A 57,671-nucleotide genomic window follows, 5' to 3' on the forward strand; every position below is an offset into this window, starting at 1 on the left:
CGGAGTCGGTGCCCTCCGCTCCAATCAACATTTGAGTTAGGCATTTTAATCATTAAACCAGCACTTATGGTAAAGAACCTTTTTTCAACAGCATTTGCATTCGAATTCCAGTTTAAGTAAAATAAATTAAGGCAGTTAAATTGAGGGCTCCTTAAGTACAATAGAAAAAAATAGCCTGCCTTGAAAAGGCAAGCTATCATGTCGAATTCAATTATTTTTATTCGAGGAAGTCCTTCAGGCGTTTGCTCCGGCTTGGATGCCTTAGCTTCCTAAGGGCCTTGGCCTCGATTTGCCTGATTCGTTCCCGTGTAACGCCGAAGACCTTTCCGACTTCTTCAAGCGTCCTAGTACGGCCATCATCAAGCCCGAACCGCAAGCGAAGTACATTCTCTTCGCGGTCGGTCAGCGTATCAAGAACGTCCTCAAGCTGCTCCTTCAACAATTCAAAGGCAGCATGCTCCGAAGGCGAAGTCGCGTCCTGGTCCTCAATGAAGTCGCCGAGATGGGAATCGTCTTCTTCACCGATAGGTGTTTCAAGCGATACCGGCTCCTGGGCAATTTTAAGGATTTCCCTTACTTTGTCTGGAGTCAGGTCCATGTCCTCAGCAATCTCTTCTGGAGTTGGTTCACGCCCAAGATCTTGAAGGAGCTGCCTCTGGACCCTGATCAGCTTGTTGATGGTCTCGACCATATGGACAGGGATGCGTATGGTCCTCGCCTGATCAGCAATGGCACGCGTGATTGCCTGGCGGATCCACCAGGTTGCATACGTACTGAATTTAAAGCCTTTACGGTAATCAAATTTTTCGACCGCTTTAATCAGGCCCATGTTTCCTTCCTGGATAAGATCGAGGAACAGCATTCCCCTGCCGACATAGCGCTTTGCAATACTGACGACCAGGCGGAGGTTTGCTTCCGCAAGGCGGCGTTTTGCTTCATCGTCCCCTGCCTCAATCCGGTTCGCAAGCTCAATTTCCTCTTCTGCGGAAAGGAGGTCTACTCGTCCGATTTCCTTTAAATACATACGGACAGGGTCATTGATTTTAACACCAGGAGGGACACTCAAGTCATTTAGGTCGAATTCCACGTCCTCTTCTTTTGCGGTCTTTGTGCCTGCCTCTTCATTGTCTCCAACCAGGTCAATTCCCTGGTCGCCTAGGAATTCGTAGAATTCGTCCATTTGATCGGAATCCAGATCAAAATTTGCCATTCTTTCAGCTATATCGTCATAGGCAAGGTGGCCAACTTTTTTACCCAGTGCTGTTAATTGGTCTTTCACTTGTTCAATGGTCAATTCATTCTCGACCTCGTTTGACCGTGCTGATTTTTCAGCCATAGGTCCCCCTCCTTCAAAATTCAGGCATATTGCTATGCAGCATTACAATAATTTTTGCAATTCAAGTATTTCCTTACCCAGTTCTATTGCTTTTTTGTAATCTTTCTGGGCGTCTGCTTCTTTTTGCTGAACACGTTTTTCTTTTATTTTTAACATCTTTTGATATTTCAACACCTGATGGATGTAATCATTTAACTCCTGATTGCCTAATTCATGATTGAGCGTCATCATTTCTATATCAGCAACCATCCTCCTAAGCTTTTCATCCTTAATATAATTCAGGAACTCTCCCAAATCGAATTGTTCCTTCTCCTCATAGTAGCCGAAAAGATATGTGATGATTGCCTGGTGGTCATCATGGTTGAGCATATTGCCATTAAGCATTTCTTGTATTTTATAAGCATTTTCCCTGTCGCGGAGCATGTGGGCAATCATTTTGCGCTCTGCATTGTAGTGGGCGGGCCTCAGGCCGGCCGCATTCACCGGGATAGGGAGCTCCCTCTTTTTCGGAATCTCACCTTGCAGCTTGCCCTTTTTCGGGGCACTGGCCGCCATCTGCTGCTTCAGTGCTTCAAGAGATAAGGAAAATTCTTCGGCCAGCTGCCTTAGATAATGATCCTTTTCAACTGCCTTCTCAAGGATGCTTATTTCGCTTACTATCTTTTCGATATAAGATAGCCTATCTCCTTCATTCTGAAGATTTTTTCCTCGGCGATAATAATGAAATTTATATGACATCCATGTTAGGCTGGAGCCTATTATGTCATTTTTAAATTTTTCGGCACCAAATTTCCTTATATAATCGTCAGGATCAAGGGCATCAGGCATCATAGCCACTCGGATATCGATTCCCGCTTCGACTAGCAGTCCGCCAGCCCGGAAAGCAGCCTCGATACCAGCATTGTCCGAATCATAGCAGATGGTTACAAACTGCGTGTTTCTGCGGATTAGGGAAATATGCTCCTGAGTGAGCGAGGTGCCCATTGTCGCGATTCCAGTTTCAATCCCAGCGCGGTATGCGGCGATTGCATCGGCAAACCCCTCGAACAGGACAGCGTGGTGTTGCCTTCGAATGGATGGTTTTGCCAAATGGAAGTTATAAAGGGTTTTACTTTTATTAAATATTGGCGTTTCCGGGCTGTTCAGGTATTTAACATCTTCCCCTCCCAGAGCTCTTCCCGAGAACGCAATCGTTCTTCCGTTTTGGTCAAATAAAGGGAACATGATCCTGTTGCGGAAACGGTCAAAATAGGTGCCATCGCGTTCCCTTTTAATGATGAGTCCCGCTTTTTCCATTTCCTCCGGTTTAAAGCCTCTTTTTTGAAGAAACCCAGTAACAAAATCCCATGAATCCAAGGCATAGCCTATTTGAAACGTATCAATCGATTCCCTTGTAAATCCTCTTGCAAACAAATACTCCAAGGCTTCCTGTCCGTCTTTTGTATTTACAAGCAAATGGTGGTAGAATTTCTTTAATAAATCATGGGCTTCGTAGTAGGGCTGCAATTCGGCTTGCCTGGCATTCTCCGCCTGCCCCGAAACGCGCGGGATTTCCAGGGGGATTCCGGCTCTATCAGCCAGTTTTGCGGCAGCTTCGCCAAAAGGCATGCCTTCAAGATCCATTAAAAAAGAAAAAACATTTCCGCCCGCCCCGCAGCCAAAACAATAATAAATCTGCTTATCGGGAGAAACTGAAAAGGATGGTGAATTTTCTCCGTGAAACGGACAAAGGCCAAAGTAATTCCGGCCCTGTTTCTTCAGCTGTACATATTCACCGATAAAATCCACTATATCAACAGATTGCCTAATCTGATTGACCTTTTCTTCGGGTATACGCTCAGCCATGAAAACAACTCCAGTTAACGTTCTTGGCCGCCGGGCAATCCGGGGCCGGGCATTTCTAACAGGATTGCGGACAGTGCATTTACGAACCGTTTCCGTTCCTCGTCCGAAAACGGGGAAGGGCCCTTTCCGTAAATGCCTCTGGCCCGTGCTTTTGATTTTATATACCGAATGTCAAGGGCCGTCTGGATGTCTTTTTCCTCAAATAAAATTCCCCTGGGCGATAGGACATAAACCCCTTTCAGCAGGAGAGTGGAAGCGAGGCCAATATCCTGCGTAATTACTATGTCACCTTTTTTAGCATGGTTCATAATGAAAAGGTCAGCCGCTTCCCGGTCCGAATCGACATATCTCCATTCCCACTGTAAATAGAGCGGATTGGATGTTGCATGGGCATAGGAAGCTACAAATATGGCCGGAACAGAAAAATCGGACGCCAATTGTGCAATTTCCTCTTTTACAGGGCACGAATCCGCATCCACATACACTGTTGGGCATTTTTTTTCCATAGTACTAATTCTACATCCCCCCGTATATTCCTTCTTTTTCGGCAAAGATTATCGGAGATTGTGTCGAATTTTTTTCTATCCGTCGCCTTGACTTCTGACAATAAATAGTTTATTCCTTATAAAGCAAGTCTAAACCTGTAATTTTCGCTTTTTTATCACAATTTTTTATTATAGTACACTTTAAGCGTTTTTACCATTCATTTCTCTTATTTTTTCACTCTGATCTAATTATTAAGAAAAGGAAAACACATGCCCTGGTCGGCCATGTGTTATTCTTTACCCTTTTTGTACCTTGCTTAAAATGACGTTCGCTGTTTCCTCAACAGCTTTATTGGTTACATCGATTACAGGGCATCCAATTTTATCAATCACCTTGTCAAAAAAGTCAAGTTCTTCCTTGATTCTGGCAATATTGGCATAGCTGGCACTATCATTCAGGCCGAGAGAAATCAGGCGTTCCCTGCGAATATTATTCAATTTTTCCGGACTGATTTTAAGCCCGAAGCATTTTTCGGCCGGAACACTATAAAGCTCTTCAGGGGGATCAACCTCGGGAACGAGTGGAACATTCGCAACCTTCAGGCGTTTGTGTGCCAAATATTGTGAAAGCGGAGTTTTGGAAGTTCTAGAAACCCCAATCAGAATGATGTCCGCCTTCATAAGCCCTCTCGGATCCCGTCCATCGTCATATTTAACAGCAAATTCGATTGCCTCAACCTTTTTAAAATAATCCTCGTCCAGTTTCCTGACCAGCCCGGGCTCGAAAAGAGGGGTTACACCGGATAGCTGTTGGATTTGATCCATCAGCGGACCAATCAAATCGACCGCAAAAATCCCGGTTTCATTTGCTTTTTCTTTCATATATGCACGGATTTGCGGTTTTACCAATGTAAAGGCAATCATCCCTTTGTCATGCGCGGCCAGTGCAATGACCTCATCGATATGTTCAATATCCTCGACATATGGAAACCGTTTTATCTTGATATTGTTTCCGTTAAATTGGGTAATTGCCGCTTTCGTCACCAGCTCCGCAGTCTCCCCAACTGAATCCGAAACTACATAGATTATTGGTTTTTCCATGGTTGTAGTTATTCCCCCTATTCCTAACTAAGCTTGTTCTGCGTTCCCAAGGGAGACAAAAGCCCTCGTAATGCTTGTTTTCGTAATTCTGCCTATGACCTCAAAGCCTGCTTCAGTTTCCTTAATTACAGGAATCGAATCAATTTGCCTGTCGATTAATTTTTTTGCGACATCGGTAAGCAAATCTTCCTTCTGGCACATAGTAATATTAGGCATTCTTGTCATGATGATATTGACTGGAAGAGAAGAAAGCTCCTGATTTCCCAAGCTTGCCCGAAGCATATCCTTCCGTGAAAGGACTCCGGCCAGGATAGAGTTTTCGTCTACCACAAACAGAGTCCCCACATCTTCAAGGAACATTGTCACAATCGCATCGTACACGGAAACATTCTCATTCACAACAACAGGCCTGGATTGGTACTCGCTAACCAGTATTTTTTGAAGCTTTTCTGATAAAAGCTGATCGCCAGATTTGCCGGTATAAAAGTATCCGACCCGCGGCCTCGCATCCAGGAAGCCTGCCATTGTTAAAATTGCCAGATCGGGCCTTAGCGTTGCTCTTGTCAAATTCAGTTTTTCGGCAATATTTTCACCCGTTATTGGCCCGTTCTCTTTTACAATTTGCAAAATTAGATCCTGTCGCTTATTCAGTTCTATGTCCCTCACCGCCTATCCACTGTGCTACATACAATTCATTTTTAAAATTGAATTTTACTCTGCAGAAATCCGGCAAGCTCCTCAATCGGAACGCGGGTTTGTTCCATTGTGTCTCGGTCCCTGACCGTTACTTTCCTGTCTTCCGCCGTATCGAAATCGACCGTCACACAGAATGGAGTACCGATTTCATCGTGGCGGCGGTACCGCTTCCCAATCGAACCGGCTTCATCAAAGTCGACCATGAATTCCTTGGAGAGTGATTCAAAAATCTCTCGGGCAGGGTCAGATAGCTTTTTGGATAATGGCAAAACAGCTGCCTTGAATGGAGCGAGTGCTGGATGCAGATGCATAACAGTCCGTGACGTTCCATCCTCCAATTGTTCTTCCTCATATGCATCAATTAAATAAGCGAGTGTCACCCGGTCGGCGCCAAGCGATGGTTCAATGCAATACGGAATATATTTTTCATTTGTTTCTGGGTCAAGGTAATGGAAATCCTCTCCGGAATAGTTCATATGCTGCTTCAGGTCATAGTCGGTACGGGATGCAACGCCCCACAATTCCCCCCAACCGAAAGGAAACTTATATTCAAAGTCAGTCGTCGCATTGCTGTAATGGGACAGTTCATCATCAGAGTGGTCGCGAAGCCTTAGGCGTTCCTTTTTCATACCCAGCGAAAGCAGCCACTTCTCCGCAAACTCCTTCCAGTAGGTGAACCATTCCAACTCGGTGCCCGGCTTGCAGAAAAATTCCAGTTCCATTTGCTCGAATTCTCTTGTCCTAAAGGTAAAGTTCCCAGGCGTGATTTCATTCCTAAAGCTTTTGCCGACCTGCGCAATCCCAAAAGGGAGTTTCTTCCTCATCGTCCTCTGGACATTTTTAAAATTGACGAATATTCCCTGTGCTGTCTCAGGGCGCAAGAAAATTTCATTCGCGCTTGACTCGGTAACCCCTTGGAACGTTTTAAACATTAGATTGAATTGCCTAATGCCGGTGAATTCCTTACTGCCGCAATCAGGACACGCAATATCGTATTCCTTAATCAGCTCTTCCATTTTTTCAAAAGGAAGGCCATCGACGACAAGTTCAATACCTTTTTCATCTAATGCATTCTCGATTATTTTATCCGCACGGTGCCTTGATTTGCACTTTTTGCAGTCAATCATTGGGTCATTGAAGTTGCCGATGTGGCCGGATGCCTCCCATGTCCTCGGATTCATTAAAATGGCCGAATCAAGGCCGACATTATAGGGGGATTCCTGGACAAACTTTTTCCACCAGGCCTTTTTTATATTGTTTTTCAGTTCCACTCCCAGCGGGCCATAATCCCATGTATTCGCGAGCCCTCCATATATTTCAGAACCCGGAAAAACAAAGCCCCGGTGTTTTGCATGGGAGACAATTTGGTCCATTGAAACGCTCATATTACATTTCTCCTTTGTGATAGTATATGTATTCAGGCGCGAAATAAAAAACCCCCGCCTCTATGCCAGTAAGCATAGGGACGAGAGTTTACCCGCGGTTCCACCCTAATTGCTGTAATAAAACAGCCTCTTTGAAAGAATGTTGCTCCGGAACGCCATTCCCAAGCTTCCTGTCCTCCGGCTTCCACCATCCCGGATTCGCTTTTACAGGAGCAGCCAAGTACTCTTTTCCTTCTCTGCAACTTATAGAATTATTATGAAAGCTTTATAAAGATAGTAGCGAAAAAGGGAGCTGATGTCAACCCAGTTATACCATCCCCCTGAGGCTATCCATTGAATCCAAAAACCTTCTTGACTTAAGGCTCAAGCCTGAATATTCCTCATAGTAGGCTGAAATAATCCGCTTCAGTTCTTCCTTAGTCTCTTTTTTTACAGATATATTCCCCAGCCTACCGAGGTCAAAATAGTAAAACAGCCTAAGAAGCCTGGCTCCCGCCTGCGAAAGCTTAAAATGGTATGGATCCTTTTGGATGCAGCGGTGGCATATCAGCCCGCCTTCCCTTATGGAAAACGAAAAATGGCCATCTGTGCTGCCACAAACGGCGCATTGATCGAGGACCGGATAGAGTCCCATAACATTCAGCATCTTCAACTCATAAATAAACATTAGGACTTCGGGATCATGCCCTTCGTTTAAATAGTTCATCGTTTGGTAAAGCAGTTCAAATAGAAACGGATTGGGCTTCCTGTCCTCGGCTGCTTTATCGGTAAGTTCAGCAATATAGCTCGCATACGCGGTAAGGAAGATATCTTCGCGGATTGACCTCATTGAAGAGATGATTTCCCCTTGCTGGAGGCTCCCCATGCCGCTTCCTTTCTGGACAAGGAAATATCCATATGTCAAAAGTTGGGTCGCTGCTGAAAGCCTGCTGTTTGGCTTTTTGGCTCCCCTCGCCATCACACCAATTTTGCCCCATTCCCTGGTAAATAAGGTGATAACCTTATTCGTTTCACCATAATCGGTTGCTCTTATGATGATGCCTTCACATTTTTGGAACATCCCAGTCACCATCCAGGTTTTTAGACAAACTTATGAAACAGGAAAATCTGCTTGCGCTAGTTCTTCGTCGAGATTGCCGGGAATTTCTGTTCGGTCCTTCTCCATTTCCTTAAAGAGAAGATATGTGTCAATATTACCTGTCTGACTGAATACCTTCCAGGTAAAATCCAACATTGAAAACCCCATCCTTTCCTAAATAGACTAGCTCGAATCTAATATCCTGGTTACATTTATCTTAGCCTGCCGTTCGAAAATAATAATACGAAAATATTGTTAATCGTGCCCATGAATAGAACAGGCAATATGCAGAAAAGCATTTTTAATACTCGTCCTCGCGGAAGCCGAATTCACGGAGACTGGACATTTTGTTGCGCCAATCCTTTTGAACCTTCACCCAAAGCTCCAAATAAACCTTTGAGCCAAGAAGCTGTTCAATGTCCATCCTCGCGCGCTTGCCGATTTCCTTTAGCATTCCGCCTTGTTTGCCGATGATTATCCCTTTTTGGGAATCCCGCTCGACAATGATTGCGGCCATGACGCGGACCATATCCTTGTTTTCATCCCGCTCCATTTTTTCAATGATTACCGCAAGCGAATGAGGAACTTCTTCCCTCGTCAAGTGGAGCGCCTTTTCCCTGATTAATTCGGTGACAATGAAGCGTTCTGGATGGTCCGTAACTTGATCGGCCGGATAAAACTGCGGCCCTTCAGGCATATGTCCCTTTATTTGGTCCAAAAGCCGCTCCACATTATTCCCCTCTAGGGCGGAAATTGGTACAATCGCCTCAAACGGATACTTATCTTTGTAATCACTTATAATTCCAAGCAATTTATCGGGATGGACTTTATCAATTTTATTGATAATCAGGAATACAGGCGTCTTGACAGCCTGCAGTTTTTCAATAATGAATTCCTCGCCTTTTCCAAAGCCCTCTTCCGCGCTGACCATGAACAGGACAAGGTCGACACCCTTTAGCGTATTCTGGGCTACCTTCATCATAAAATCGCCAAGTTTATGTTTGGGCTTGTGGATGCCCGGCGTGTCTATAAAAATAAGCTGTGCATCTTCGAGGGTCAATACCCCCTGCACCTTGTTTCGAGTTGTTTGCGGCTTATCGCTCATAATTGCGATTTTTTGTCCGATTACCCTATTTAAAAAAGTTGATTTCCCTACATTTGGGCGACCGATAATCGAAATGAATCCCGATTTATGGCCTTTCTCTCCGTTTAAATCATTTGCCATTGCTGCGAATCCTCCGGTAGTAGCCTAGAAGGTTAATTCCTTCTGCTTTAGTTTCTTTTATTACCTCATTGCAAATCATTAAAACATTATCAGTTTTCTGCATTTAAGTGGTTCTTCTTCCATCTTACATGAAAATGACGTCTGTTTCACCCCTTGAAACCAAATCGTAAAACAAAAGTTAGAATTTTCTTAAAATTACTTTACTTTAGGAAATCCTTGTTTGGACATTGTAGCAATATGTACTGTGAATTTCAAATCGGTCCGGTTTTTTTATCGAACAAAATGCGCAAGCGCCTTGGTCAGCCCCGACCAGATTAAGACGGGGCCCGCAGGACGGGCCTGCCCTCCGGAGGGAACCGGCTTAAGACCTCGAGGGGCTAGGCGCTGGAGCTGGATTAAAACAACTTATTTCGAGTTATTCACAATGTTCTATTTTATAGTTACTTAAGCGAAAAAAAAAGGCGGGGAGCTCCCTGCCTTTTCATGACCCGAACAGGGCAATTATTCTGGGCAAAAAAATTACCAATCCTAAAATGGCTGAAACACAGGCAAAGACGAAAACCGCTCCTGCCGAAATATCCTTTGCTTGTTTTGCAACTGGGTGAAAGTCCTTGGTTACGAGATCGACCGTCCTCTCTACTGCGGTATTCATTAGTTCAAGAGAGAGCATTCCCCCAATGGCGAAAAGAATGAACAGCCATTCCATTTTCGAAATCGAAAAATAGGCAGAAAGGCCAATTGCGGCAGCTCCCGAAATCAGATGGATTTGCATATTCCGTTCCGTTTGTACGGCAGAGACTATCCCCGCCAATGCATGTCCGAATGATTTCAACAGCCGGCTTGGAATGGACCCCCTTTTACCTGGTGAGCCCATATCCATCGAGAATGTCCTTCTGAAGCGAAAACATTTCCTTTTCATCCGCTTCTGTTTCATGGTCATAGCCAAGGAGATGAAGAAACCCGTGAATGGCCAAAAAGCCAAGCTCTCTCATAAACGAATGCCCGTATTCCTCTGCTTGCTCCTTCGTTTTAGGGATGGAAATAATGATATCGCCCAATACTCTTGGAAGGTCACCGCCGGAAATTTCGATTTCACCCTCTCCTGGCTCCTCCATCGGAAAGGATAGCACATCGGTAGGAACATCCTTCTGCCTGTATTCATGATTGATTTCCTGTATTCGTTCATTGCCGACAAAGGTAACAGACACTTCGCTCCCCCCCTCGACTTTCATTTGTTCAGCCGCATAATTCAGCAGGCTTTCAAGGCTGGTAATATCATCTTCCATTACCAAGCCCGTTTCATCCAAAAAATCTACTATCATTTTCATACATCCATCACCTTTTGTTTTGTCATTTCTGTGGGATATTCGATCCGAGAATGGAAAATTCCCTTAAGCGTTTCGCACAATGTATGTTCTACGACTTCAATTTCCCTCAGCGTCAAGTCACATTCATTAAACTGCCCATCCTGAAGCTTGTCTGAAATAATGGAGTGGACCAGTAATTCAATTTGTTCAGGAGTTGGCTGTGCCATTGAGCGGACTGCGGCCTCAACGCTGTCCGCTATTCCGATAATGGCAGTCTCCTTTGTCTGGGCTCTCGGGCCAGGATAGCGGAAATCCGATTCATTGACCGTTCCTGTCTGTTTCGCTTTATGGTAAAAGTACTTTATTATTGATGTTCCATGGTGCTGCTCAGCAATATCTATAATTTCCTTAGGCATGTGGTGCTTTTTCAGCAAGGCGGCGCCATCCGTTGCATGCGCAATAATAATTTGCGCACTTTTCCCGGGTGCTAGCCGGTCATGAGGATTTTCCCTGTTAACCTGGTTCTCGATGAAAAACAAAGGCCTTTTCGTCTTGCCGACATCGTGGTAATAACACCCCACCCTCGCAAGAAGCCCATTGGCTCCTATCGATTCACAGGCAGCTTCTGACATATTCGCGACCATAACGCTATGGTGGTACGTCCCAGGAGCTTCCGTCAGAATTTTTTTAAGTAAAGGGTGATTGGGATTCGAGAGCTCAATCAGCCTCAATGTTGATAATATCCCGAAGCTAGCCTCAAGAAACGGAAGCAGACCGATTGCCAGTACCGCGGAGGCAATCCCGGAAACCGCGGCGAAAATAAAAATCAGCCCGTACTCCATTCCGGTATATTGAGTATTCCGGAGGAAAAGCAGCGACAGGATTACCATAAAATTCACCAATGAAATGAACACGCCTGCCGGCAGTATTTTTGACCTTGCATTATGGTCCTTGAGGAGAAGGGTTGCCGCAATACCGCCGCACAGAATATAAATGCCCGCTGACATATTCAGGGCTCCCGTCGTCTCTTCATTGAAAATGATGCTTCCGCAAATACCCTGGACCGCAGCCGTAAGCCAGGCCAGCCTTTCATCAATCAGGGTTTTAATAATCATGCCAGCCATGGCAGCAGGGAAAAGATAGCTAATCCCCTCATAGCCAAATTGCTGGAATTGGCTGACAATTTTCATGAGGATGATCGATAAAGTAAATATCATCCCAAACAGAAGGAGGTGTGCCTGCTTTTTATCTGGTGAGTCCTTGCGCTCCAGAAAATAATAATAGATTGACGATAAAATAATTACAATTAGGAGCAACAATCCAAACAAAGGTTTTTTCGAATCCTGGCTCTCAAGGAGGCCGGTTAACTTAAGTTGCCTGTAAATTTCATGGCTTATCAGCTCGCCTTCCTCGACAATGACCTGCCCTTCAAGGATTTTGATAGGCTCCACACTCTCCGCAGTACGCCTGCGCAATTCTTCCGTTGCCTGCGGATCATAAAACTCGTTCTGGATTACAGCGAACCTTCCTAAAAAAATCGCAGCCCGTTTCAAGCTGTTGCCAAGTGTTGAGAACTTTAATTCCTCTTCGACCTTTTTCTTTGCATTTTCAACTGCATCCGCGGGAATAGGCTTACTCATTACGTTATTTACCGCTGTTACCGTTAAGTCCTTCGCTATTGCAAGCTGTCCTTTATTGGCGGAAACGAGAGCTGTGAACACTTCCTCCGGCAAATCATCTGTTACAGACTGAGTCAGCCTGCCTTTCAGTTTTTTCACCTTATCCTGAAGCGTGATTTCCTTAGGCAGCGCAGACTGAGGTTCAGGGGTTTCCCCTTCTCCTGCATTTTTTTTCATTTCATTTTGTATTTCCTGGTTCACTTTTATCGCTGTGTCGAAAATCGAGGCGATAAGGTCAACCTGGTTCTGGGTATATTCGCTCTTCAGCGTATAAACTCCCTGTACCCTCTCAAGCTCCTGTTTGCGCTTTTCCTCTGTACTTTCTTTATCCTCGACAGTAATCGGAGAAACCACCGTTTTCTCAGCTATATCTAAAAGACCCATCTTTAACTTATCCGGCTTAACATTGCCGTACATGGACACGAACATGATTGCACCAATCAGGGCAAAAAAGAGAACACGGAAAAAAGCATTATCAAGCAACCGCTTTACCTTCTGAAACTGGCGCCTAAGCAAATCCATTATGGTTTCCCCTTCCCCAAGCTGGATGCCCCTCTTCATTTACCTTATTTCGAAATTATGGACATCTTTCCCTTTTCAAAATCATAACAGTTTTTACTGGAAGTTTCACTTATATTTCGTAAAGGCCCCATTGAACAGGGGAGTGTCTATACATTCTGATTGTCTTGAATGTAAGTGAATTGAGCCGAAACACACCGGTTTTGGGGATAGTTCCGGGAACGGACCAAAAGAAAAAACTGCCCCATGGGAGCAGCTTTTTACTCAGCTTTGCCGTATGCTTCAATAATCCTACCGACAAGAGGGTGCCTGACAACATCACTTTGTTCAAGCCGGATAATGGATATGCCTCTTACCCCGTCCAGTATCTCCTCGGCTGAGAACAGACCGGATTTTACGCCCTTAGGGAGGTCAACCTGAGTTTTATCACCGGTTATAACCATTTTTGAACCAAATCCCAAACGTGTCAGGAACATCTTCATCTGGGCATGGGTTGTGTTCTGCGCTTCATCAAGGATGACAAATGCTTCATCCAATGTCCGCCCTCGCATATAGGCCAGTGGCGCTATCTCAATCGTTCCTCGCTCCATAAGCCTCACCGTATGCTCCATGCCAAGGACGTCGTGAAGTGCATCGTATAGCGGCCTAAGGTAGGGGTCGACCTTTTCCTTCAGGTCTCCCGGCAGGAAGCCGAGGCTCTCGCCTGCTTCAACAGCCGGCCTTGTTAAAATGATCTTGTTAACAATTCCATTTTTCAAGGCTGCTACCGCCATGACAACGGCTAGATACGTTTTCCCCGTCCCGGCGGGTCCAATCCCAAAAACCATATCATTCTTTTTCATGGCATTAATGTAATATCCCTGCCCGATTGTTTTTACCCTGATTGATTTACCTCGCGCATTTTTTGCGATTTCCTCATCGAATAAATTCTCAAAATAATTAAGGGTCCCTTTTCTAGCAAGCTCAATGGCATACAGCATATCCCTTGGGCCGATGGCAATGCCCCTCCTGATGACACGAACAAGCTTGTCTAGGACTGAAGCGGCAAGTTCCGCATTTTCAGCAGGTCCGGCAACGTGGACGGTTTCGCCACGTGATATAACCGAAACCTGCAGTTCCTGTTCCAAAAGTTTAAGATTTGAATCCGAATTTCCAAAAAGGGTTACAGCCTCATTTGGATTTTCAAGCTGAAGTTGGATCATTCTTGAATTTTCTGTCATTCATGAGTCTCCTTGGATAATGGGTTGTCCTATCGCGATATTTTCTACAACTGTATAAAGAATTGACAGCTTAACTTTACCATTCGTAATCGAGCTGTGCAAAATTTTTTCACCTTTGATTATAGCATCTTCATCAATGTGTTTTTTTATATCCGCCCTTGCCAATTCAGAAGCCCTTTTTATTGCTTCACTTTTTGTATAGATCCTTGTAACTTCTTCCCGTTCCCTCATCGTCTTGTTAACGTATGCAATAGGAATCTCCCATTTAAATATTTTCAACCCCGCAGCAGCCGTTTCAGTTTCGTAACTTACCATGCTAACTTTTCCAAATCCCCAGATTGGCAGCTCCATACGACCGATTCGCAAATAATGCTTTTGCTGTTCCTTGCCATTGAACACCTGGAATGTTGCGGATAGGGGAAGTTCAATTTTTCCTTTATACAATGTTTCCCCCCATACTACGCCCTTCGCGGCCACCGGTTCCATAGCACCTTCCTTGCCGATAAGGCCTGATACGAGAAGCTGTCCAGGTACTACACGGTCATTTACCTCGAAGAGCTTTCGGCCCTTTTCGATAAAATAGTTGGCAATGACAGCTTCCTTTTTGGCAATTAGGTGCCTTGGCCCGACATATTCTGGTGATAGGGGCTGGTTCTTTTCCACCACCCGAAAATGGAAGGTAGTCCCCTTTAACTCAACCCCGACCCAGGTAATTGCATCAACCCTGTTCGTTAATTCCTTTTGGATTATTTCAACACTTTCGAGGAAAAACATCGGCTTTCCTCTCTTCACACCCAACTTGTCCAATTCCTGGCGAATCTCATATTCTGTTGCAGGTTTTGCTCCTTTTATTTCTATACCCCAAACTATATTCGATAACAACATGACCACAAAGAAAAATAGAATCGCCCCAATTAAAAATCCGCTGTTGCGGAGGAGCCTCCTTAAAAGGAAAGGGGCTCCCTTTCTCTTAAGGAAAAACACCTTGCACTCACTGTCCCTTGCATACTTACGTATTTCCAGCGCATCGCTTAGCCTCATGGTGAACAGAGCGGATTCAGGGGAAATTCTCCTGGCTTCCCATATTTGCACACCATTCTTAGAGAGTACATTTATAAATCGTTCTAATCCCTTGCCTGTTATCCTAACTGTCACTTTACCCGTAATAAATTCAACCCACCGATTCTTCATTTTGCCCCCCCGGCCTCTTCCTGGATATAAATAACCTGGTCAATTTTCCCTTCAAGCAAAATTTCTTCTGGCAAGATAGTTTTAATAACAAATGCTTTCCCTTTTATCAGAAGCTGCCCTTTCTTTAGCAGCAGCCTTAATTCCCTGTCCGTGAAGGCAAGCAGCCCCCTATGGTTTTCAACGTAAATGTGGATTTGTCCGATCATCGTAATCCGCGGCAAGTCCATCAAAACGTCCTGAGGAAGATCCATTTTTACTGCTATCCAGTTTCGGAGGCGCTGGCCCCATTTTTTTGCCATAAAAAAAGAACCTCCTTTCACATCATATATTTATGAAATGAAAGAAGGTTCTAGCACCTGTTTTTCAACCCAAGCCTCAAATGCCGGGATATGTGATTTTTTATCTTTTATAATAAGGCTTTTTCGATCTTGGCGGGCCAAGTATTTCCGCCCAAACTATCGCATCCGCAAGATTTTTTTCCTTTAGCGATTCTATAGTCAGAGATTCTTCCTGAACAGCTGTAACCTTGCCACGAATTTGACGGGCGGAATCCTGTTTCTTAGCCGGAACCGTGGTGGAAATGGGTACCAGGACTTCTTCCTGGGCAGCCGCAGATTGTTTGGCACGTGCCGGAGCCTGGCCATGGGTCTCCTGATGATGCTGGACTGGGCGCCTGCCTGAACCCCGTGGTTCGGGATTAGTTGCATCCTGAACCATTTCCTTCAGCTCCCTCGTAATCTCAGGAAGCCTCCTTGGACGCTTGTTTTCAGCACTTCGTTTTGATTTTGAAAACATTGAAGTGACAAAAGCGATTAATATAAATAGAAGAATCGGATTTTCAAAAATTCTTTCCAATGTGAGCCTCCTTCCCTGCCTTCAGCAGTTCTGGGCTGGTTATTGTCCGTCCTTTTTATCCTTGCCCATTTTTCCGATTGAGCCTCTCATATCAGTGTCCGCGGAAATATTTTTAAAATTAAGGTAATCCATCACGCCAATATTTCCAGATTTCAAAGCTTCCGCCATCGCAAGCGGCACTTCTGCCTCTGCCTGGACAACCATCGCTCTCATTTCTTCAACCCTTGCTCTCATTTCCTGTTCATTCGCAACAGCCATTGCCCGACGCTCTTCAGCTTTTGCTTGGGCAATTTTCTTGTCGGCTTCAGCCTGTTCGGTCTGAAGCTCCGCACCGATATTTTTGCCGATATCTACATCCGCGATATCAATGGATAGGATTTCAAATGCTGTTCCCGCATCAAGCCCCTTTGCAAGGACCGTTTGGGAAATCAAATCTGGATTTTCCAGAACTTTGCTGTGGTTTTCAGAAGAACCAATCGTCGAAACGACCCCTTCACCAACACGGGCAACAACAGTTTCCTCTCCAGCACCACCGACGAGGCGGTCGATGTTCGCGCGTACGGTAATTCTGGCCTTTGCCTTAACCTCGATCCCGTTCATGGCAACCCCGGCAATAAAAGGAGTTTCAATAACCTTTGGGTTAACGCTCATTTGGACGGCTTCAAGCACGTCACGGCCAGCAAGGTCAATTGCAGCGCTGCGTTCAAAAGAAAGCTCTATATTCGCCCTGTGGGCGGCAATCAAGGCATTCACGACCCTGTCAACATTCCCCCCGGCCAAATAGTGGCTTTCCAGTTGGTTTGTTGTTACATTCAATCCTGCCTTGTGCGCCTTAATCAGAGGGTTAATTACCCTGTGTGGCGTAACACGGCGGAGCCTCATTCCTACAAGTGTAAAAATGCTCACCCTGACGCCCGCAGCCAAAGCGGAAATCCAAAGCATGACTGGGACAAAAGAAAGCAATATCCCAAATACAATAATAGCGACTGCTACAATAGCAATCATAAAAACAGCCTCGTTTGTTAACATGGTCCAGCCTCCTATTTAATCTCTCTTACGACAACTCTTGGCCCTTCAACTTCAATCACCTTCACCCTCGCATTTTGCGAGATGAATGAGCCCTCTGTTACAACATCCACACGCTCATTATTGATAATGGCAGTGCCCGACGGGCGTAGTACGGTTTGTGCAATTCCTTCCTTGCCCATCAAGTCCGTTCTATTCTCGTTGGAAACATAGCCATCTTCTTTGCGGGCGCTATCGAACAGGACCATCGAATTGAACAAAGTCATTTTTTTATGGAAAACCTTTATTAATAAAATGAATAAGACAATCGAAAATAAAATCGAAATAAGCAGTGAAACCCCCATCTGAAACGTGTTCCCTCCCGCCAGGAATAGGCTTCCCACAAGGGCCGCAATCCCGAGTGTGCCGGCTACCGCTCCCGGCAAGAAAAATTCCATAAAGATTAGGACAATGCCGACAACAAAAAGAGCGAGCGTCCCAAACCCGGCGAGACCCGCCATAAAGTGGCCATAAAAAAACAATAGCAATGCAGAAAGCCCTACTAGACCTGGAAGGCCAATCCGCGGTGAAAACAGTTCAAGGACGAAGGCCATGCCTGCGATAGACAATAATATTGTTACAACAATAGGGTCTGTTATAAATTCAGCCATACTTTTATCCCCCCCTTCCATACTCCCCTGCTCTATTATGTACGTTTATCTATATTAAAAGTTTCGTCCCGATAAAATTAAAACCGCAGGCTTACGCCTGCGGCCATTGATGTCAGTTGAATTATGAAAGGTGTTGTTGCACAAGTTTATTCACAAGCGATCCGTCTGCCTTGCCTTTAACTTTAGGCATGATAGCAGCCATCACTTTCCCCATATCAGCTTTGGAATTTGCACCTGTTTCTGCGATTGTTTCTTTGACAATCCTCTCCAGTTCTTCTTCGGAAAGCTGCTGAGGCATGTAAATTTCAACAATCGACAGTTCCTGGCGCAATTTTTCAACCAGGTCAGGACGACCTGCTTTATCAAATTCATGAAGGGAGTCTTTCCGTTGTTTCATTTCGCGAGAAAGGACAGTCAGCTCTTCATCTTCCGATAATTCCCTTCCATGCTTAATGGCTTCATTCTGCATGGAGGCTTTAACCATTCGGATGACCGTAAGCTTGTCTTTGTCTTTTGTTTTCATCGCTTGTTTCATGTCATTATTTAAACGCTCGAGAAGACTCATAGGTCCACCCTCTCTTAAAACTTACGTTTTCTGGCTGCTTCAGACTTCTTCTTACGCTTGACACTTGGTTTTTCGTAGAATTCGCGCTTTCTTGCTTCTTGGATAGTACCTGACTTAGATACAGTACGTTTAAAGCGTCGAAGAGCATCTTCAAGCGATTCGTTTTTACGAACGACGGTTTTAGACATTCTCTTTCCCTCCCTCCGAACACAACACACTCACATCAAACACATGGAAAACCATGTACTTTGCCATTATAATACAACCTTTTAATGAGGTCAACTGAATTTACATGAAGGATACAGTTAAATGTCCACTTTTTTATAATAATCTAGAATCCTCAGTACTGATAGGCTTTACTGCCAAAAAATTCATTCATGGTCTCCCTGGACAGGCCATAGACTGGTAGAGGGAGTGGATGCCGTGAAGTATATCATTTTATTTTGCTTATGCATTGGGCTGTTCATATTAGGAATGGCTATTATTCGGATTGGGATGTTCAATATATCCGGAAATCGGTTAAAAGTGCTGCTTCAAAAATTAACAAGCAACCCATTAAAAGGAATGGCCACAGGTACGCTGGTTACAGCCATCCTTCAAAGTAGTTCAACGGTAATGGTGCTTGCCATAGGATTGATTTCCGCCAGGGTTTTGACCTTTCCGCAATCTATCGGGATTATTTTGGGAACAAATATCGGGACGACTTTTAAAACGGAACTGATTACTTTTGATCTTGGCGGAATCCTTGTGCCAATAGCCGCGGCAGGAGGACTATTAATGTTTGCAAGAAAGGTTGTGCTAAGAAGTGCTGGTATGGTCCTACTTGGCATTGCTTCGGTCTTCACCGCAATGAAAGGATTTGAAGCATTGTCAATGCCCCTTACTTCTGTTGATGCCGTCCATAGGCTTTTGTTGTCTTTGAACGAGCATATTTTGATTGGGATAGCCGCGGGGGCTTTCATGACTGCTATTATTCAATCCAGTACGGCGATGACGGGAATCGCAATGGGCTTCCTTACCTCGGGGATTCTCGGGCTTGAAGCGGGCATCGCCGTCATGCTCGGCGCTAATATCGGGACATGCATCACCGCGCTCATCGCAGCGATAGGCGGGGGCCTGGAGGCGAGATTGGCTGCTTTTGCCCATGTATGGCTAAATGTTATTGGAGTCCTGCTTTTTATCCCTCTTATCCCAACCCTCGCGGATTTGGGCCCTGAGATTGCAAAATCGCCAGATGTCCAGCTGGCCCACATCAGTGTCATTTTCAATGTATCAACATCAATATTGGCGCTTCCTTTTGCCGAAAGGTTCGGCAGAATGATCATGTATCTTCACGGAAGGTAAAATACAAAGAAAGCAGAGGCCATTATACGGCTTCTGCTTTTACATTATACGATTGCTTTTGTTTCCATTCCTGCTTCCTCGGCCTCCATTACGCGGACGAATTGGCCTTCGTTATACGGATATCCCGCTTTGGAAATTTTAACTTTCACGATTTTACCGATCATGTCCTCAGTGGCTTGGAAAACAACCTTCAGGTAGTTATCGGTGTAGCCGACATAAAGGCCTTTTTTGTCCCCTTCCTTGAATTCCTCTTCCGGAATCACTTCAAGGACTTCCCCTTCAAAGTGTGAGGCGTATTCCTTGGCCAATTGGTCTGAAAGGGCGATTAGCCGGTGAACGCGCTCATTTTTAACTTCTTCATCAACCTGGTCTTCCATCCTTGCGGCAGGTGTACCCGTCCGCTTGGAATAAGGGAATACATGGAGTTCCGAGAATTGATGTTTTTTGATGAAATGATAGGTTTCCATAAACTCTTCTTCCGTTTCGCCAGGGAAGCCGACAATTACATCCGAAGTTACAGCAAGGCCTGGCAAAGCTTCCTTCAGACGGTCAAGCCGTTCGCCGAAAAACTCCATTGTATACTTGCGGCGCATTCTCTTTAAAACGGTATCTGACCCGGACTGGAGCGGAATATGAAGATGGCGTACGACAAGATTCGAATCATTAATTACTTGAATGACTTCATCGGTGATTTGGCTGGCTTCAATCGAAGAAATCCTGAGGCGTTTTAGCCCTTTTACTTCGGCTTCAAGGTCACGAAGAAGGGCTGCCAGATTATAATCCTTCAAATCTTCACCGTACCCGCCGGTATGGATGCCGGTAAGGACAATCTCCTTATAGCCAGCATCGACAAGCTGCTGGGCCTGGCGGATGACTTCCTCTGGATTACGGGATCTCATAAGGCCGCGGGCCCACGGAATGATGCAGAACGTGCAGAAATTATTGCATCCTTCCTGAATTTTCAAGGATGCACGTGTCCTGTCAGTAAAGGCCGGAACATCAAGCTCCTCATACACACGGTTCTTCATAATGTTGCGGACGCCATTGATTGGCTGGCGTTCTTCTTTGTATTGAGCAATATAGTCAAGCATTTTAACCCGGTCCTGCGTTCCTACGACAATATCAACCCCGGGTATAGCCATGATTTCGGCAGGGGATGTCTGCGCATAACAGCCAGTCACGCAAATGACTGCATCCGGATTCTTGCGGATTGCCCTTCTAATGACCTGACGGCTTTTCTTATCACCGGTGTTCGTTACTGTACAGGTATTAATTATATATACGTCTGAGGACGACTCAAATTCCACTCTCTCGTAGCCTTCCTGTTTGAACAATTGCCAAATTGCTTCAGTCTCATAGTGGTTCACCTTGCATCCAAGAGTATGAAACGCGACTGTAGGCATGTAAACTCACCTCATTAATTCTAAATGGTAGGATATTGCCGCCAGCGCATAGAGCGGGGCGGTTTCTGTCCTTAAAATCCGCGGGCCCAGCCCGCACAGCTGAAAACCATGTTCCTTTAAGAGCGTGGCTTCCCCATCGGTAAGCCCTCCCTCAGGGCCAAAAACCATCAGCAGGGATTGGCCTGCTTTTATATTCATCAGTGCTTCAGAGAAAACAGATGTTTCTCCGGACCTGCTTTCCTCTTCATATGCGACGAGCCGAACATCGTAGTTCTGGCCGTCTGCGAGCAAGGAGCGAAAATCAACGGGCGATGATACCTGAGGTACTACACTCCGGTGCGATTGTTCGGCTGCTTCCTTGGCAATTTTCTGCCATCGGTCCACCTTTTTGCCGGACTTTTTCTCATCCAGCTTAACTACCGAACGGACGGCTGCAAACGGAATAAACCGGTGCGCTCCCATTTCGGTGCCCTTTTGAATGACCCACTCCAGTTTGTCTCCCTTTGGAAGCCCGCTTGCTATCGTTACACGAACGGGAAGCTCTGTATTCCCATCATTCCATTTTACAACGTCAGCAACGACGGTATCAGAGGTAATTTCTGCAATTTTGCATACAGCGCTCCTCCCATCCTGAGTAACACAGATGATTTCGTCTCCTTCAACCATCCGCATAACCTTTACGATGTGGAATCGATCATCCCCTTCCAGGGTAAAACGATCCTGTTCCATTTTTTCAACAAAATAGCGCTGCATACGAAGCCCCCTCTGTAAGCAATATTTCTATTTTACTAAAAGTTCCTAATAAAGTCACTTAGTTAATTCCTTCTCAAACCTAAAAAGGGCATCCGCATGAAAAGCGGACGCCAACTCTCCTAAACTTTACTTCTTTTCTGCAATAATCGCTACCCAGTCCTCCATCACGATTGTTTCCGAAATCGTGAAACCAACATTGAGGAGCGCATCCTTTACCAAATCCTTTTTGGCCTGGATGATTCCGGATGCAATGAAAGTGCCTCCCGCCTTTAATACACGGGCTACGTCTTCTGTAAATCGTAAAAACACTTCGGCAAGAATATTGGCCACAATGACGTCAGCAGAGGAATCCTCAATACCATCAAGCAGATTGTTTTGGGCAACCGACACATTATCCTGGACTTTATTCAGCTTAATATTCAACTTTGCTGACTTGACAGCTACTTCATCCAGGTCATAAGCCCTTGTGGAAGAAGCGCCGAGCAGCGCGGCCGCAATGCTCAAGACCCCGGAACCCGTCCCTACATCAATGACTTCATCCCCCTGTTTGACCGTCCTCTCAAGAGCCTGTATACACATTACGGTCGTAGGATGGGTACCTGTACCAAATGCCATGCCTGGATCGAGTTCGATTATCAATTCATCGCTAGTTACAGGGCTATATTCCTCCCATGTAGGGACAATTGTAAACCGTTCTGAAATTTTCACAGGATTATAATACTTCTTCCAGGCAGTAGCCCATTCTTCTTCATTTACTTCAGAGATGGTAACCCTGTTTAGACCGATATCAATATCATGGATAATCAAGTTATTGATTGATTCCTTAATGGCATCAACGGTTTCACCTAAGAAGCTGTTTACTGAAAGGTACGCCTTTACAATAACCCCTTCCTCGGGGTAATCGTTTGGGTCAAGTTGATAAATTTCTCCAAATTGGTCTTCCCGTTCTTTAATAAGCTCAAAAGGATCCTCGATGACCACACCGCTGGCTCCCGCCTCATGGAGGATATGGGAAATTGGTTCAACTGCTTCATTCGCCGTATGGATGCTGATTTCAGACCATTTCATCTTGAATGCCCCACTCTCAATCGCCTTTAAAGGCGCGTTTTACTTTTGAAAAAAAGCTCTCTTCATGCTCACCCAGCGGCACACCGCCACTGATTTCGGCAAATTCACGGAGTATCTGCTTTTGTTTGTCCGACAGTTTAGTCGGGGTGATGATCCGGACTATCACGTGCTGGTCCCCTGTACCATAGCCCCTGACATTTGGAATTCCTTTTCCGCGCAACCTGAACTTTGTTCCAGTTTGTGTTCCTGCAGGAATTTTCAGTTTGACCTTTCCATGCAATGTCGGTACTTCAATTTCATCGCCGAGCGAAGCCTGGACAAATGTTAAAGGCATTTCACAATAAACATCGTCCCCGTCCCGCTCGAAGAATTCATGAGGCCTAACGTGGAAAACAACATACAGGTCGCCAGGAGGCCCTCCATTAACGCCCGCTTCACCCTGGCCAGCCATCCTAAGCTGCTGTCCATCATCAATTCCGGCTGGAATTTTCACATGGATTTTCCGGCGTTTCCTAACCTTTCCTTCACCGCTGCAGGTTGAGCATTTTTGCTTGATTTCTTTACCGGTGCCATTACAGTAGTTACAAACTCTCCGGTTGACGATCCGGCCAAAAGGCGTATTTTGTTCAACATTCAGCTGTCCCGTTCCATGGCAATGGCGACAGGTTTCCGGATGTGTTCCCGGCTTAGCCCCAGATCCGTGGCAAGTATTGCATGTTTCTTCACGAGGAATTTCGATGTCGGCCTCCTTGCCGAACGCCGCTTCCTCGAATGAAACCGCCATTGTATACTGGAGGTCAGCGCCCTGCCTCGGCGCGTTCGGATCTCTCCTTCTTGCCGCTCCTCCACCAAAGAAAGAATTGAATATATCTTCAAACCCGCCAAATCCTCCGCCAAAATCAGCACCGCCCCCGAAGCCTTGATTCGGATCCGTATGTCCGAACTGGTCGTAGTGGGCACGCTTTTGGTCATCGCTCAGCGTTTCATATGCCTCTTTTACTTCCTTGAACTTCTCGTCCGCATCGGGTTCCTTGTTTATATCAGGATGAAGTTGTTTTGAAAGCTTCCGGTATGCCTTCTTGATTTCATCCTTCGAGGCACCCTTGCCGACACCCAAGGCTTCATAATAATCCCTTTTGCTCATCTAACCACTCCCGAAATTCTCACATAAAAATAATTGTAGCACTCGTATGGATGTTAAACAATATAAAGATGGGTGGACTTGCCCGTGGCAATCCACAGAAAAAGCCAAAGCCGGTTAACTTGACTTTGACTTTTCTGATGTAGAGCGGCACCCCTAACACGGCCGCTTCTGTTATTCTACTGACCAGCTGCTGCGGCCAGCGCCTAGTGGACTTCGGTCCCCTCGCTACGATAAGTCAACATCGGGGCCCTCCAGTCCATACGGCGCTAAACGGCCGCTTCCGCTTTTCTACTTATCGTCTTTTATTTCTTCGAATTCTGCATCGACTACGTTGTCGTCTTTGCGTGCCGCACCTTCAGCGCCAGCTCCCTGGCCTTGTTGAGCCTGGGCCTGTTTTGCCGCTTCTTCGTAAAGCTTTACAGAAAGATTTTGAACAATTTCTTGAAGCGCGTCTTTTTTGGCGCGCATTTCGTCCAAATCATTTTTCTCGATGGCAGCCTTTAGCGCGTCCTTCGCCTCATTGGCCTGGGCCACATCTGATGCATCAACCTTGCCTTCCAAATCCTTCAAGGTTTTTTCAGTAGTGAAGACTAGCTGGTCTGCTTCGTTACGGAGATCAGCTTCTTCTTTTGCCTTTTTGTCGGCTTCAGCATTCATCTCTGCTTCTTTTACCATACGCTGAATGTCTTCATCGCTAAGTCCTGTTGAAGACTTGATTGTGATTTGCTGCTCTTTGTTTGTACCAAGATCCTTGGCACGAACATTCACGATTCCATTTTTATCAATATCGAAGGAAACTTCGATTTGTGGAATTCCGCGTGGTGCCGGCGGAATATCTGCCAACTGAAAACGGCCAAGCGTTTTGTTGTGCGCTGCCATTGGGCGTTCCCCTTGCAGTACATGGATATCGACCGCGGTTTGATTGTCAGCTGCGGTTGAGAAAACTTGTGACTTTGAAGTCGGTATTGTTGTATTGCGCTCAATTAATTTGGTCATCACTCCGCCCATTGTTTCGATACCAAGGGAAAGTGGGGTAACATCAAGCAGGACAACATCCTTCACGTCACCAGAGATGACGCCGCCCTGGACTGCAGCTCCCATTGCGACAACTTCATCAGGGTTAACGCCTCGGTGAGGTTCTTTGCCTGTCGCGCGTTTAATAGCTTCTTGTACGGCTGGAATCCTTGTTGAACCACCTACTAGGATAACCTTATCAATTTCAGAAGCCGATAGCCCAGCATCACTCAAAGCCTGGCGCGTTGGCCCCATTGTACGCTCAACAAGATTTGCAGTCAATTCATCAAATTTCGTCCTGCTTAATGTAACATCCAAGTGAAGCGGGCCCGCTGCTCCCGCAGTGATAAATGGCAGGGAAATTTGCGTTGAGGTAACGCCAGAAAGGTCTTTCTTTGCTTTTTCTGCCGCATCCTTCAAGCGCTGAACAGCCATTTTGTCTTGTGAAAGGTCAATTCCGTTTTCTTTTTTAAACTGGTCAACTAGATAATCAATAACAGCCTGGTCAAAGTCATCTCCGCCAAGACGGTTATCACCAGCTGTAGCTTTTACTTCAAAAACCCCATCGCCGAGTTCAAGGATGGATACATCAAATGTGCCTCCACCAAGATCGTAAACTAGGATTGTCTGGTCTTCATCCATTTTATCAAGGCCGTATGCAAGGGCAGCTGCAGTCGGCTCATTGATGATTCTTTCAACTTCGAGACCTGCGATGCGGCCAGCATCTTTCGTAGCCTGCCGCTCTGCATCGTTAAAGTAGGCAGGAACTGTGATAACTGCTTTGGTAACCGTTTCGCCAAGATAATCTTCGGCGTAGGACTTTAAATACTGTAGCAGGATAGCGGAAACTTCCTGTGGAGTATATTTCTTACCTTCGATTTCTTCTGAATGGTTTGTGCCCATATGGCGCTTTATAGACATGATCGTGTTGGCGTTTGTAACCGCCTGGCGCTTTGCGACTTCCCCGATTTGGCGCTCGCCGTTTTTAAATGCAACGACGGAAGGAGTGGTCCGGTTTCCTTCAGGATTCGGGATAACCTTTGGCTCTCCCCCTTCCAGGACGGCTACACAGGAGTTGGTTGTTCCAAGGTCTATACCGATAATTTTACTCATAATCCTTTTCCTCCAGTTCAATATATGTAGACGGGTTAATTATTGATTAACTTTTACCATTGAATGGCGAATTACCCTATCTTTCAGTAAATACCCTTTTTGAAACTCTTCAACCACCGAATTCGGGTCGAAAGAATCATCCTCCACCTGCATGACTGCCTGATGGAAATGCGGATCAAATGGCTTTCCTACAGCTTCAATCGGCTGCAGGCCTTCCTTTTTAAGGGCATCAAGCAAACCACGGTAGACCATTTCCATTCCCTCCATGAGGGATTTTGCTTGGTCACCTTCAATTTCCATATTCAAAGCTCGTTCAAAATTGTCCAATGTAGGCAGAATATCTGAAATCAAGCTCAAGGAACGGTATTTTTCAGCGGCTTCGGCATCAAGCTTCACCCGGCGCCGATAGTTATCGAAATCGGCCTGAAGCCTAAAGTAGCGATTTTCTACTTCCTCCAGCTTCTTCTCAAGCTCAGACGTCTTATCTGTTGCCGGTTCGCTTTCACCAGCAATATCATCGCCTGCGATGCTTGCTTCATCCAGTTCCATTTCCATTTCGGTAGCCTGGCCATCAACATTCTTTTTTTCTTCAGTCAAGTTACTCACCTCCCTCAAAAGGGCAGTCCTCCGTAATATAAAAAGGCGTCCCATAAAAAGGGGCATACCGCCCCTTTTTCAATATCTCCACTGCTATTTTGATTGATACAGCCTGGTCAGTGCGGCCGATAAATCCCGGCTCATGATTTCCAGCAAGCTGACCACACGGGAATATTCCATCCTGGTCGGGCCGAGAATAGCGATATTTCCAAGTTTTTCGTCACCCATAGCGTAAGTTGCTGTAATCAGGCTGCAATTTTCCATGGCACTGTAATCATTTTCGCGGCCAATCCTGATCGTGATTCCCGCAGGACTGTTTTTGATTAATTCATAAACAGGCTGCTCTTGTTCAATCATCGTCATCAGTGATTTAATTTTTGATAAATCATTGAATTCAGGCTGGCTAAAGATATTTGTCTTTCCTCCAAAGAAAAGCTTCTCGCTTACAGGCATATTGAATGTATCGGAAATCATATGAAGCATACTATCATAATTGCTGATATGCTGGCGAAGCAGGACGGCAACTTCTTTGTAGAGCTTATCCCTAATATCAAGCAGCGGAACTCCGGAAAGGCGTTCATTCAAGATGTTGACCATTTTTTCAAGCTCGCTGGCATCAATTGAGCCTGGCAGCTGAATCGGCTTGTTCTCAACATGGCCGGTATCGGTAACGATAATCGCAATGGCCGTATCTTTATTCAGAGGCACTATCTGGATCTTTCTCAGCCTGTTTTCCTCGACAGCTGGCCCAAGCATGATGGAAGTATAGCTAGTCATTTCGGAAAGAATCATTGCTGAGCGCTGTATGATCTTTTCGAGCTCAAAAATCCTTTCGGCAAAAACCGATTTTATCTTCGACACATCCCTCTCATTAATGGCATGTGGAGAAAGAAGATGGTCGACATAATAGCGATAGCCCTTTTCCGAAGGAACCCGCCCAGAGGAAGTATGGGTTTTTTCAATAAACCCAAGCTCTTCCAAATCAGCCATTTCATTTCGGATAGTGGCCGAGCTGAAAGAAATCTCCTCTTTTTTTGACAAGCTTCTCGAGCCGACAGGTTGCGCAGACCGGATGAATTCGTCAATAATAACTTGAAGTATTAGTAACTGGCGATCTGTTAACAACGTTTATCACCTCTGTTAGCACTCATTTATCCCGAGTGCTAATTCTACTAATAAAGTATCAAAACAGCCTTGTCGTGTCAATGATTACGAATCAAAAAGATGGTCACTCTTTTATCAGAAAAGACTGGAAAACTTCATTCCCAAGCAATCTGCCCTTCCGGGTAAGGCGGATAGCAGCCCCATCATCCTGAATCAGGCTTTTTTTCGACAACTTGTCAATCTGCCCGTGAAAAATGTCATCGAGCGCAATCCCGTATTTTTCCTTGAATCCGTTCTTTTTGACGCCATCGGACATCCTCAGGCCAAGAAACATTTCCTCTTCCATGGCTTCTACTAATGTAACTTCGTTCTCTTCAATTATAGGGAGGACTCCTTCATCCAGCTGTTTGATATACCTGTTTAAAGGCCCAATATTGGAACGGCGGATCCTGCCGAGATAGCTGTGGCCTCCTGCGCCAAACCCGTAATATTCCTCATTCCTCCAATAGGTAAGGTTATGCACACTTTCGTATCCCTTCAATGAAAAATTACTAATTTCATATTGGTTATAGCCATGCTTTGCCATTTCATCCATAAGCAATTCATACATCGCTGCTTCCGTATCCTCGCCAGGCAGCGGCAGTTTGCCCTTTTTCATCAAGTTGTAAAAAACCGTTTTGGGTTCAATGATTAAAGAATAGCCGGAAAAATGGGGCAGTCCTAGTGAAAACGCCTCGGAAAGCGTATCCTTGAAATCAGCGATTGTCTGGCCCGGAAGCGCATAAATAAGGTCAATCGAAATGTTTTCAAAGCCTGCCTTTTTCGCATCCTCGACGGTTTTGTACACATCCTCCGCCCTGTGGCTCCGCCCGATTTTTTCTAAAAGGGCGTCGTTAAACGATTGAACCCCAAGGCTCAGCCTGTTTACTCCATGGTTTTTTAGTATGGAAAGCTTTTCATAGGATAGGTCCCCTGGATTTCCTTCAAATGTATATTCAATTTCATCTTCTTTTTGAAAATGGCTGTTGATGATTTCACACAATCTTTGAAGCTGTTTTTCGTTCAGGGCTGTGGGAGTGCCGCCACCCACAAAAATGCTTTTCATTGGCTCTGCCGGATATTTTCGGACTGTCAACGCAATTTCCTTGTTTAGGGCTTCCAAGTATTCGTCAACGGGCTGGCCTTGGAGAAAGAATTTATTAAAATCACAATAATGGCAAATATGCTGGCAAAACGGTATATGGATATACGCGGCGCGGCGTGTGGAAATTTTCAAATCATTCACCTCAATCAATACTAAAACATGTTCTCCCATTATACTACAAACTGTTGAAAATATAAGAAGCAGGAAACATTAGCGTTTCCTGCTTCTTAAATAGTATTTAGGGCTGCTCGTTAATCAATAGAAGGTGTGCTTGTATTAATTAACCGTGCCTTCGATGTTTGGCCTATTGTCTTCCTTAATGAACAAGACCGAGATAAGTCCAATTACAAGAAGGATTCCGCCAAAGTAGAAGCCTGAATTCAATGAACCAGTTACGTCTGTAAGCCAGCCTGTGATGTAAGGAGCAAGGATTGAACCACACATGCCGAAGAAGTTATATAAGCCAAAGGCCGTACCTAAAGCATGCTTTGGCGCGTTATCGGCAACGACTGCAACTAGGACAGGGTTTGTGCTTATTTTACCGAAAATACCGTAACCAATGAGAGCGGCATATAGAACATACATGCTGTCAAAAGCAACGATTGAAACAATCGCGATGATAGAAAGCGGAAGCATTACTAGTAGTACTGGACGTCGCTTACCCATTCTGTCGGCAATCCAGCTGAATAGAATTGAGGCTGGAATAGCTGCCCAAGGTACTAGTGATGCTACAACGGCAACTTCTGTTCCTTTAATTCCACGTGCATGCTCGAGGTAATAAGGAATCCATGTAACAACAACGAAGAAAGCGTAAATCGCACAGAAGATTGTAATATAAGCAAAGATAAGGTTTTTGGTGAAAAGATCTTTTACTCTTAACTTTTGGCCGCCATTTTCACCAGCTTTTTGCCCTTCTGTTTTCGGCCTGTCTTTAATGACCCACCACATTGCAATTCCGATGAGTACGACCGGGATCGCGATGACATAGAATGGAGCTCTCCAGCTCATTCCGAGTGTATCAACAGTATAGCTTGAAATAAAATAACCTGCTGAAAGACCAAATGCCATACCGCTGTTGATGATTGCGCTTCCCACAGTGATGTGCTTTGCAGGAATTGCTTCAGACGAAAGACCGTATTGCGGGCCGTAATAGAAACCTTGGAAAATACCAACCAAGAGCCATGCGATCATGAAAAATGCAAATGACGGCATGGAGCCTGCAACAGCTGCAAGCAGACCGAACATGATTACTCCAGGTACGAGAACTTTCTTTTTACCGATTTTATCCCCAAGAATACCGGATGGCACGTTCATTCCTGCATAACCGATAAAGAAGATACTGCTGATCAAACCAAGCTGTGCAGCGGATAAACCGAATTCAGTCTGCATATCATCCATTACCGGATTTAGGATAGCGCGTGTTGCGTACAAAGCAATCCAACCTAAAAAGAATACGGTTACGATTTTCACCCAATAAGGGATACCTTTTTGGGGAGTACCCAGCGCCTCATTTCGTTTTACTTCTTTTTCCATTTTACCTTCCTCCTGACTTTGCTTGTGGCGAATAGCCATTAAAATAGTATTAGTTCGGTCGTTCGGTGCTTCTTATAAACTATAAGACATAGGGCATTGCAGACAAATAAAATTTGCAAGCTGTTACATTGCAAAAACATTAAAAAAACATTAAATGATTTTACTTTTTGCTGCTTAACCATAACAAATAAGAAATTCCAGACGAATCGCGCATAAAAATTTTATATCTTTAGTTATTGGCCAGTCTGCTTGCTTTTACACTGAAAGAGGAAATTTTTTTCAAACTCTACTGAAAGACTGGTTCAATCAATTCCTGATTTATAAAAAAATCCCGTATAGCCATTTTGGCATACGGGATTTCCTTCTATCCTAGTCATTCGGAACACTGCGAAGCATGTAGCCAAGGCCTGGATAGGTTACTATATATTCTTCTTTGCTGCCAAGGGCATCTTTAAGCTTCCGCCGGATCCTTGCGATACCCACGCGGAGATAGTCTATATCATCACGGTATTGAGGCCCCCATACTTCTGAAAGCAATGTCTCGTGAGGAACAACCTTGTCAAGGTTAAGGGCAAGTATTTCCATGACTGAGTATTCGGTATGGGTGAGTTTGAATTCATTGTCCTTAATCCAGCAGCGGCTGCTGCCCATGTCGATAGTCAGGTCCCCCGTCCGAACGACAGAGGTTTGATTCGTTTTCGTTTCAGCACTTGCCGACTGGCTCCTCCGCAACACGGCATTCACCCGTGCGAAAAGCTCGTCAAGAGAAAATGGCTTTGTCAGGTAATCATCGGCACCTACGTTCAGCCCCTGGACCTTATCTTTTGGATTGCTTCTCGCTGTTAACATAATTACAGGTACATCCGAAAACTTTCGAAGCTTTTCCAGGACGAAAAAACCATCTTGGCCAGGCATCATGATATCGAGCAGAATCAAATCGGGTGACATGAGGTCGAATTTTTCAAACAGTTCATCCCCCGAACTGACGGTTGAAACTTCATATCCGATTGATCTAAGATTGGCTGATACAAACCTGAGTATTTTCAACTCATCGTCAACAATGCAAATCCTTTGGTTTTTCACCTTATTCTTCCCCTTCCTTCACAGGAAAATATAACGTAAAGATACTACCATTGCCAGGCTCGCTGGAAACTTTTATTTTTCCGTCATGGGCTTCCATGATACCGGCGCATATAGCCAATCCAAGGCCTGTCCCACCTGTCCTTCTCGTTGCAGTGACATCAACCTGATAAAAACGGTTGAAAATCTTTTCAAGATGATCCTCTGATATCCCGATGCCGTTATCCGCCACAGAAATTGTAATGTATTCATCTTTCCGGTCAAGATTTATGTCGATTCGCTTCGGACTGGAATCATTATATCTGAGCGCATTTGTCATTAAATTCACTAGCAATTGCTGCATGCGCATTTTATCAGCAAAAAAGGTGAAGCCTTCTCCTAGCTTGTTATCGAAGGTAAACAGGGCATCCTCCCTTAAATGCTGAGGTATCAATTCCATTGAAAGCTCGATTATATGATCCGCTCTGATTGTATTCCGCTCAACGTACATCGCCCCGGAATCGATTTTGGAAATATCCAGCCAGTCATTTACGAGATGCTCAATCCGCTCTATATCCTCGTGAACCCCTTCCAGTAACTCCTGCTTGAATTCGGGATCCCATTCGACTTCGGATCGGAGCAGCGTCTCCACCCCGCCTTTAATAGTTGTAATTGGCGTTTTAAATTCGTGGGATGTCAAGGAGATCAGGTTGTTCTTTAACGTATCAATTTCCTCTTCCTTTGTAATATCGCGAAGGACAAGTCCTTCCCCAATTTTTTCTTCATCAAGCATAACAGAAAAGTTATGGAGCAAATAATACTTCGGCTTTTTTGATGCTGGTTTATTTTCGAGTTTCAGCTCTTCAATTTCACCAGAGAAAAATGCGGATAGGTCATCCTTCTCGACATCAAACAACAATAGAAACCGTTTAAATACGTCCTCAAAGTTAGCCAATTCACTACTTGGGTTTCCTGATTCGTTCGACTGATTACCGATTTCATCAAGAGCGACGACATTCAGGAAAAACTCATTCACATACTCGACTTCCTTTTGGTTGTTCAGGAGCATTAGGCCTTCTGACATACTCTCGAGAACAGCTTTAAGAACAGCATGCTTGTTCCTCGTCCGTTCAAATAGGAACTTATTTTGGAGCATGACAGCGAGGGAGCCGGCGAAGGTCCTGAGGAATTCCTGGTCGCTCACTGAAATTGATTGCCTGTCGGAAAGGTCGACTACAAGAAAACCCCGGTTGTTCTTTTCGATTTGGATTGGTTCCATATATTGCTGCTTGCCTACCATATGGTCATTCAGGTACTGCATCAAATTCTGATTAGTGAAAATTGCCTGGTTGGTAACAGCAATGTCGTTAAAACAAACGTGGATCGAATAATCCATGAATTGCTCGATTTCCTGAAGGCAATACTGGATGAATTGAGCAAGGTCCTTATCCGTTGAAACCGATGTGATTAGCTTATTGACCGCCTTCAGTTCGGAATTTTTCTTTTTCAGGTTCGCGGTCCTCTCCTGCACCCTAGCCTCAAGTTTTTGGTTCAGCTCCATTAATCCGCTTCTGTTATTTTCTACTTCATCAATCATGTTATTAAAATAATAGAGTAGCTCTTCCATTTCCTTTGGGCCCTGGATTTTTTGCGGCTTTGCAGATTTCGCGTTAAAGCCTCTCGTATACTCCTTGATATAATCAAGCAGCCTGCGGATGGACCTTTCAAGCCTATTCGTTAATATGAGGGAGACGCCAACCATGACAAACGCTGTCAGGAGCAGGAATACAATTATTGTCATTAATGCATTTTTATAGGTTTTTGTAATTGCCTCTGTTGGTTTGGCGATCCATACAGTCCAATTCAACGGTGCCACTTTTTCGTAGGTAATGTAGATATCTTCACTCGGATTCTTCAAATTAAAGAAACTGCTGCCCCTGTCCGCGTTCAGGGAATCGATGTAACTGATGATTTCCGATTCAGACAGATTAACAAGCTCCCTCCGGGTATCGAAATGAGGGTGGACGACAACATTTTTCTCCTGGTCGATGACAACTGAGTATCCTTCCTCACCGAAGTTCCGCCTTTGGATATGCGCGCCCAGGGCGTTCAAATCAAGGGCGCCCAGGACATATCCTATCATCTCCCCGTTTTGGTTGAGAAGCGGGGACGCAATTGTTACCAGCAATGTATCGGTTCCTCCTCTTCCGTGGAAGACAGGAGAAATAACTGTATTCTTCGTTCTTAATAATTCCTTATAGTACGAGCGGTCACTGAAGTTCAGGTTTTCCCTCTTAGCCCCATCTGTATAAACCTCTGGGTAAAAAAGGATGGATTGCCCTCTTTTGTCTCCGACGTACATATTTACGAAGCCTGGATAATTTGTCTTAATATCCTTAAGCTGTTCCTGGATTGTCGCCATTTCGCCTTTTTCAAAAAGCCTACTCGCATTCATCGCTTCTGTCTGGATGACTTTTTTATGTTCGGAGACATAATTGCTAATGTAATCAGCGAGGTATTTCGTTGTCTGCGATTGGCTTTTTTGATTTTCTTTTACCAATGAGGATAATTGATAAATTTGAAAAATCCCTAGAAGCGCAATTGAAAAAAATGAAATAAGTAAAAATGAATAAATGAGTTCTTTTTTTAATGAGCGGGCTTCCTTCATCAATGGCCCTCCTCCGTTATGAATGTAAAAAGGCATCTGCCCTTGCTTAAGTGTATAATTAAGCGCGGGCAGATACCATGATCTTCAGGGAAATGTACTTATTTTGAAATAATTGTACCAGCTTTTCCTTCCATGGCAAGGTCAGCCTGGTCAAGGGAACAAATGATGGCCCGGCCGCCTTGTTCAGCGAATTTAATGGCAGCTTCCATTTTCGGCCCCATGCTTCCCGCAGAGAATTGGCCTTCTCTAACATATTTATTTGCTTCCTCTAAAGTTACATGCGTTAATGCTTTTTGATCCGGCTTTCCATAGTTTACATACACATTCTGAACATCCGTCAAAATCATGAATACATCGGATTGTACCTCTTCCGCAAGCCTGAAACCGCTTCTGTCCTTATCAATAACCGCTTCAATTCCTGTCAAAGTGCCATCCTCGTTTTTTATTACCGGGATTCCGCCCCCGCCAGCGGCGATGACGATGACGCGGTCATCTGTCAATTTTTTAATAATATCTGAACCAAGGATGGATTTAGGCAATGGAGAAGCAACAACTCGCCTCCAGCCACGGCCGGCATCTTCTTTAACAACCCAGTTTTTCTCCTCTGCCAATTGCTTGGCTTCTTTCTCGGAGAAAAATACACCAATCGGCTTCGAAGGATCTTCAAATGCAGGATCGTCCTTTACAACCTCGGTTTGAGTCAGCATGCTGACAACAGGGTTATCAAGCCCCAATTTACGCAGTTCATTTTTCAATGTCTGGTCCATCATATAACCAATGAATCCCTGTGACTCGGCACTGCAAACATCAAGTGGGAACGGAGGAACAACATCCTTCGCTTCCTCATTTTGGCGCAGGATATTTCCAACCTGAGGGCCATTTCCGTGTGTTACGATAACCGTGTGGCCGTTTTTTACGATGCGCGCAATGATTTCGCTGCTCTTACGGACATTTTCAAGCTGATTTTCATATGTTGCTTCCTGTTTAGGCTGCAGGATGGCATTTCCGCCCAGTGCGATAACTACCTTTTGTGACATAGTATCATTTCCTCCACTTTTTAAGAAAAATTAACCCGGCCATCATGCTAAATACTGTATCAAGCCCCGGGCTATGGCCGATTACAAGAAGTTTTAATAGATGCTTTTCCAGTCCACCACGGGAATCCTCCCGCCAAACAGCCCGCCGTTGAGGCAGCCCAACGCGGTAAGTAAGAACTTTCATTGGCCATTTGTCGTGGCTTGTTCCCGTTCTAGGATACCATGGATTGCCTGAATAAATATAGGGCTTAATCATCCGGCAATTCATCAATAGGCAACAAGCCAACTGTGGTGTCCTCAGCATGTTGGACAGCTGTTCACCATTCCTACGTTGTTAATTAAAAGGAAAAGAGGAATATTTTTTTGATATTCCTCTTCTTCCCATGTATTTACGGCTTTACAATTTAAGCTTGTTGTTAAATGAGGCCAAGTTTGACTGCATAAGCTTCTAGCGCTTTTTCAAAGCATTCCTTAGGAGCGCGTACAGTTCCGGCGCCTACTTGTCCAACTCCAGCTTTTTTGTGGGCAATTCCTGTATTAATGACAGGCTCAATGCCCGTTTCGACTACTTTCCTTGCGTCAATTCCCAGGCAGGTACCTTGGAAATCCCAAGTCGGAATCGTAAAATTGCTGTTTTGGTCTACACAAATTTCCATCATTTCATTGCTGGTAGAAAGCGCATCCTGGAACCCACCTGCTCCAACAAAGCGGGTAACACCAGGCGCGGCAATCATCGCCATGCCGCCCACGCCAAACGTTTCAGTAATGGCGCTGTCACCGATATCCGGGTTGGCATCGTCCTGAGAATATCCAGTAAAGAACAGCCCTTGCGGTGTGTTGACCGGAGCGGTAAACCACTCATCGCCCATACCACTGATCCGAATTCCAAAATCCTTTCCGTTACGGCACATTGCTGTAACAACGGTACCTTCCTGGATTGTCCTTGCGCCATCGAGAACAGCCTTGCTTGTTGCCATTGCGATATTCAGGAAGAACTGGTCAGTATCCGCAAGGAACTGGATAACTTCCTTCTTATCATTGTCATCAATGGCCAGCTGGATAATATACGGGCTGATCTCCTTAAGGAAAATTAGTGACGCAGCAATGTTCCGCTGGTGGAATTCATCGCCCATTGTGATTGCTTTTGCGATGATGACGTTCATATTCAAGCCGTTTTCAGTTAGCTTCAATGCTTTGGAGATGGTTGGCCCCAATACATTTTGCATCCATTTTAGGCGATTAATGACTTCTTCGGAATAAGCGCCAAAACGAAGCACTTTTCCAATACCTTCGTTCATGATGCAGTAAGCTTCATTGCCTTCTGACTGGTTTTCAACTACAAAGACGGGCATATTCGCGGAAGTGATGCCGCCCATTGGTCCGACCGCATTTACATGATGGCAAGGAATGAAGGTCACTTCGCCATTTTCAAGCGAGCTTATTGCTTCTTCTTCTGTTTCTGCCCAGCCTTCGAATAATGAAGCACCGACGCAGGACCCTTGCATTGGGCCGGTCATGTCTTCCCACTTGATTGGCGGGCCAGCATGAAGAAGGACTTTCCCCTCATTTAATTCTTTGATTTTTTCTTTAGCAGGAACTACATCAACTAGAAATGGCGCTGAACCGCTGATTTTATCGATTACCGCCCTGTTTGCTTCATCCATTGATTTGTATTGCATAAGAATCCTCCCAGTCATTGTAATTTTTTTATATCCTGTTCATGTGAATTACTTAAGAAGGCTCAGTATTTTCCTCATTTTTTCATTCCCTCCGGCTATTGGCCTCCAGTCGAATTGGACGACACGGCCGCCAAAAGCGGTAACGGAGTTCGTGAAGCTTTTTAGGCCTACGTTTATTACAATTGGCTTGTTGTTCACTAGGGCTTCCATTTCCTTCGAAACTTGAAGATTGAATTCCTTAGCAGGCCTTGAAGAAGCGACATGGGCCTTTTCTACATCGTTAACCTTCAGACCCACAATTGCCAAAGCGGTACGGACTGCCTCATTGTTGCTGTCCTTAACAATGATGCCGGCTTCAGCAAGCTTTTTCTTTTGCTCCTGGTAGTCCTGCGGATCGTTTTCGGTTCCGCAAACAGAAGCAACCACATAAATTGTACGGCCTGCATCTTTTGCCTGTGAAACAGCTTTTTTAATAGATGGAAGAAGTGCGCTAGCCATATCATCATGCGAACCGTAACCTAGTACGAAGTCTAGTAGGATAACAGCAGTATGTTCATCAGCAGCAGCTTCCTCTATAAAGTGTGCGCGTGTTTCTGGATCAATCATTGGGTGCGGCTTACCTTGTGTGTATTTATCATCGCCAAGGTCAACGACGACTTGATGGTCTGTTTTCAGGACGTAGCCATCTTCATTTTTAATATCAGTTCCGAGCCCAAGAGCATCTGAAATTAGAACTGCGGCCTCGGATGCGAGAGTTCCGCCGGAGAAGAGGCCTTTTATTGCTTTTTGTTCAGGCTTTAGATCAACGTTCGCTACTTCATATGAACCTGTATCATAATCAGCCTTCACTTTATTGCCTTTTGCAAGGTCGACAGCAATCCTAGCTGTTTCTTCCAAGGTATAGGCCTGGTACACATTTCCTTCGTATTGGGTTGGTTTTTCACCAAGAAAAATTGCGACAACCGGCTTGGAAACAGCTTGAAGCAAGTCGACAACTTCATTGCGGACTTCCTTTGCAGGCGGCTTGGAAATGACACAAATAACCTCTGTTTGCCTGTGGGATTCCAATGCGCGGATGCCATCCATCATTGTGATTGCCCCGACAGGCTCCTTCAGGTCACGTCCGCCAGTACCGATTGCGTGGCTGACCCCTTCACCAAGGCGGTCAATGATAGCCGTTACTTCCTGGATTCCGGTACCTGAGGCACCGACAATCCCGATACGTCCCTTATTGACAACGTTCGCGAACGCGATGGGAATACCGTCAAGAATACCTGTGCCGCAGTCAGGGCCCATAACTAGGAGGCCTTTTTCGTGGGCCTTTTTCTTCAGCCTGACTTCATCTTCAATTGAAACGTTATCACTGAAAATGAATGGGTGAAGGCCAAGGTCAAGCGCTTTTTCCGCTTCTTCGGCAGCATAGGTCCCAGGTACGGAAATCAATGCGACAGTTGCATCTGGAAACGCCTTCATTGCTCTGTCCCAAGTCCTTACTGTTTCAAACTCATTGCCTTTGCTTGCCATTGCCTGATTTTCCAGGTACTCATCCACTTTTACTAGAATTTCATCAATCAACTTTTCATCATCTGTGTCGATTACAATCGCCATATCGTTCGGCTGTGCTGCTTCAAGTTCCTCTGTATACAATCCTGCTCCTTTGTAAATATCTTTGTTTGCAGGAGTTCCCATCATGATCTGCGCTTTATTGACCCCTTCAGTTGCCGAAATTGCGTTCGTCAGCAACATCAGGTTAATCGAATCTTGATATGAATTCTTTTTAATAATTGTATAAATCACCTGACGATCACCCCATACATATATTTTTGATAATTGCCCTTCCAGTTGGCGAAACAAATACAAGCCAAATAAGGTGGCAATCCCGAGCTCCAAATGCAGTATAATCCTTCTTGTATTACAATCCAATAAAATTGCAAGTGGTTACATTACAAAAAAATTAAAAATTTGCCTTTTTTAACTATTTTTTTGTTAATAGTCTATCTCTTATTAAAAAGACAAAAAGAGGCAGGAATCGCCTATCCGGGCGATCCTGCCTCCTAGTTCATTTGCTATTTTTTTGGTCCGTTATCATCCATTTTTAGGACAGCCATAAAAGCCTCCTGCGGAACTTCGACTGAACCAACCTGTTTCATCCGCTTTTTCCCTTCCTTTTGCTTCTCAAGAAGCTTCCGTTTCCGGGAAATGTCACCGCCGTAACATTTAGCCAGGACGTTTTTACGTATCGCCTTTATCGTTGAACGGGCCACTATTTTTTGTCCGATGGCAGCCTGGACAGGAACCTCGAACTGCTGTCTTGGAATCAGGTCCTTCAATTTTTCGACAATCGCCTTGCCTCGTTCATATGCGAAATCCTTATGGACGATAAAGCTAAGGGCGTCAACCTTTTCAACATTCAGCAGTATATCCATTTTGACGAGTTTGGATGGCTTGTAGCCAATCAACTCATAATCAAATGAAGCATACCCTCTTGTATTCGACTTCAGCTGATCAAAGAAGTCATAAACAATTTCAGCCAAAGGAATTTCATAAACAATGCTAACCCGTTTTTCATCCAGGTACTGCATATCGACGAAAATGCCGCGTTTATGCTGACAAAGCTCCATTATCGCACCAACATATTCATTCGGGGCCATCATGCTTGCCTTGACGTAGGGCTCCTCGACTCGTTCAATTTTTTGCGGATCCGGCATATTGGCCGGGTTGTCCACGTTAAGCTCGGTTCCGTCAGTCATGATGACATGATAGATAACGCTTGGAGCAGTTGTAATAAGATCAATTTTAAATTCACGCTCAATCCGCTCCTGAATGATTTCCATATGGAGCAGGCCAAGGAATCCGCAGCGGAAACCGAAGCCTAGCGCCTGGGAAGTCTCAGGCTCGAACTGTAGTGCGGCATCATTTAATTGAAGCTTTTCAAGGGCTTCACGCAAATCGTTGAATTTAGCTGAATCGATTGGATACAAACCGCAATAGACCATCGGGTTCAATTTACGGTAGCCCGGCAGCGCCTCGGTGACCCCGCCCTTGGCATCAGTGATCGTGTCACCAACCCTGGTGTCGCCAACATTTTTAATTGACGCGGTTAGGAAACCAACATCACCTACGGTAAGCTCATCTCTTGGCTCCGCTTTCGGGGAGAAAACGCCAACTTCGTTTACTTCGAACTCTTTTCCCGTAGCCATCATTTTAACTTTATCGCCAACCTTGACGGTACCGTCAACAACCCTGATATAGGCGACAACTCCTCGATATGCATCGTAGAGGGAGTCGAAGATCAATGCCTTTAATGGGGCCTCCGGATTTCCAGTAGGAGGCGGCACCTGCTTGACGACCTGTTCCAGGATGTCTTCAATCCCGATACCTGCTTTCGCGGAAGCAAGGACCGCCTCGGATGCGTCAAGCCCGATAACTTCTTCGATTTCATTTCGCACCCGCTCCGGGTCTGCACTAGGAAGATCAATTTTATTGATGACCGGAAGAATTTCGAGATCATTATCGATGGCAAGGTACACGTTGGCCAGCGTTTGGGCTTCAATGCCTTGCGCTGCATCCACAACGAGGATTGCCCCTTCGCATGCAGCCAGGCTCCGTGAAACTTCATAGGTGAAATCCACGTGGCCCGGAGTATCAATCAGATGGAAAATATATTCTTCGCCGTCACTGGCCTTGTATTTTAACTGGACAGCATTTAGCTTGATGGTTATGCCTCTCTCCCGTTCAAGGTCCATCGAGTCAAGCAGCTGGGCCTTCATTTCACGTGAGGTCAAGGCATTCGTTTTTTCAAGGATTCGGTCGGCAAGTGTCGATTTGCCATGGTCAATATGGGCAATGATCGAAAAGTTCCTGATTTTCGACTGCCTCTTCAATCTATCTTCATTATTCAATAGGGTTCACTCCTGTTTTGCGCACATGTAGACTATTTTTGATTATATCAGCACAAAAATCAACTTTCAATGAAAAGTGCAGGATGGAGGTCCCTTCGTTAGTTTGGATGGTCCAACGATAGAAAATAATGGAGACCAAGAAGCATTCAACAAAAAGGAGTAAGATCCCTTTTAAAATGATTGAGACCTGGAAAGAGAAAAAAATCCGGGCACAGCCGGATTCATGGTTGAAGCGTATTTTACTTTGCAATCAAATCTATTATCGCCTTTGTTGCTCCTGTCAGCAATGCGGATAGTGCCTTTCCTAAGGAAGAAAAGAGGTTGGATGTTTTGGTTCCTTCACTACCATTATATTTGCGGTCTATTCCCACAGGTGCAGTCTCGCCGCCCATAAATGCCACTGTCAATTCTCCAGAACGGTCCTTTTCGATGGAAACGGCTGGCTTGAAGGATGGATCCTCGTATCCTTTCGTTCTTCTGATACCATCATTTGCGACCTGCATTCCCCCTAGAACCAATGCGAACATCAATGCTGCCAGACCCATGCATTTTAGCATAAAAAGCTTCAAGCCAATCCCTCCTTCTAGTTTTTGTTGGCAGGCTGGCCGATCGGTTTATCTACACTTTCGGCTTGCCAGAAATAGTCGGCAAACACATCGGCGAGCGCTTCTGCGGAACGGTTCAATTCTTCAAAGGTATTATCGACTCCTCCAAATTCAATGAGGATGGCGTTACCTGATAAATCCTGGTTGAATTTACCGTTCGTTCTCTTTCCCTTTTTAACCAATACCCCCCAGCTGAGCCCCCTGTAATTTTTCTCGAGAAGCTCATGAAGTTCTGTTGCGAATTGCAAATTTTGTTTGTAATTGGGATTATCGCCGCCGATAATGAATGCCAGCTTGGCGTAGGAAGTTCCATTGATAATTTTGGTAGTATCTTTTTTCCGTTTGGAATCCCTGTGGATGTCGATATAATATTGAAGTTCCTTGTTGGTGGCCATTGCTTCCCTTACAACATTCCTTGCTTCCGAATAGGATTGCTCGTATCCCAGTTTTTTGGTGAGTAAATTTTTATTAATGTCTGTTTTATCAACAGTCGTGCCGATGCCCCTTGCTTCGAGGCTTTTCTTCAGTGTATTTCCGATTTGCGTGACGTTGATTTTTGAATGATAGGCACGATTAGGATCTTTTTCACCTTTCAGGTAAGGCAAATACGACTCCCTATTATGGGAAAAGTAAATGAACACTCCCTCCTTCCATCTAGCGGCCGGGGGTCTGTCAGTCCCGGTGGAAGGCGGGATATCATTCAGGTTCTGAAGGGCAGCTTCCCGCTCAGCCCTCATAATTTCGATGGGAGGTGCCGATTCTATTGGCATATTTGTATAGTTTGTCCCCTCGCCGGCAACCGCGATCCGGCCATCGAACAAATAAAATCCTGGTAATTCCCTGCCTAGCAGGCTCCTAGGATCATCAAGCTGAATATTTGCCGATAAAGCAAGAAAGAGATTCGCGAGTTTCGGGCTTGCCCCTTTACCGTTTTTCTCTGCAAAATAATGATTTTCCCACCCAATAAATTGGTAGAGGAGATCCGCATTTATTTTTTCCGGATAGTGGTTTAGTGCCAAGGGAGACTGGCTATTTCCCGAATTCATGGAAGTGAGAAGCCCGCTTACCGAAAACGTACAAAGCAAAAGAAGAGCCAGCAGCCCGATTCCCTTTGCCAGGCTAGGCCCTGATAGAATAACCGCATTATTCACTCTGTTTTTCATCGTTCCACCAACCCTGCCATATTGATAACCAGCAGCTTCTGGCTCGTCTTTCTTCCAAAAAGGAATGGCCGAAACTGTTTTCCTAGTAAATCATATGACTCCGCTAGAGTTGGTAGAACCTGTTTTTCCTTTATGGCAAAGCTTATCCAAGTTCAACAGGCGCATGTCGCCTGGTTCTTTTATCGGGTATAGTAGCCTGCATTTCCCTGATCCACAACTGTGTGAAGTGAAGCATTTAGGCCGTTAGCAATCAGGTTGGCCATATCCTCAATGAAAACATCTACTTCCTTCGGGGTGACCATTAGATTGTGGCCAAGCGGGGCCAGTACCTCTTGGATCAACTGGCGCTTTTCTTCCTCCTCAAGGGTACCTACAATACCTAGAAACGTTTTTCTATGCTCCTCTTCCGGAAGATCCTCCTGGGTCAATTTCGTCTTTTCCCCAAAGGTCATTCCCGCTGGGACTAGAGACCTTGAAGGTTTGTTTCCTTCCCTCATTTCCTTGCCAAAATGCTTTAAAACAAAATCAATTGCATCACTTGTAATGGAGACCGCATCGACAACTGTAGGGACACCGATTGCAATTACCGGGATTCCAAGTGTCTCCTTGCTGAGTTCCTTCCTTTTGTTTCCTACCCCGGATCCCGGATGAATGCCAGTGTCCGAAATCTGAATTGTCGAGTTGACCCTTTCTATCGACCTTGAAGCCAGCGCATCAACCGCGATGACAAAACCAGGTTTAATTTTCTCGACTACCCCATGGATAATATCGCTTGTTTCAATCCCCGTCAGCCCCATGACACCGGGGGCCAGAGCACTCACCGAACGATATCCTTCCTGTACATTTTCAGGCTGAAGGTCAAATAGATGCCTTGTCACAAGAAGATTCTCACATACAATTGGCCCTAGCGCGTCCGGAGTAACGTTCCAGTTTCCTAGCCCAACTACAAGACAGGATTCTTCCTTGCCAATACCAGCACTTTCAAGGAAACCTGCGAATTCTTCCGCAAAAAGTTCTCCAACCTTCTTTTGAAGCTCTGTATCCTGCTGCCGAATGCCAGCTACTTCAATGGTTAAATAACGCCCTGGCTTCTTGCCAATTTGCTCTTGCCCTTCTTTTGTAATTTCAACGAGGGACACCTTCATTCCTTCGATTTCTTTTTCCTTGATAATAACCCCTTCAATTTGGGAAACGTTTCGCTCCTGGCCAATCGTTCCCTCCCGGCCAGCAATCGCCATTTCCCTTGCTTCAACAGCAAGATCTGTCCTTACTCCATATTTGCCAACATCAACAGATCCACTCATGCACCATGCCCCCAAGTCCTTATTTTAAAAAAGTATGTAACTTACTTTTTATCTTTTCCTTCCAACAAAAATTTCATTCAGGCTGTCAAGGGAAATGGTTTTACACATTTTGTCGCTGGAGTATTGCAATATGTGCAGTCGTTTGATAAAATATCTTTTGTTCCTATTTATGTTTATGGAAGTGAAATTCGAGGAGTTCATAGAAGTGTCTCTGGTCTTTTTTTAGGAGGTGAATGGAATGCCAAACATTAAATCTGCAATTAAGCGTGTTAAAACAAACGAAGCTAACAATGCTCAAAATACAGCTGTAAAGTCTTCAATGCGTACCGCTGTTAAAAAAGCTGAAGCTGCGATTACAGTTAACGACAGCACTGCTGCGAAGGAAGTTTTTTCTGACGCTGCGAGCAAGCTAGATAAAGCTGCTTCAAAAGGCCTTATCCATAAAAATGCTGCAGCCCGCAAAAAATCCCGTCTTGCAAAGAAAATTAACTCTCTATAAGAGTAAAAGCCTGCTTCTGAATCGAAGCAGGCTGTTTTTTTTCATTTTTTTACTTACGAGGATTTCCCAAGCTTCATAAGGAACATTTCAACGAGCAGGGATTTATCCGCTCCACCAGTTTTCATATGGTAATCGGCATCGGCTAGCTGATTAATTATTCCAGCAAGCTCCTCATCGGAAAATCTTCCAGCGAGCCCGGCTGCCATTTTGACTCTGTATGGATGGACTTTCAATATCCCCGCGATTTGCTGCTGTCCGTACCCTTTCCTCGAAAGCTCTTTTATTTGATAAAGAAGCCGGAATTGCCCGGCCAGCAAAGCAAGGATTTTGATTGGCTCTTCATTCTGCTTTAGTAAGTCATAATAAATGCGAAGCGCTTCCGCTGGTTGGCGGTGGACGACCTTGTCTATCAGGCTGAAAATGTTTTGTTCCAGCGATTTCGGGATGAGCTTTTCGGCAGCCTGGGCATCGATTCTGCCTCCCGGCCCCGCATATAAGGCAAGCTTGTCCAATTCATTTGAAAGCATGAACAAGTTGGTACCTGCAAGCGAGCTCACCAATTCAACCGCATCCGGCTCAATTGTAAAATCTCTTCTTTTCGCCTTGTCGGCAATCCAGGCTTTTAGTTCCTGTTCGGAAAGCTTTTTGAGCTCGGCAGTATTCGCAAGCCGTTTTAATTCCTTCGTTATTTTCTTCCGTTCATCAAGCTTTTCATATGGAGCAAAAAAAACGAGGATTGAATATGGAGCCGGTTCTTTTAAATAAGACTCGAGCCGGGAGAGATTATGAACTGTTTTTTCTTTTTGTTTTTCCGAGGTCAAAAAGACCGGATTCTGAATGAAAATGACCTTTCTTTCACCCATAAAAGGGAATGTTTCCGCATCCTCCAATGCAGCCTCTATCGGAGTTTCCTCCATATCATAAGCCGAAAAATTGAAGTCTCTTTCTTCACCAAGTACCTTATCAAGCAAAAGCTGTCCGGTTTCCCTCATTAAAAAGGTTTCTGTCCCGTAAAGCAAATAAACTTGAGAAAAGCGCCCGCTTCTTATTTGTTTCCAAATTTCCATTACCATGATTGCAACTCTCCCCAAACACTGTGCATTCCGCACTTTCTATATCTATCCTAATGAAGCCCGTCCGATTTTACAAGCATTCAAAGGGAATCAGGATTCTGGCAGCCCGATTCCCATTTTATATAAACGCCGGCCGGACAAGCCCCGGGCCTTATCTGCCGACGGAATGCCTTTATTAACTTTAGGTTTGCCCCTTAAAGGCAAACTATTTGTGTTAAGTCCTGACAATAAGCGCCCAGGCAGGCAGCGCTGGATTTTTTTTCAGGGATGGCTTATACTATTATGGAAATATAGGGAGGGGTAGCTTGTGAACGAATTTGAACAAAACGTCCAGAGCAAACGGAACGATGCAATTGATTCTGGGGTAGGCTTTATTGTTTCCTTTGGATTTTTTGCAACCATGTTCATTATCGCGACAGTCATCCATGCCATCGGCTCATAATGGATGCCTTCCAAAGGCCGCCCGCTGCGGCCTTTTTTTATTGCTGAAGCCCTTTGTTATTGTTTATTTGCCCGATGCTCCAGTGTATGGCAGATAGGTTGAAAAGGTTCCGGAATGCTCCCGGAAAGTATAGGTTATCGCGCCGTGGAGGTCAGTCCGGTATATTTTTGCATCAATGCCGCCAAAACGCAGCAAAGTATCAGTATGCGGATGTCCAAATCTGTTATTTACGCCTGCAGAAATCAGGGCGAACCCAGGCCGGTAAGCTTCCAGAAAAAATGTTGAAGATGAGGTTCTGCTCCCATGATGTCCAGCTTTGAGGACATCAATTTTTAAATCCGGGTAATGTTCAACAATTTCCTTTTCACCCTCTTCATCCAAATCACCGGTAAAGAACCAGCCTTTCCCTCCAAGCAAAGTATATATGGCGACCGAACCCCCATTCCTGTCCCCTTTATATCCTTCCCCTGGCGACAGAACATGAAAACTGTAGCTTCCCGCCTTCCAATAATCTCCCCTCGATATTTCCTGGATAGGAATTCGTTTTTCCTTGGCCATGCCGATAATCCTTTCCTCCTCCAAAGATTTCTCTTGATTTTTCGGAATTAGTATTTCCCCGACCTTGATTTCTTCTAAAATTGCCATAGCTCCGCCAATATGATCGATATCACCATGTGTAAGGATAAGTTTATCAACTTTGGCAATCCCTTTCGCTTTTAGAAAAGGGATTACAGTATCCCTGCCAGGTTCAAAGGTTTTTCTGCGGCGCTGCCAATCCTTTTTAGCAAAATCAATTGCGCCGCCCGAATCAATCAGGTATACCCCTTTATGGTCAGGAAGCGATATAAGAATACTGTCTCCCTGGCCTACATCTATTATTGTAATTTCGCCGTGGTGAGGTAAGAATGCCGTTACGCCAATCTGGGACGTCAGCAAAACAAACGGGAGACTCAGACATATGGCGGCTTTTTTCCAATCAAGGGCTCTTTCCCAAAACAAAAGTGAAATTAGCACAATTGCCGTATAAAACATAATGGCCTCCATATCCATATGGCCTGGATTAAGCTGGACAGGGGTTTTGGCGAGGAAAATTGCGAGCCGGTCTGTCAGTATAACACCTTGGTTCACCAGAAGACTCGCAGGGCGGGCAAGGTTCCCCAAAAGGCTGAGTGGATATAAGAAATAAACTGCAGGCATGAGGAAAAAGGAGTAAAGGGGAATGTAAATCAGGTTGGCCGCAACACTAATTAACGGTACCCCGTAAAAATGAAACAAGAGGATTGGCAGAGCGGCTAGCTGGGAAATCATCGTTCCTGTTAGCAAAACACCAAGGCTTCCCCAATTCTTCTTCAATATAGCCTTGCCCGATAATAGGAGAGCAAATGTAACGGAATAGGATAACTGAAAACCGGGATCAAATAAAACATAGGGATTAAAAAATAAATAGGCAAGGAAAGAGAGGGAGAGTGCATCGACCGTGGTGATGGGAAAAGCGCTAGGACGGGTATTTGCAAGCAGAAGAATCCCAGCCATCAGGACTGACCTGACCACAGAAGGCGATGCCCCGGCTAGAACGGCATATAAAGGGAGACCAATTAATAGGAGGACTGTCATTCGTTCACGAGTTATGCCTAACCGGATACCCAAATATAGGGCCATTCCCGCAAGCAATGTCACCTGCATGCCTGAAATCGCGAGAAGATGGGTGATTCCAAGCCTTTTATAGGCACCGTTCACTTCTTCCGTAAATAACGTTTGATCGCCAAATAATAACGCGGCGGCAATGGAGGCTGTTTCATCAGGAAATCGGGCAGTTATCCCCTTGATACCCTCATTCCGTATCTTCCCGAGCCTTTCCACGAAACCCGAATGGCGGACATCACAGGCTGTAATTGGCGGTTGATCCAATTTAAAAAGCCAATAGGCCTCATGCTTGCTTAAATAGCTTTTGTAATCAAAGCTGCCAGGATTCCTTGCACCCGGAGGTACTTCAAGAATTCCTGCCAAGCTGCAGCGCTTTCCGAAAAAACTCGCTTCTTCAAGGACATACTTTTCCTTCTCATCCTTAATTTTGTAGGCAACAACTATACGTTCCCCAGACCGAACCTCAACTGCTTCAGATCTAAATACGTCACCATCTATTTTAGACCCGGACAGAAAATCGAGAACGAGTTCCTTTTCATTCCCTTGAAGGAATGTATGGTTCGCTTGAGCCGCATAACCTGCAGATTTCGAAAACACGACAAAAATTGTAAGAACGAGAACGACATCCATTACGGTTAAACGCTTTACTTTGATTAGGAAAACTAAATAGAGGAGAAGAAATAGAATAATAGGGGTGGGGTGAAAAAACGCCGCTAAATTGCCAAAGAGCGCAGCGGGAGCAAGAAGGATGATTTTCCCTTTCATATTAACCTCCCATAAATTCATGCAAATGGCTTGTCAAAGGGGTTTGTTATAGTGGTTGATGGCCGGGCAATATAAGGCGTCCGCCGCCCGGCCGGCGGACGCACAGAGGTTGAACGATTAGCTTTTTTCATGAGCAAGGAACGGTGGGGAAGCAATTTTGCTAAAATTAATGATCGTTTCTTGCAGCTCTACCTTCTCGGTTTTCACATTTGCTTTTTCAAAAAGCTGGACCGCATAAGGGTGGTTTTTATAGTCTGTAGCATAGTAGACCGTTTTAATGCCAGCCTGGATAAGTGCCTTTGAGCATTGCAGGCAAGGAAAATGAGTTACATAAATTTCCGCTCCGTCGGTTGGGACACCGAATTTCGCGCATTGAAGCAACGCATTCATCTCAGCGTGGATTGTCCTGACGCAATGGTGGTCGATTACATAGCAACCGTCGTCTGTACAATGCTCTCCACCCGCAATGGACCCGTTATAGCCCCCGGCAATAATCCGTTTATCCCTTACAATCGTCGCTCCCACCGTCAGCCGGGTACAGGTGCTCCTAAGGGCCAGCAAGTGGCTCTGGGCCATGAAATACTGGTCCCACGATATTCTTTCCATCTATTCTTTTCCCCCTTCGGCTGTGATTGCTGTTTGTCCAATTAAGTTTACCCTCACTTATTGGGTATGGTCAACGGACAGTAATGGAAGCCTCAAGTTTGTCGAATGTTTTATCCCCGATTCCGCTAATTTCCTTCAATTGGGCAGGGTTCTTAAAGGGCCCATTTTTTTCTCTGTATTCAATGATTGCTGCCGCTTTGGCGGGACCAATTCCCGGTATTCCCTGAAGGCCTGCCAGATCCGCTTTGTTGATGTTTATTTTCCCATCCTTCTCTGTGCCTGTTTCAAGTGAGGGTTCACTGCTTTCCTCTCCTTCTGAAGGTATAAATACGACCATCTCATCCTCGAGTTTTTGCGCGAAATTTACTTGTCGCGCGTCTGCCTTCTTCGTCAAGCCGCCGGCACGTTCAATCATATCGATGACCCTCTCACTTATTTCCGCCTGGTAAACCCCCGGCTTTTTCACTTCCCCTTTTACATCGACCAGTATAATGGCAGGTTCAATTTGACTAAATTCTTCGGCAGGCCCTGGCCTTTCTTCAACAGTTTGAACAATGTCCGTGTCCGGCTGTAGTTCTAATGCCTGCTCTTTAAACATAAAATACGCGAGAATGGAAATTGCGGCAACAGCCGTGATGGCATATTGCTTATTTTGGTTTAGCCACTCTTTCATCCGGTTACTCTCCTTAAGGAATAATTTGTTTGTACCATTCATATTGTGGTAGTGGAATTCGTTTGGCCAGGAGGGATTGAAATATGAATATCGGCATTATCGGGACAGGTAATATGGGGCGAATTCTTGCGGAAGCATTTCTAGATAGCGCGGCAATAAAAGAAGAGTCCTTAATGGTCACGAACAGGACGATAGCAAAAGCGCTTGAATTACAAAAAGTGTATCCGAGCATAAAGGTTGCCGGGAATTCCGGGGAGGTTGCCCGTCATTCCGATATAGTCTTCATCTGTGTCAAGCCATTGGAAATCTTTTCACTCCTGAGTGAACTCACTTCCTTTCTGACAAGTGAAAAATGCCTTATATCAATTACCAGCCCGATTAGTACCGCCCAGCTTGAGTCAAAGGTGAATTGTTCAGTTATAAGGGCAATCCCCAGCATTACCAATAGGGCGCTTGCTGGAGCTTGCTTACTGACGTACGGAGAAAAATGCGAACCAGAATGGAAAAAGAGAGCTATCGACTTTTTATCAAAAATATCCACTCCAATTGAAATAGAGCAAGATTTTGTCCGCGTTGCTTCGGATATTGTAAGCTGCGGCCCGGCGTTCTTTAGCTTCCTGCTTCAGGCTTTCATAGGCGCGGCGGTTCAAAAAACAAATATTGATGTAGAACGGGCAACAGATATGGCAAGCGCGATGATTATTGGTATGGGGGAACTGTTGAGTAAAGGCCACTATACGTTGCCGGCCCTTCAGGAAAAGGTATGTGTTAAAGGTGGGATTACCGGCGAAGGGATAAAAATTCTCGAAAATGGGATTGGGGATTTATTTAACGATTTACTGGAGGCTACCCATGCGAAGTTTGAAGAGGACTTAATAAAAGTGAGAGAACAGTATTCCCTTACTTAATTCTTTCCCGGTACGGTAATATCCTCTTTTAATTTTTAAAAAAATGGCCAATTCCTCACAGGAATTGGCCATAGTATGTTTATCGTTTTCTTGCAATAAAGAAAATCCTTTCAGATTCCGGACTCGGAGCCGTATTTGAAAAATCAGCTGTAATGGAAGCAATTTCAAACCCGGATTCCTCAAGCAATTTACTGTACTCCTCGATCGGATACGTCCGCTGATAATGTAATTCATCAAAGCGGTCATAGCGGCCATCTGAATCGTCCAGAACAAAAAAACTTATTTCATGCTCAACGCTATGGGGCTGGTCCCCGTCAAAGCTATCCCATATATATGAAACAGAATCACCATTGAGTGAAAAGGACTGGTTGATAAAACCATTCGCGACTTTGTAAATGGAGTGTACGTCAAAGAGCAGCAAGCCCCCTGAGCCGAGATGCTTTGCGGAATGTACGAACGTACTTTTGACATCTTCGACAGTTCTGAGGTAATTTAAGGAATCACAAAAAATCCCGATTACCCCATATTCACCCGGCATTTCCAGTTCGGCCATATCCTGTTCATAAAAAGGAAGGGACATGCCTGCCTCTTCCGATTTTGCCTTTGCTACTGAAAGCATATCCGCAGATAGGTCAACCCCCGTTACGTTAAAGCCGTTTTTCGCCAAACGAATCGATAGCTCCCCTGTCCCGCATCCCAAATCCAGGAGCGACTTTTCCTTATTCCGGCCATACAGCTCCCAGGCACGCTCGACAAAGGACACCCATTCGTCATAGGGGGCATCTTCCATCAGTTGGTCATACAGATACGCAAAGCGGCCGTAACTCATGGATTGAGAACGCTCGAAATGTTTTCCAGCGGAGCATCTCCCCACAACCGTTCAAGATTATAATAGGTCCGTTCATCGCGATGGAATACGTGGGCCACAACATCGCCAAGGTCAACTAAAATCCACTTCGCATCCTCGAAGCCTTCAATTCTTCTAACGTTATAACCGGTTTCCGCGGCTTTTTCCTTGATTTCCCTTGCGATTGCTTGGACCTGCTTGTCGGAATTTCCGTGGCAAATAATAAAATAATCTGCAATTAGGGAGATTCCTTTCATATTAAGGGCAAGAATATCTTCTGCCCTTTTATCATCGGCGGCTTTAACCGCAACTTGAAGCAATTCTGGCTTACTCATTCATCAATCCTCCTGTTTCTAATGAGATCATTATAGGTTAAAAAAGTGTCTGGATATACCGGCTGGTTTTTCTTAAGCAAAAACGAAATGGTGTTTTGAACCGATTGGATTAAAGCGAGGTCGAGGCTTGTATCCGCTAGCGTCCTTGTATCTTCAACTCCGGGGAAACTCCGTCCCGGCTCAATATAATCAGCCAGGTAAATAATTTTCTCCAAAGTGCTCATCCCCGGCCTCCCGGATGTATGATACCGGATTGCATCCAGCACTTCCTGATCCTCTATGCCAGCTTCCTTTTTTACTAGGAATGCTCCAGCCGGTGCATGCCATAATTCCGGGTTATACTCAAGCAGATCAACGGAATAGCCATTTTCAACAATGATTTTTCTCATTTCCTCTTTTGGGCGGAACTTTGCATAATCGTGGAAAATAGCAGCAAGCTCTGCCTTTTTCAAATCGGCCCCATATCTACGGGCAAGAGAAATTGCGGTTTCCGTAACTCCTAGTGTATGTGTATACCGATGCTCCGTCAATTGCCCTTTTACGAGCTGCAAAGCCTGTTCACGTTCCATATAATCGATTCTCCCTAATATACGTGATGACACTCTCCGGTAATAGGTATTTAACTGATTTCCTCAGTTCCAGCCTATCCCGAATCATGCTTGATGATAGGTCGATTGCCGGAACATCCACTTTTTCAACAGGATACATGGTTTTCATTGAATACCCCGGCCTTTGAACGCCAACGAATGTTACCAATTCAAAAAGCTGGTCTACTTTGTGCCACTTAGGCAAATATTCGACCATATCGGCGCCAATTATGAAATAAAACTTGTGCTCAGGGTTTCTCGCAGCAAGAATTTCCATGGTCTCAAACGTAAAGGAGGGCCCTTGCCTCTCAAGCTCCGCCGTCTCAACCTTAAAAAACTTATTCCCTTTAATAGCAGATTTAAGCATGGCAATCCGGTCTTCATCGGAAGCACCTGCAGCCTTCTTTTTATGGGGAGGTTCCTGATTCGGCATAAACCATACTTCATCCAGGCCGAGAGCATGGCACACTTCATTGGCGATGATTAAATGGCCTTGATGTGGCGGGTTGAAGGTTCCCCCAAGAATGCCGACTTTTTTCATGAAGCCTCCTCCTTATCATGCCCTATGGGAGCTGGATTTGCTTATTTTCAACTGATTCTTTATACAGGACGATTGTATTACCGATGATTTGGACTAGTTCAGCGCTGGTCCCTTTTGTAAGTTCCTCGGCTACTGTTTCTTTGTCCTCATCACAGTTTTGCAGAATACTTATTTTCAATAATTCCCGCGCTTCAAGAGCCTCGGAAATCTGCTTGACCATATTACTGTTCACTCCGCCTTTGCCCACCTGAAAAATAGGTGTAAGATGGTGAGCCTTTGAGCGGAGAAATCTTTTTTGTTTTCCTGTTAACATGTAGTACCTCCCAATTGATTCAATACAGTATCCTTCATCCTTCCGGTATCAGGATTCACTCCTGTCCATAGCTCGAAAGCAAGTGCGCCCTGGTGGATAAACATCCCTAGGCCATTCAGTGTTTTTGCGCCTCGTTGCCTCGCCAGCTTCAGGAATTCCGTCTCGGATGGATTATAAATGATATCAGCAGCATATACTTGCTTCTCCAGACGGTCCAGGGAAATTGGAATCTTGCCGGTTTCGGGATACATTCCTACTGAGGTTGTCTGGATAATGATATCATATTCGTTTATTCTATCTCCCGCTTCTTCGGTGGATATGGCCCTGGCCGGAACGCCGGACCGCGATTCGGCAACGAGCAACTCTGCTTTTGAAAGGCTTCGGTTGCAAACGTCGATTGCCGCAGGCGTTGTTTTTTCAAGTGTTAAAAAAATGGCCCTTGCCGCGCCGCCTGCTCCTATTATGAGGATGGCGGGATCCGAAATAGGAGGAGGAAACCCTTCCTCCATACTTTTAAGAAACCCGGGACCGTCCGTATTGTAACCGGCCAGCCGCCCGTCAACATTAATGACCGTGTTTACGGCGCCAATTTCTTTTGCGAGCGGGTCGATCCAATCCAAGAGGGGCATAATATCGGTTTTAAACGGAATTGTCACATTGAAGCCTGCCGCCCTGAGCGCTTTTAATCCCGATACAGCATCTTCTAACTTGTCCTTTTCTACCAGGAAAGGATGATAATAGGCGTCAATCCCATAATGGCTGAACAGATCATTGTGCATCTGCGGCGAAAGGGAATGGCCGATTGGATTCCCGATAACCCCAAAAAGCTTTTTCAAAGCGATTCCCCCTGTTGCTAGATGAGCGATTTCCTGAGCATCGTCTGGACGCCCCGAGGGACATATGCCGTTATTTTCGCCCCTGGTTCATTAATTGTAACCCAGCCAAGCCCCGAAAAGACTATATCGGTTTTTGGTTCCTTGATTGCATATTCCTGCTTAACCAAATCCGGGAATGTTTCTAGCTCATCCGTATTTGGAGGGGTAAGCATTTCCCCAACATGCCGTTCATATAATTCATCGGCATTTTCTGTTTTAGTTCTGTGGATGCCAAGATCATTTGAAAAGTGGCATACGAGCGCCCTTTTCCCTCCCGCGGTATAATCCAGCCTTCCAAGCCCGCCGAAAAACAAGGTCTGCCCTTCATTCAGCTGGTATACCTTCGGCTTGATTTCCTTTTTTGGGGTAATGACCTTTAAATCTTTGTTCCCCACGTAATGGGCCATCTGATGATGGTTTATGATTCCAGGAGTATCGATGAGCGATTTTCCGTCATCAAGCGGAATCTTTATGATGTCAAGGGTAGTGCCGGGAAAGTGGGATGTCGTAATAACGTCCTGGCCTCCGCCAACTTCCTTAATGATTCGGTTGATGAACGTCGATTTGCCGACATTCGTACAGCCGACTACGTAAACATCCTTACCCTGCCTGTAGGCATCGATTGCTTCAGCAGTTTCTCTGATATTTTGGCCTTTTGCCGCAGAAATCAGGAAAACATCCTCCGCCTGAAGACCGAGGTCCTTCGATTCCTGTTTCATCCAGTTAATAAGCTTATTGTGCTTGACTGACTTCGGCAGCAAATCAACCTTATTTCCAACCAAAAGGATTTTATTATTGCCTGCAAATCGATGCATCCCGGGAATCCAGCTGCCATTAAAATCGAATATATCAACTATTTTAACAATCAAGGCATCCGTTTTTCCTATTTGGTTCAATATCTTCAAAAAGTCATCATCGGTCAGGCTGACGTCCTGCACTTCGTTATAATTCTTTAGACGAAAGCAGCGCTGGCAAATAATTTGTTCCTTCCCGAGCGATGAAGCTGGAGCATACCCGAGTTCGCCCGGTGTGTCGGTTTGGATCGCAACTCCGCATCCCATGCAAATTTCATGGTTCGTGTTCACATTTAGTCCTCCCAATTAATCATTCCTTTTTTTCGGAAAAAATTCAGGATTCTCCGTTCGATTTTTCGATTGAACCTTGTAAAAAACCCATCAGTCTGCGCTACGGGAACAACTAATATCGTATGGAACCCGCCCCGGTTTCCTCCGAAAACATCCGTTAAAAGCTGGTCGCCAATGACAACCGTTTCTTCACGTTTCAGGCCCATCCGTTCAACCGCTTTCCTGAAAGCCCGGGTCATCGGTTTTCGTGCCTGAAAAATAAACGGAATCCCTAAAGGATCAGAGAATGATTTTACCCGCTGTTCATTATTGTTCGAAACGATTGTTACAAGAATCTCATTTTTCCGCATCTCATCAAACCATTCAATCAATTTAGGCGTAGCTAACGGCCTATCCCATTCTACAAGGGTATTGTCGAGATCGGTAATAATTCCTTTAATGCCCTTTTCTTTCAACTGTTGAGGAGTAATCTCAAAAATATTCTTTACATGCTCTGTGGGCAGGAAAAGGTTTAACATCGTAAACACCCCGTTTTAATATCATAAGGTTGGCAATGTTACCATCATAACCAATTTTGCCATCGGATTCAAAAAGATTTTTCCCAATTTGAAGCTTTTGCATTAAAAGCGCGAAAAGACAAACTTCGATCCATTTACGAGATCGTCTATCATTATGCCCGCTAACGCTACCCAACAGAAAGGTTTTTCTGGTAGTTTTTCTTCCCAATGTGTCGAATCTATGCAGAAGCAAATAAAAACTTTTCGACAAAACTGGTGCCATACATTCCTGTGGATAACTTTATCAACATTATACCATGTGCTACTATCACTTTTTTCCCAATTATAAACAACTTAATCACAGGTTATCCACTGACCGCTGTGGACAATCAGAACGATTGTTCTGCCATGCTTTTTTTGTTAGATTTAGTATAACAACAACCTGAACCTACTATTATATAAAGCATATGTATTTTTTAGACATACATTTTTACAGGGGGTGAATTCTGGCATGCGCAAACTGTCGGATGATTTGTTGATCGAGTCCTATTATAAGGCTAGAGAACTAAACCTGAGCCCTGATTTTATCTATCTAATCGAAAAGGAAATACAGCGCCGTTCATTAGCACATAGAGTCAGGGTGTCATCCTGAAATGGCCCGTTATGGGCTTTTTTTTAATTAAAAAACGGCGCTGTCAATTGCGCCGTTTTTGCATTTATTCGGTCCGTAGCGTTCCCACTTTCTTCCCCATCCTGACGTCAAAAGGGGTTGAAATGGATGGATCCGCCGTGAAACAGCCTTTTTCAAAGAGTAGGACAATGGTGGAACCAAAACTGAAATAACCTATTTCTTCTCCCTTTTTCAAATCAGATCCCGTATGGGTCGTCTCGATTGAGTTTACAAACATGGCCCCCACTTTAACCACGGCGACAATGCCTTTCCCCGTCTCGATTTCGGATACCATCCGGAAATTCTTCGATAATGTATCAACCCCATACTTAAGTCCCCATTTATTGACTGGATACGATTTTGTACCCAGTGTCCATTGCTTTTGCACTTTTCCATCGACCGGGCTGTGGATACGGTGATAATGGCTCGGGCTTAAATAAAAAATCATATAAACCCCATCCATGTATTTTTCGGCTGTTTCCCGGTCTCCAAGCATGTCAATGACGGAATAAATCTTTCCTTTCACTTCCATTTCGCTAGTGGGCTTTACTATGCCTATATCCTCAATGACTGCATCAACCGGGCTTACAACAGAATATTCACCAAGGTCGACCTCGCGGGAGCCAGGCTTTAGTTTCCGTATAAACAAGTCGTGCAAGGTTGGGAATTCTGCCAGCGATGTTTCCATTTCATCGGTATTAAGGCGGTAAGCTTTCGCAAAGCGGGAAACAACTCCCCTGCTCCGCGGTGATCTTGCAAATTTCCTCAGAAGCGACGATGTCCACTTTCCATTTGTTAACTCAATGAAAAGCCGGTAGAAGGGCTGAAACAATGTACTTACCTCCAAATAGTGTAAATATACTCTTTACGAACCGTCATAAAAGCCTTAAAATGAAAGTAATATAGGGTAATGAACGAATCGGCCGATTGGATAAACACATAAATTAGGAACCTTGGCCACTGCCTTTGTTTCTTTTATACCAGGTAAACCGCTGACCCCCGGATAGCTCAAAAGGAGTGAGGAAATGTTTTTATTAGAAGTAGTAGACCAGACAGTCAAAAAACTTAAGACACAAACAGCCAATGTTCTGACATTACTGAATTTGTCGCTGGGCGGTTTTGCAATCATATTTACTTTACACGGGAATTTACGGCTTAGTTTACTGCTCATCTTTATCGCGGCACTTGCAGACAGGTTCGACGGTATGGTTGCCCGGAAGTTCAATATAGAATCCGAACTGGGAAAACAATTGGATTCCATGAGTGATATTATATCATTCGGAGTTGCCCCTGCACTATTAATTTACCAAGGCATTTTATTTGAATTTGGCGGCCCTGGATCATTTTTTGTTGTTTTCTATATCGCATGCGGCGCATTCCGCCTAGCCCGTTTCAATATTACAGAAAGCAATGGCTATTTCACAGGCTTGCCAATTACGGCGGCTGGATGCCTGGTAACTCTCAGCTTCCTGGCTATCCCATATATTCCGCCGCAAACATTCCTTTTCATTGTC

The 57,671-nt window shown here is 44.9% G+C and carries 57 protein-coding genes (1 of these 57 running past the window's edge); 6 read left to right on the top strand and 51 right to left on the bottom strand.

Annotated elements, in window-relative coordinates; genetic code table 11:
- Positions 1 to 217: 217 nt before the first annotated feature.
- The 20 genes from rpoD to rpsU all read right to left on the bottom strand — a co-directional run bounded on the left by rpoD (position 218) and on the right by rpsU (position 18,351).
- On the bottom strand, positions 218 to 1,336 hold the full coding sequence (gene rpoD / locus AR337_RS06265) for an RNA polymerase sigma factor RpoD (RefSeq protein WP_059171166.1): 1,119 nt from the start codon (positions 1,334 to 1,336) through the stop codon (positions 218 to 220).
- A gap of 42 nt (positions 1,337 to 1,378) precedes the next feature.
- Complete coding sequence (dnaG, locus tag AR337_RS06270; protein WP_059171167.1) at positions 1,379 to 3,181, bottom strand: DNA primase; 1,803 nt, start codon at positions 3,179 to 3,181, stop codon at positions 1,379 to 1,381.
- A gap of 14 nt (positions 3,182 to 3,195) precedes the next feature.
- Entirely contained in the window at positions 3,196 to 3,687 is a 492-nt protein-coding gene (locus AR337_RS06275; RefSeq protein WP_082686877.1) for a DUF188 domain-containing protein, read from the bottom strand.
- Positions 3,688 to 3,963: 276 nt separating this feature from the next.
- Positions 3,964 to 4,767 carry a pyruvate, water dikinase regulatory protein gene (locus AR337_RS06280; protein WP_059171168.1) on the bottom strand — a complete coding sequence of 268 codons (804 nt, stop codon included), beginning with the start codon at positions 4,765 to 4,767 and terminating at the stop codon, positions 3,964 to 3,966.
- Between the two features lie 27 nt (positions 4,768 to 4,794).
- Entirely contained in the window at positions 4,795 to 5,433 is a 639-nt protein-coding gene (locus AR337_RS06285; RefSeq protein WP_059171169.1) for a helix-turn-helix transcriptional regulator, read from the bottom strand.
- A 32-nt stretch (positions 5,434 to 5,465) separates the two neighbouring features.
- Positions 5,466 to 6,848 (bottom strand): glycine--tRNA ligase, encoded by a 1,383-nt coding sequence (locus AR337_RS06290; protein WP_059171170.1) that lies wholly within the window; start codon positions 6,846 to 6,848, stop codon positions 5,466 to 5,468.
- A 307-nt stretch (positions 6,849 to 7,155) separates the two neighbouring features.
- Positions 7,156 to 7,908: a DNA repair protein RecO gene (recO, locus tag AR337_RS06295; protein ID WP_059171171.1), complete on the bottom strand. Its 753-nt coding sequence runs from the start codon at positions 7,906 to 7,908 to the stop codon at positions 7,156 to 7,158.
- Positions 7,909 to 7,938: 30 nt separating this feature from the next.
- Positions 7,939 to 8,082, bottom strand: a complete 144-nt coding sequence (locus tag AR337_RS22630; RefSeq protein ID WP_082686878.1) for a YqzL family protein — start codon at positions 8,080 to 8,082, stop codon at positions 7,939 to 7,941.
- A 145-nt stretch (positions 8,083 to 8,227) separates the two neighbouring features.
- Positions 8,228 to 9,151 (bottom strand): GTPase Era, encoded by a 924-nt coding sequence (gene era / locus AR337_RS06300; protein ID WP_059171172.1) that lies wholly within the window; start codon positions 9,149 to 9,151, stop codon positions 8,228 to 8,230.
- 481 nt (positions 9,152 to 9,632) lie between these two features.
- Positions 9,633 to 10,031 (bottom strand): diacylglycerol kinase family protein, encoded by a 399-nt coding sequence (locus AR337_RS06305; protein ID WP_059171173.1) that lies wholly within the window; start codon positions 10,029 to 10,031, stop codon positions 9,633 to 9,635.
- Entirely contained in the window at positions 10,009 to 10,479 is a 471-nt protein-coding gene (gene ybeY / locus AR337_RS06310) for an rRNA maturation RNase YbeY (RefSeq protein WP_059171174.1), read from the bottom strand. Before ybeY ends, AR337_RS06305 begins: the two co-directional genes overlap by 23 nt.
- Positions 10,476 to 12,659 (bottom strand): HD family phosphohydrolase, encoded by a 2,184-nt coding sequence (locus AR337_RS06315; RefSeq protein WP_059171175.1) that lies wholly within the window; start codon positions 12,657 to 12,659, stop codon positions 10,476 to 10,478. The genes ybeY and AR337_RS06315 overlap by 4 nt, the downstream gene beginning before the upstream one ends.
- 257 nt (positions 12,660 to 12,916) lie before the next feature.
- Complete coding sequence (locus tag AR337_RS06320) at positions 12,917 to 13,876, bottom strand: PhoH family protein (protein ID WP_059171176.1); 960 nt, start codon at positions 13,874 to 13,876, stop codon at positions 12,917 to 12,919.
- Positions 13,877 to 15,067, bottom strand: a complete 1,191-nt coding sequence (yqfD, locus tag AR337_RS06325) for a sporulation protein YqfD (RefSeq protein WP_059171177.1) — start codon at positions 15,065 to 15,067, stop codon at positions 13,877 to 13,879.
- Entirely contained in the window at positions 15,064 to 15,366 is a 303-nt protein-coding gene (yqfC, locus tag AR337_RS06330) for a sporulation protein YqfC (protein WP_059171178.1), read from the bottom strand. Before yqfC ends, yqfD begins: the two co-directional genes overlap by 4 nt.
- A 100-nt stretch (positions 15,367 to 15,466) precedes the next feature.
- Positions 15,467 to 15,922, bottom strand: a complete 456-nt coding sequence (locus AR337_RS06335; protein ID WP_059171179.1) for a hypothetical protein — start codon at positions 15,920 to 15,922, stop codon at positions 15,467 to 15,469.
- A 39-nt stretch (positions 15,923 to 15,961) separates the two neighbouring features.
- Complete coding sequence (gene floA, locus AR337_RS06340) at positions 15,962 to 16,951, bottom strand: flotillin-like protein FloA (RefSeq protein WP_059171180.1); 990 nt, start codon at positions 16,949 to 16,951, stop codon at positions 15,962 to 15,964.
- Between the two features lie 11 nt (positions 16,952 to 16,962).
- Entirely contained in the window at positions 16,963 to 17,598 is a 636-nt protein-coding gene (locus tag AR337_RS06345) for a nodulation protein NfeD (RefSeq protein WP_059171181.1), read from the bottom strand.
- A gap of 121 nt (positions 17,599 to 17,719) precedes the next feature.
- Positions 17,720 to 18,163, bottom strand: a complete 444-nt coding sequence (locus tag AR337_RS06350) for a GatB/YqeY domain-containing protein (RefSeq protein ID WP_059171182.1) — start codon at positions 18,161 to 18,163, stop codon at positions 17,720 to 17,722.
- A gap of 14 nt (positions 18,164 to 18,177) precedes the next feature.
- Positions 18,178 to 18,351, bottom strand: a complete 174-nt coding sequence (rpsU, locus tag AR337_RS06355; protein ID WP_015595024.1) for a 30S ribosomal protein S21 — start codon at positions 18,349 to 18,351, stop codon at positions 18,178 to 18,180.
- Positions 18,352 to 18,586: 235 nt separating this feature from the next.
- Between rpsU and AR337_RS06360 the strand changes: the two genes are divergently transcribed.
- Positions 18,587 to 19,507, top strand: a complete 921-nt coding sequence (locus AR337_RS06360) for a Na/Pi symporter (RefSeq protein WP_082686879.1) — start codon at positions 18,587 to 18,589, stop codon at positions 19,505 to 19,507.
- 44 nt (positions 19,508 to 19,551) lie between these two features.
- Here the strand turns inward: AR337_RS06360 and mtaB are convergent, their stop codons facing one another.
- The 18 genes from mtaB to gpr all read right to left on the bottom strand — a co-directional run bounded on the left by mtaB (position 19,552) and on the right by gpr (position 43,797).
- Positions 19,552 to 20,910 (bottom strand): tRNA (N(6)-L-threonylcarbamoyladenosine(37)-C(2))-methylthiotransferase MtaB, encoded by a 1,359-nt coding sequence (mtaB, locus tag AR337_RS06365; RefSeq protein WP_059171183.1) that lies wholly within the window; start codon positions 20,908 to 20,910, stop codon positions 19,552 to 19,554.
- Between the two features lie 6 nt (positions 20,911 to 20,916).
- Positions 20,917 to 21,663 (bottom strand): 16S rRNA (uracil(1498)-N(3))-methyltransferase, encoded by a 747-nt coding sequence (locus AR337_RS06370; RefSeq protein WP_059171184.1) that lies wholly within the window; start codon positions 21,661 to 21,663, stop codon positions 20,917 to 20,919.
- A gap of 126 nt (positions 21,664 to 21,789) precedes the next feature.
- The gene (gene prmA, locus AR337_RS06375) at positions 21,790 to 22,731 is read right to left on the bottom strand and encodes a 50S ribosomal protein L11 methyltransferase (RefSeq protein WP_059171185.1); all 942 of its coding nucleotides are present in this window, start codon (positions 22,729 to 22,731) and stop codon (positions 21,790 to 21,792) included.
- 16 nt (positions 22,732 to 22,747) lie between these two features.
- Complete coding sequence (gene dnaJ / locus AR337_RS06380; RefSeq protein ID WP_059171186.1) at positions 22,748 to 23,875, bottom strand: molecular chaperone DnaJ; 1,128 nt, start codon at positions 23,873 to 23,875, stop codon at positions 22,748 to 22,750.
- Positions 23,876 to 24,163: 288 nt separating this feature from the next.
- The gene (gene dnaK, locus AR337_RS06385; protein ID WP_059171187.1) at positions 24,164 to 26,002 is read right to left on the bottom strand and encodes a molecular chaperone DnaK; all 1,839 of its coding nucleotides are present in this window, start codon (positions 26,000 to 26,002) and stop codon (positions 24,164 to 24,166) included.
- Between the two features lie 39 nt (positions 26,003 to 26,041).
- Complete coding sequence (gene grpE, locus AR337_RS06390) at positions 26,042 to 26,599, bottom strand: nucleotide exchange factor GrpE (RefSeq protein WP_301335710.1); 558 nt, start codon at positions 26,597 to 26,599, stop codon at positions 26,042 to 26,044.
- A gap of 93 nt (positions 26,600 to 26,692) precedes the next feature.
- Positions 26,693 to 27,724 (bottom strand): heat-inducible transcriptional repressor HrcA, encoded by a 1,032-nt coding sequence (gene hrcA, locus AR337_RS06395; RefSeq protein ID WP_059171188.1) that lies wholly within the window; start codon positions 27,722 to 27,724, stop codon positions 26,693 to 26,695.
- 103 nt (positions 27,725 to 27,827) lie between these two features.
- Complete coding sequence (hemW, locus tag AR337_RS06400; protein WP_253701569.1) at positions 27,828 to 28,973, bottom strand: radical SAM family heme chaperone HemW; 1,146 nt, start codon at positions 28,971 to 28,973, stop codon at positions 27,828 to 27,830.
- Between the two features lie 150 nt (positions 28,974 to 29,123).
- Positions 29,124 to 30,380: an MFS transporter gene (locus AR337_RS06405; RefSeq protein ID WP_059171190.1), complete on the bottom strand. Its 1,257-nt coding sequence runs from the start codon at positions 30,378 to 30,380 to the stop codon at positions 29,124 to 29,126.
- A gap of 369 nt (positions 30,381 to 30,749) precedes the next feature.
- Positions 30,750 to 31,463 (bottom strand): response regulator transcription factor, encoded by a 714-nt coding sequence (locus AR337_RS06410; protein WP_059171191.1) that lies wholly within the window; start codon positions 31,461 to 31,463, stop codon positions 30,750 to 30,752.
- 1 nt (position 31,464) lies between these two features.
- Positions 31,465 to 34,107 carry a sensor histidine kinase gene (locus AR337_RS06415; RefSeq protein WP_059171192.1) on the bottom strand — a complete coding sequence of 881 codons (2,643 nt, stop codon included), beginning with the start codon at positions 34,105 to 34,107 and terminating at the stop codon, positions 31,465 to 31,467.
- A gap of 98 nt (positions 34,108 to 34,205) precedes the next feature.
- A complete protein-coding gene (gene arcC / locus AR337_RS06420) occupies positions 34,206 to 35,144 on the bottom strand; it encodes a carbamate kinase (protein WP_059171193.1) in 939 nt (312 codons plus the stop codon).
- 416 nt (positions 35,145 to 35,560) lie between these two features.
- The gene (locus tag AR337_RS06430) at positions 35,561 to 36,823 is read right to left on the bottom strand and encodes a DUF1116 domain-containing protein (protein WP_059171195.1); all 1,263 of its coding nucleotides are present in this window, start codon (positions 36,821 to 36,823) and stop codon (positions 35,561 to 35,563) included.
- A gap of 48 nt (positions 36,824 to 36,871) precedes the next feature.
- Complete coding sequence (gene fdrA, locus AR337_RS06435; RefSeq protein WP_059171572.1) at positions 36,872 to 38,620, bottom strand: acyl-CoA synthetase FdrA; 1,749 nt, start codon at positions 38,618 to 38,620, stop codon at positions 36,872 to 36,874.
- Between the two features lie 269 nt (positions 38,621 to 38,889).
- A complete protein-coding gene (gene lepA, locus AR337_RS06440; protein ID WP_059171196.1) occupies positions 38,890 to 40,725 on the bottom strand; it encodes a translation elongation factor 4 in 1,836 nt (611 codons plus the stop codon).
- 239 nt (positions 40,726 to 40,964) lie between these two features.
- The gene (locus tag AR337_RS06450; RefSeq protein ID WP_059171198.1) at positions 40,965 to 41,294 is read right to left on the bottom strand and encodes a DUF3679 domain-containing protein; all 330 of its coding nucleotides are present in this window, start codon (positions 41,292 to 41,294) and stop codon (positions 40,965 to 40,967) included.
- A gap of 14 nt (positions 41,295 to 41,308) precedes the next feature.
- Entirely contained in the window at positions 41,309 to 42,493 is a 1,185-nt protein-coding gene (spoIIP, locus tag AR337_RS06455) for a stage II sporulation protein P (protein ID WP_059171199.1), read from the bottom strand.
- A 179-nt stretch (positions 42,494 to 42,672) separates the two neighbouring features.
- Positions 42,673 to 43,797 carry a GPR endopeptidase gene (gene gpr, locus AR337_RS06460; protein WP_059171200.1) on the bottom strand — a complete coding sequence of 375 codons (1,125 nt, stop codon included), beginning with the start codon at positions 43,795 to 43,797 and terminating at the stop codon, positions 42,673 to 42,675.
- A 238-nt stretch (positions 43,798 to 44,035) separates the two neighbouring features.
- On the opposite strand from gpr, the gene rpsT reads away from it, so the two are divergent.
- Positions 44,036 to 44,296 (top strand): 30S ribosomal protein S20, encoded by a 261-nt coding sequence (rpsT, locus tag AR337_RS06465; protein WP_059171201.1) that lies wholly within the window; start codon positions 44,036 to 44,038, stop codon positions 44,294 to 44,296.
- Between the two features lie 53 nt (positions 44,297 to 44,349).
- Here rpsT and holA read toward each other — a convergent pair whose 3' ends face one another.
- The gene (gene holA, locus AR337_RS06470; protein WP_059171202.1) at positions 44,350 to 45,369 is read right to left on the bottom strand and encodes a DNA polymerase III subunit delta; all 1,020 of its coding nucleotides are present in this window, start codon (positions 45,367 to 45,369) and stop codon (positions 44,350 to 44,352) included.
- Positions 45,370 to 45,676: 307 nt separating this feature from the next.
- Between holA and AR337_RS22635 the strand changes: the two genes are divergently transcribed.
- Positions 45,677 to 45,811: a YqzM family protein gene (locus tag AR337_RS22635; protein WP_082686880.1), complete on the top strand. Its 135-nt coding sequence runs from the start codon at positions 45,677 to 45,679 to the stop codon at positions 45,809 to 45,811.
- 63 nt (positions 45,812 to 45,874) lie between these two features.
- Here the strand turns inward: AR337_RS22635 and AR337_RS06475 are convergent, their stop codons facing one another.
- The 3 genes from AR337_RS06475 to AR337_RS06485 form a co-directional block, all read right to left on the bottom strand.
- Positions 45,875 to 48,220, bottom strand: a complete 2,346-nt coding sequence (locus tag AR337_RS06475; RefSeq protein WP_059171203.1) for a DNA internalization-related competence protein ComEC/Rec2 — start codon at positions 48,218 to 48,220, stop codon at positions 45,875 to 45,877.
- Positions 48,221 to 48,337: 117 nt separating this feature from the next.
- Complete coding sequence (locus AR337_RS06480) at positions 48,338 to 48,826, bottom strand: ComE operon protein 2 (protein WP_059171204.1); 489 nt, start codon at positions 48,824 to 48,826, stop codon at positions 48,338 to 48,340.
- A gap of 70 nt (positions 48,827 to 48,896) precedes the next feature.
- On the bottom strand, positions 48,897 to 49,499 hold the full coding sequence (locus AR337_RS06485) for a helix-hairpin-helix domain-containing protein (RefSeq protein WP_059171205.1): 603 nt from the start codon (positions 49,497 to 49,499) through the stop codon (positions 48,897 to 48,899).
- A gap of 83 nt (positions 49,500 to 49,582) precedes the next feature.
- On the opposite strand from AR337_RS06485, the gene comER reads away from it, so the two are divergent.
- Positions 49,583 to 50,407 carry a late competence protein ComER gene (comER, locus tag AR337_RS06490; RefSeq protein WP_059171206.1) on the top strand — a complete coding sequence of 275 codons (825 nt, stop codon included), beginning with the start codon at positions 49,583 to 49,585 and terminating at the stop codon, positions 50,405 to 50,407.
- Between the two features lie 79 nt (positions 50,408 to 50,486).
- Here the strand turns inward: comER and AR337_RS06495 are convergent, their stop codons facing one another.
- From AR337_RS06495 to AR337_RS06530, 8 genes are read right to left on the bottom strand one after another with little or no spacing between them, the layout of a single operon-like run.
- Complete coding sequence (locus AR337_RS06495) at positions 50,487 to 51,236, bottom strand: class I SAM-dependent methyltransferase (RefSeq protein ID WP_059171207.1); 750 nt, start codon at positions 51,234 to 51,236, stop codon at positions 50,487 to 50,489.
- Entirely contained in the window at positions 51,233 to 51,589 is a 357-nt protein-coding gene (gene rsfS / locus AR337_RS06500) for a ribosome silencing factor (protein ID WP_059171208.1), read from the bottom strand. The genes AR337_RS06495 and rsfS overlap by 4 nt, the downstream gene beginning before the upstream one ends.
- Positions 51,586 to 52,158, bottom strand: coding sequence for a bis(5'-nucleosyl)-tetraphosphatase (symmetrical) YqeK (yqeK, locus tag AR337_RS06505; RefSeq protein ID WP_059171209.1), 573 nt, complete (start codon positions 52,156 to 52,158; stop codon positions 51,586 to 51,588). Before yqeK ends, rsfS begins: the two co-directional genes overlap by 4 nt.
- Positions 52,148 to 52,717 carry a nicotinate-nucleotide adenylyltransferase gene (locus AR337_RS06510; protein WP_059171210.1) on the bottom strand — a complete coding sequence of 190 codons (570 nt, stop codon included), beginning with the start codon at positions 52,715 to 52,717 and terminating at the stop codon, positions 52,148 to 52,150. The genes yqeK and AR337_RS06510 overlap by 11 nt, the downstream gene beginning before the upstream one ends.
- Positions 52,718 to 52,739: 22 nt before the next feature.
- Complete coding sequence (gene yhbY / locus AR337_RS06515; RefSeq protein ID WP_059171211.1) at positions 52,740 to 53,030, bottom strand: ribosome assembly RNA-binding protein YhbY; 291 nt, start codon at positions 53,028 to 53,030, stop codon at positions 52,740 to 52,742.
- Entirely contained in the window at positions 53,024 to 53,866 is an 843-nt protein-coding gene (gene aroE / locus AR337_RS06520) for a shikimate dehydrogenase (protein ID WP_059171212.1), read from the bottom strand. Before aroE ends, yhbY begins: the two co-directional genes overlap by 7 nt.
- 17 nt (positions 53,867 to 53,883) lie before the next feature.
- Positions 53,884 to 54,966, bottom strand: coding sequence for a ribosome biogenesis GTPase YqeH (gene yqeH / locus AR337_RS06525; protein WP_059171573.1), 1,083 nt, complete (start codon positions 54,964 to 54,966; stop codon positions 53,884 to 53,886).
- A gap of 26 nt (positions 54,967 to 54,992) precedes the next feature.
- On the bottom strand, positions 54,993 to 55,508 hold the full coding sequence (locus AR337_RS06530) for a YqeG family HAD IIIA-type phosphatase (protein ID WP_059171213.1): 516 nt from the start codon (positions 55,506 to 55,508) through the stop codon (positions 54,993 to 54,995).
- Positions 55,509 to 55,998: 490 nt separating this feature from the next.
- On the opposite strand from AR337_RS06530, the gene AR337_RS22640 reads away from it, so the two are divergent.
- Positions 55,999 to 56,139, top strand: a complete 141-nt coding sequence (locus AR337_RS22640; RefSeq protein ID WP_082686882.1) for a sporulation histidine kinase inhibitor Sda — start codon at positions 55,999 to 56,001, stop codon at positions 56,137 to 56,139.
- Positions 56,140 to 56,203: 64 nt separating this feature from the next.
- On the opposite strand, the gene AR337_RS06535 is transcribed toward AR337_RS22640, so the two are convergent.
- Positions 56,204 to 56,989 carry a phosphatidylserine decarboxylase gene (locus AR337_RS06535; RefSeq protein ID WP_059171214.1) on the bottom strand — a complete coding sequence of 262 codons (786 nt, stop codon included), beginning with the start codon at positions 56,987 to 56,989 and terminating at the stop codon, positions 56,204 to 56,206.
- A gap of 193 nt (positions 56,990 to 57,182) precedes the next feature.
- Between AR337_RS06535 and pssA the strand changes: the two genes are divergently transcribed.
- Positions 57,183 to 57,671, top strand: partial view of a CDP-diacylglycerol--serine O-phosphatidyltransferase gene (gene pssA / locus AR337_RS06540; protein WP_059171215.1) — the 5' portion only. Its footprint extends 51 nt past the window's final position; the window shows 489 of its 540 coding nt (coding positions 1-489); its start codon is at positions 57,183 to 57,185; the stop codon falls past the right edge of the window.

The sequence above is a fragment of the Bacillus sp. FJAT-27445 genome (genome assembly GCF_001510665.1).
In the GTDB taxonomy this organism is placed as follows: Bacteria; Bacillota; Bacilli; order Bacillales; family Cytobacillaceae; genus Bacillus_D.

Bases quoted from the DNA above. Each gene is read 5' to 3' on its own strand.
- rpoD (WP_059171166.1), bottom strand. From the start codon at position 1,336: ATGGCTGAAAAATCAGCACGGTCAAACGAGGTCGAGAATGAATTGACC.
- dnaG (WP_059171167.1), bottom strand. From the start codon at position 3,181: ATGGCTGAGCGTATACCCGAAGAAAAGGTCAATCAGATTAGGCAATCT.
- AR337_RS06275 (WP_082686877.1), bottom strand. From the start codon at position 3,687: ATGGAAAAAAAATGCCCAACAGTGTATGTGGATGCGGATTCGTGCCCT.
- AR337_RS06280 (WP_059171168.1), bottom strand. From the start codon at position 4,767: ATGGAAAAACCAATAATCTATGTAGTTTCGGATTCAGTTGGGGAGACT.
- AR337_RS06290 (WP_059171170.1), bottom strand. From the start codon at position 6,848: ATGAGCGTTTCAATGGACCAAATTGTCTCCCATGCAAAACACCGGGGC.
- recO (WP_059171171.1), bottom strand. From the start codon at position 7,908: ATGTTCCAAAAATGTGAAGGCATCATCATAAGAGCAACCGATTATGGT.
- AR337_RS22630 (WP_082686878.1), bottom strand. From the start codon at position 8,082: ATGTTGGATTTTACCTGGAAGGTATTCAGTCAGACAGGTAATATTGAC.
- era (WP_059171172.1), bottom strand. From the start codon at position 9,151: ATGGCAAATGATTTAAACGGAGAGAAAGGCCATAAATCGGGATTCATT.
- AR337_RS06305 (WP_059171173.1), bottom strand. From the start codon at position 10,031: ATGGATATGGGCTCACCAGGTAAAAGGGGGTCCATTCCAAGCCGGCTG.
- ybeY (WP_059171174.1), bottom strand. From the start codon at position 10,479: ATGAAAATGATAGTAGATTTTTTGGATGAAACGGGCTTGGTAATGGAA.
- AR337_RS06315 (WP_059171175.1), bottom strand. From the start codon at position 12,659: ATGGATTTGCTTAGGCGCCAGTTTCAGAAGGTAAAGCGGTTGCTTGAT.
- AR337_RS06320 (WP_059171176.1), bottom strand. From the start codon at position 13,876: ATGACAGAAAATTCAAGAATGATCCAACTTCAGCTTGAAAATCCAAAT.
- yqfD (WP_059171177.1), bottom strand. From the start codon at position 15,067: ATGAAGAATCGGTGGGTTGAATTTATTACGGGTAAAGTGACAGTTAGG.
- yqfC (WP_059171178.1), bottom strand. From the start codon at position 15,366: ATGGCAAAAAAATGGGGCCAGCGCCTCCGAAACTGGATAGCAGTAAAA.
- floA (WP_059171180.1), bottom strand. From the start codon at position 16,951: ATGTTAACAAACGAGGCTGTTTTTATGATTGCTATTGTAGCAGTCGCT.
- AR337_RS06345 (WP_059171181.1), bottom strand. From the start codon at position 17,598: ATGGCTGAATTTATAACAGACCCTATTGTTGTAACAATATTATTGTCT.
- AR337_RS06350 (WP_059171182.1), bottom strand. From the start codon at position 18,163: ATGAGTCTTCTCGAGCGTTTAAATAATGACATGAAACAAGCGATGAAA.
- rpsU (WP_015595024.1), bottom strand. From the start codon at position 18,351: ATGTCTAAAACCGTCGTTCGTAAAAACGAATCGCTTGAAGATGCTCTT.
- mtaB (WP_059171183.1), bottom strand. From the start codon at position 20,910: ATGCCTACAGTCGCGTTTCATACTCTTGGATGCAAGGTGAACCACTAT.
- AR337_RS06370 (WP_059171184.1), bottom strand. From the start codon at position 21,663: ATGCAGCGCTATTTTGTTGAAAAAATGGAACAGGATCGTTTTACCCTG.
- prmA (WP_059171185.1), bottom strand. From the start codon at position 22,731: ATGAAATGGTCTGAAATCAGCATCCATACGGCGAATGAAGCAGTTGAA.
- dnaJ (WP_059171186.1), bottom strand. From the start codon at position 23,875: ATGAGCAAAAGGGATTATTATGAAGCCTTGGGTGTCGGCAAGGGTGCC.
- dnaK (WP_059171187.1), bottom strand. From the start codon at position 26,002: ATGAGTAAAATTATCGGTATAGACCTTGGAACAACCAACTCCTGTGTA.
- AR337_RS06405 (WP_059171190.1), bottom strand. From the start codon at position 30,380: ATGGAAAAAGAAGTAAAACGAAATGAGGCGCTGGGTACTCCCCAAAAA.
- AR337_RS06415 (WP_059171192.1), bottom strand. From the start codon at position 34,107: ATGAAGGAAGCCCGCTCATTAAAAAAAGAACTCATTTATTCATTTTTA.
- arcC (WP_059171193.1), bottom strand. From the start codon at position 35,144: ATGTCACAAAAGGTAGTTATCGCACTGGGCGGAAATGCCATCCTGCAG.
- AR337_RS06430 (WP_059171195.1), bottom strand. From the start codon at position 36,823: ATGCAATACAAATCAATGGATGAAGCAAACAGGGCGGTAATCGATAAA.
- spoIIP (WP_059171199.1), bottom strand. From the start codon at position 42,493: ATGAAAAACAGAGTGAATAATGCGGTTATTCTATCAGGGCCTAGCCTG.
- gpr (WP_059171200.1), bottom strand. From the start codon at position 43,797: ATGAGTGGATCTGTTGATGTTGGCAAATATGGAGTAAGGACAGATCTT.
- rpsT (WP_059171201.1), top strand. From the start codon at position 44,036: ATGCCAAACATTAAATCTGCAATTAAGCGTGTTAAAACAAACGAAGCT.
- holA (WP_059171202.1), bottom strand. From the start codon at position 45,369: ATGGTAATGGAAATTTGGAAACAAATAAGAAGCGGGCGCTTTTCTCAA.
- AR337_RS06475 (WP_059171203.1), bottom strand. From the start codon at position 48,220: ATGAAAGGGAAAATCATCCTTCTTGCTCCCGCTGCGCTCTTTGGCAAT.
- AR337_RS06480 (WP_059171204.1), bottom strand. From the start codon at position 48,826: ATGGAAAGAATATCGTGGGACCAGTATTTCATGGCCCAGAGCCACTTG.
- AR337_RS06485 (WP_059171205.1), bottom strand. From the start codon at position 49,499: ATGAAAGAGTGGCTAAACCAAAATAAGCAATATGCCATCACGGCTGTT.
- comER (WP_059171206.1), top strand. From the start codon at position 49,583: ATGAATATCGGCATTATCGGGACAGGTAATATGGGGCGAATTCTTGCG.
- AR337_RS06495 (WP_059171207.1), bottom strand. From the start codon at position 51,236: ATGAGTTACGGCCGCTTTGCGTATCTGTATGACCAACTGATGGAAGAT.
- rsfS (WP_059171208.1), bottom strand. From the start codon at position 51,589: ATGAGTAAGCCAGAATTGCTTCAAGTTGCGGTTAAAGCCGCCGATGAT.
- yqeK (WP_059171209.1), bottom strand. From the start codon at position 52,158: ATGGAACGTGAACAGGCTTTGCAGCTCGTAAAAGGGCAATTGACGGAG.
- AR337_RS06510 (WP_059171210.1), bottom strand. From the start codon at position 52,717: ATGAAAAAAGTCGGCATTCTTGGGGGAACCTTCAACCCGCCACATCAA.
- yhbY (WP_059171211.1), bottom strand. From the start codon at position 53,030: ATGTTAACAGGAAAACAAAAAAGATTTCTCCGCTCAAAGGCTCACCAT.
- yqeH (WP_059171573.1), bottom strand. From the start codon at position 54,966: ATGGGATGCGGAGTTGCGATCCAAACCGACACACCGGGCGAACTCGGG.
- AR337_RS06530 (WP_059171213.1), bottom strand. From the start codon at position 55,508: ATGTTAAACCTTTTCCTGCCCACAGAGCATGTAAAGAATATTTTTGAG.
- AR337_RS22640 (WP_082686882.1), top strand. From the start codon at position 55,999: ATGCGCAAACTGTCGGATGATTTGTTGATCGAGTCCTATTATAAGGCT.